Source organism: Paraburkholderia caballeronis (assembly GCF_900104845.1).
GTDB lineage: Bacteria > Pseudomonadota > Gammaproteobacteria > Burkholderiales > Burkholderiaceae > Paraburkholderia > Paraburkholderia caballeronis.
The window spans coordinates 56,790-114,460 of record NZ_FNSR01000003.1; the positions used below are offsets into that span (position 1 = coordinate 56,790).

Below are 57,671 nucleotides of genomic sequence, written 5' to 3' on the forward strand. Positions count from 1 at the left end.
GTTCGCGGGCCTGTTCGTCGGCACGATCGCGTGCGGCTTCCTCGCGGACCGCTTCGGCCGCCGCGCGGTGTTCACGTGGTCGCTGCTGTGGTACTCGGCCGCGAACGCCGTGATGGCGTTCCAGGACACCGCCGCCGGCCTGAACTTCTGGCGCTTCGTCGCGGGCGTCGGGATCGGCGTCGAGCTGGTCACGATCGGCACCTATATTTCAGAGCTGGTGCCGCGCCACATCCGCGGCCGCGCGTTCGCGTGCGAGCAGGCGGTCGGCTTCCTGTCGGTGCCGGTCGCCGCGTTCCTCGCGTTCCTGCTGGTGCCGCACGCGCCGTTCGGTCTCGACGGCTGGCGCTGGGTCGTGCTGATCGGCGTCGTCGCGGCCGGCTTCGTCTGGTGGATCCGCCGCCAGTTGCCGGAAAGCCCGCGCTGGCTCGCGCAGCAGGGCCGGCTCGCGGAGGCCGACCGCGTGATGGCCGACCTCGAAGCGAAGGTCGAGGCCGAGTCGGGCCAGCCGCTGCCGCCGCCCGCGCCGCCCGAGCCGGTGCTCCCGCGCGGCAGCTTCCGCGACATGTGGGTGCCGCCGTACCGCAACCGCACGATCATGCTGGTCGTGTTCAATGCGTTGCAGACCGTCGGTTTCTACGGTTTCGCGAACTGGGTGCCGACGCTGCTGATCCAGCAGGGCATCACGATCACGACCGGCCTGCTGTATTCGAGCCTGATCGCGATCGCCGCGCCGGTCGGGCCGATCATCGGCCTCTTCATCGGCGACCGGATCGAGCGCAAGACCGCGATCGTCGTGACGGCCGGCGTGATCGTCGTCGCCGGCCTCGCGTTCAGCCAGACGAAGAATCCGGCGCTGCTGGTCGGCCTCGGCATCTGCCTGACACTCGCGAGCAACATCATGTCGTACAGCTTCCACGCGTATCAGGCGGAACTGTTCCCGACCGCGATCCGCGCGCGGGCCGTCGGCTTCGTTTATTCGTGGAGCCGCTTCTCGGCGATCTTCACCGCGTTCCTGATCGCGTCGGTGCTGCGCGGCTTCGGCACGACCGGCGTGTTTACGCTGATCGGCGGCGCGATGGCCGGCGTGATGCTGGTGATCGGCCTGATGGGGCCGCGCACGAACGGGCTCGCGCTCGAAAAGATCGCGCACTGATCCGCGCCGTAGCGGAAACCGGGCCGGCGCGTCGTGCCCGCGCCACGCCCGGTCCGCCTCGCCCTCGCGCGGCGAAGGTCCGCGCGCCGCCTTGGGGACGGCCCGAATGACGGTTCCGGCAACGGCGGAAACCGCCGTTCCGGCACCCGCGCATCGGTCCCCCAATGCCGGTTTCTGTTGCCTCGGCCGCCGGAACGCACTACCATACGCGGCTTGCCCAGCATTGCACGAAGATCAGCGCCGCCTCGCACTATGCCCGAGGGCGTTCGCCCGGCGCGGGTACGGCCATTCGCCTCCGCCCCTTTCCCCTGCAATCTCATTGTCGCCGGCAGGCCGCGCAGCCTGTCGCGAAACCGTTTGTGTCCCTGCCCGGTCGAGTCGGGCAGGTTTCCAGGAGAATGGATTGACCAGCCATGATCGTGAAGACCCGCGGCCGACCACGGCGCGGCCGTCCCGCCGTGGAGCGAAAGACAAAACCGCCGAAGTCGCGTCGCCCGAGTCCGCCTCGCAGCTCGAAACGCGCCAGCACCAGATGCGCGCGCTCATCAAGCTGGGCCGCGAACGCGGCTACCTGACCCACGCCGACATCAACGACCACCTGCCGGACAACTTCGCGCAGACCGCCGCCCTCGAAACGATCGTCGCGACGTTCAACGACATGGGCGTGCAGGTATACGAGCAGGCGCCCGACGCCGAGGCGCTGCTGCTCGGCGAAGGCTCGACCACCGCGTCGCAGGACGAGGAAGCGGACGAGGAAGTCGAAGTCGCGCTGTCCACCGTCGATTCGGAGTTCGGCCGCACGACCGACCCGGTCCGCATGTACATGCGCGAGATGGGTTCGAGCGAGCTGCTGACGCGCGCCGGCGAAATCGAGGTCGCGAAGCGGATCGAGGACGGCCTGCACGAGATGATCCAGGCGATCTCGATGTGCCCGTCGATCGTCGCGTCGATCCTCTCGGACGCCGCGCGGGTCGAGGCCGGCGAGTTGCGCATCGACGAGCTGGTCGACGGCGTCGGCCAGGAGTCGGCGTCCGCCGACGAGGCCGCGCCGGCCGAGACCGACGCCGACGTCGAAATCGACGCGCAGGCCGCCGAGGAAGAAAGCGACGGCGACGACAGCGACGACGACATCGACGGCAGCGACGCGAGCAAGGCGAACGAAGCGCTGCTCGAACAGCTGAAGGCGGACAGCCTCGCGGTGTTCGCGCGCGTGCGCGCGCTGTTCTCGCAGCTGTCGCACACCACCGACGAGAACGCGCGCGCGTCCGCCGCGGATATCCGCATTCACGAAGAGATCCAGCGCGAACTCGCGCCGATCCGCTTCACCGCGCGCACGATCGACCGGCTGTGCCAGGAACTGCACGCGCAGGTTGCGCAGATCCGCGCGATCGAGCGGAACGTCCTGCAGATCGCGGTGGACCGCTGCGGGATGCCGCGCGAAGCGTTCGTCGAGTCGTTCCCGGGCGAGGAAACCGACCTCGACTGGACGACCCGCATCGCGGCCAAACCGGCCGCCGCGCGCTACGGCGCGTCGCTCGAACGCAGCCTGCCGGCGATCCAGGCCGAACAGCGCAAGCTCGCGGACATCGAAGCGGCCGCGTCGCTGTCGCTGAAGCAGATCAAGGAGATCAACCGGCGCATGACGGTCGCCGAGTCGAAGATGCGCCAGGCGAAGGACGAGATGGTCCGCGCGAACCTGCGCCTCGTGATCTCGATCGCGAAGAAGTACGTGAACCGCGGCATGCAGTTCCTCGACCTGATCCAGGAAGGCAACATCGGCCTGATGAAGGCGGTGGACAAGTTCGAGTACCGGCGCGGCTGGAAATTCTCGACCTACGCGACGTGGTGGGTCCGCCAGGCCGTCACGCGCGCGCTCGCGGACCAGGCGCGCACGATCCGCGTGCCGGTGCACATGATCGAGACGATCAACAAGCTGAACCGGATCTCGCGCGAGATCCTGCAGCAGACCGGCATGGAAGCGCATCCGGCCGAGCTGGCCGAGCGCATGGGGATGACCGAGGAGAAGGTGCGCGGCATCCTGAAGATCGCGAAGCAGCCGGTGTCGCTCGAAAGCCCGGTCGGCGACGACGGCGACGCGACGCTCGGCGACATGATTGAGGATTCGTCGTCGAGTTCGCCGGCCGACGCGGCGATCCACGCGGACATGCGCGCGGCGATCGACGAGGCGCTGAAGGCGCTGTCGCCGCGTGAGGCGAAGGTGCTGCGGATGCGCTACGGCATCGACACGCCGTCGGACCACACGCTGGAAGAAGTCGGCAAGCAGTTCGACGTGACGCGAGAGCGGATCCGCCAGATCGAAAGCAAGGCGATGCGCAAGCTGATGCACCCGAGCCGCGCGGACAAGCTGCGGCCGTTCCTCGAACGGTAAGCCGGTCACGGCTCAGGCTCGATAAAAAGCCCGCCGCTTCATGCGGCGGGCTTTTTTTCTGGCGCGCGATTTTCGATTGCTGTGAACGAACAATAAAGTCTGACACGAGACAATATAGTTAGACACAAACTGTTTGCGCGCCGTTACCCTCCTGCCGCTCATTCAACGGAGCTGGCATGCGGGCAAGACGTTTCAGGACACAGCAAGACATCGAGCGGTATGTGGCCCAAGGCTATGGGCATGGCGTCGGCGCAGGATACAAGCCATGGCTTCGCGTGCAGGATGTTCCGTCACGCGGACGTTCGCGAAAGGTCCATGGGCTCAAGACTGGGCGCATTCATCACGTGCTCTCCGATCTTGAGTATCGCTATCTTGCCGCGCTCGAATTTTCAGAGCGCGTTGTCGATATCCGCGAACAGTTCCCTCTTCTTCCGGTTGCATCGGTCCAGGATATCGCCCGTCGACGTGGCATCCGCTATCCACTTTATGCAGGGACGACCGTGCCTTTCGTGATGACGACCGATTTCGTCGTCACCGTAAAATCAGACGACGGTTCGGTTCGCGAGTTCGCGCGAACGGTCAATTTGATGATCTGGTGGTTCACCGGTCGCGCCTGGGCGAGAGGCGCTGGCTTCACCAGATTGAACAGATCGCGAGCACTCATTTCGTCGGCATGCTGACCATCGACGAACTGCAGCATCTGCGTGTGGCGAAGACCGGTGGCAAGGAAAACATGCTCAACTTCTTTGTGAACCTCATCAACAGCATCGGCATACCGGTCGTGTTCGTTGGCACAAATTCGATGATCGACCTCTTCTCGGATGTGATGCGCAACGCAAGGCGCGCCACAGGACTCGGGCTGAGCGACTTCAGGCAGCCGGCGAGTGACGATCCGGCATGGGCGCTCCTGGTGGACGCTGCATGGCAGTACCAGTGGATTCGCCATGCAGAGCCACTGACCGTCGAGCCGCGCAATGTGCTGTACGACCTGGCGCAAGGCGTGACGGACATCCTGATCAAGCTGCTCGTGCTCGCCCAGCGGCACGCGATCCATACGGGCGAAGAACGCCTGACGGCCAGACTGTTGCGCACCATCGCCGACACACGGATGCAGTTGCTTAAACCAGCGCTGGATGCACTGCGTAGCGGCGACACCACGCGCATGGCGAAATTCGAGGATCTGCTTCCACCCGACACCCAGATTGCCGCGATGATGGGAGTGATCGACAGGGACGCGCGCGTGCCGTCACAGCTGTCGACGCTTCGTAATATGCGGCGACCGGTCGCCGCAAGCGCTGTGCCATCTTCGCCGGAAGTGGGCGAAATGACCCGAAATCCAGCGACCAGCACTGCGAACGCTGGAGAGCGGATTCCGTCCGAAGCACGCGCCTTTGCCGCGCATGAAGCACCGCTTGTTGCATTACGGGACGCCGGATGGCTGCTGGAAGATGCTCTTGAATTTTCGACGGCATATGCTGCCTCATGACTTCGAGGCCGGCACTCCTGTTTTTTGTTCCGTCGCTGCCTGACGAGACCATCCAGTCGCGCGTTGCCCGACATCACGTGCTGTCGGGCAACCGGGTCGAGGCAGAGACATTTCTGGACCTGTTTGGCAGCACCCCGTTTGCGTTGGAGCAAATCGTGTCGCCGCCGATACTGCATCTTGCGGATCGCACGGGTCACAGTTCGCCTGCGGCACGGCAAAAGCTTCTGGAACAGAATACGCTGTGGCCGCTGTTCGAGCCATTTCTGGCCGGCGGGCCACAATCCACTGCCACAGACATTGGCGCCATGGTGAGTCGGCTACCTCGCCGCGTCGTCGGGCATCACGGAGAAGCGCGGTTGTGTCCAGCATGCGTGAAAGAGGACGTTCATGCGTTTGGCATGGTTACTGGCACCGTGCCCACCACGTGCCGGGCGGCAGCGTGTGTTGGCGACACGGCGGGCGCTTGCTGTCGAGCTGCCCTCAATGTCGTCGACCGTTCCAGTTTCGCGCACGTCTGCTGCGTCAACCGTGGCACGCCTGCCACTGTGGCTGGCACGTGGAAGGCGCGGAAGACACGAGTGCGTTGGACCTGCGGGGCATGCTTGATTACGCGCGTTTCGCCCACGATCTGCTTGATTACCCGTTGGGTCAGGTAGGCCGCTATCGCCTGCGTGCTGCGTATCAGAGCCGTATTCGCGAATTGGGCTTCGGATGGGGATCGCAGGTACAGGCGAAAGCCTTCCAGGAACACTTGATCGGAGAATTGGGTGACGCCTTTCTTTCCGCGATAGATCCGGCGTTCGCCTCAAAGAGGATGAGCTTCTGGATACGCTTGACAGGTGGCGACAGCACCACCTGGGATATGCCGATTACCCGGCACCTGCTGCTGGCGATGTATCTTTTTGGTACGCGAGACAAGTTTGCGCTTGCCCTGCAACGAGTGTCCGATGAGGATGCAGTTCGCGGCACGAGGGCGGCTGAGTCCCATTCTGTGCGTTCCGTGGCGTTGCCTTCATCCACACCACGTGCAGCGCACCAGGGCCGGATACGGGACGAGCTAACAAAAAATCCGAAAACGACGCTTGAAGACCTGTGGCGCAGAACGAATCTGCATCACATCGTGGCTCTACGAGCATGACCGGAAATGGCTTATTGAAACGCTCTCAGCGCCGAGAACGGACGGAGCGAGCCGAAGGTCGTCTGCAGAAACAGCGTCACCGGACGACGAGCGTTTTGCAGCGCACGTGGACACGGTCGCCGCCGAGTTACTCGCACGGTCCGGCAAACCGCAACAGGTGACGAAGGAGCGCATGCTCGCAGCGCTCCCTGTGTCTGTCGCGGACACGCCCCGGCACCGCGAGCGATATCCACGCACGCTCAAGCGGGTTATCGACAACCGGGAGTCGACGTGGCACTTCAGGGCAAGGCGGTTGTGGTGGGCATATGCCGTGCTGGGCGCACGGGGAGACGCACCTCCAATGATCGAAGCTGTAGTTCTGTCCGGTGTAGGACTATACGCTGCCCAGGCAATCATCGAATACTGTGGATGGGAGCACTTGTTACCACTGGCTCCAAATATCGATGTGCTGGAAAAACTGTCCGGAGCGGGAATCACGATCAAATGGGATGGTCCCCCTGCGTGGCGAGGTCAGGCTATTGGCGGCCGGGCATATCGACGCCGGAAATGAGGCGGATCAAGAATGATCGAGCGCGGCAGTCTGCGCTAACACGTTCGCTGAAAATGCGTAGTAGGTACCCCTTCCACGCGATCGCGAATCTCATTACCACTCAATCGCATCTCGAAAAACAAGATTGGTCAATCTCTGATATTGATTGACATAAACGTTGATTAATTCCGACGTCTCTGTTCAATCTGATTGACGCTTTTCTGTTGCAACCCCTAAATTTCGGTGCCGATAGCTGCGAAAGCAACGACCTCACCTCGTGCCTTTCAACCGGAATGGGATGTGTGAATGAATGCTGTGACCAAAAGCTTCACCGACGCGCTGCGCCACCCGAGCGCGCGTTTGAGCCAGCGTCTGCGGGTCTGGGTCGGGATTCTCGAACACGACTTTGACGTGGTCAAGTTCCGGGTGCGCGGGGGATTCTGCAAGGACTATACGGCGGATGTGACGGTGACTTCGTCGCAGCTCGATCTCGACGGCAAGCAGTACGTCGGACGGCGTGCCGGGCTGCAGGTCGATGAGCGCGTGGCCGTGCCCTCGGTCAGCTATGTCGAATCCGTCGATCATGAAGCCGCCACTTTCAATGGCGTGATCACGCGTATCGAGCGTATCGGCGTGAGCCGCGACGAAGCGACCTACCGGCTGCGCATCGAGCCGCGCTTCGCCGCTCTCTGCAAGCGGATCATCAAGTCCGATACCTTCAAGGACGTGACGCTGCAGGAAATGATCCGGCAGGCGCTGGTTGATCGCAAGAACTTCGACGCCTTTGACGTGGAGTTCCAGATCGAAGGGCTGCTGGAGAAGATGGAACAGGTGGTGATGTATGAGGAATCCTTGTGGAATTTCATCACCCGGCACTGCCGTCGCAAGGGCGTTTTCTGGTTCTACAAGCAGGGGCGCGGCAAGAATGGCCAGCTCGACACGATTGTCTTTGCCAACAATCCGCGCGCCTATATCCGTTCGGTCGAGGTTCCGCTGATCCCGGATTCGGGCCTCTCGGCGGGGTGCCACGAGGCGGTGCTGTCGCTCAATGACGCGCGTACCCTTGTGCCCGCCACAATTGAACTGTACGAGCGCAACTACCGCACGCCGGAAGACCCGTTACGGGCGACGGTAAATGTCTCCAGTGAAGCCGGCGACCGCTCGGTGTTCGGACAGGTCAGCCGTAGCGCAGAGTTCCATCTGACGCAGCAGCAAGGCGAGGCGCTCACGCAGATGCGGCGCGACGAACAGATCGCACGCCAGGTGACGCTTTCCGGCACGACGAACGCCCTGGGCATTGCGCCGGGCGTCGTGATGAAAACGACCAATGTGAAGGTGCCGCGCGCCGAATACGGGTTCGTGATCACGTCGATGGTCATGAAAGGCAGCCGCACGACTCCGGCACACGCCCGCTTCAAGGCGATGCCCGCGCATCTGACGTACCGGCCCAAATTTGACTACGAGCGGGACTGGCGTTTTCTGAAAGGTCCCGTCGTCGGCATTGTGACAACCTTTGATTCGACGCCTTACGGGTGTATGGACGAGCATGGGCGCTATCCCGTCCTGCCGAAGTTCCTGCAGGGCGCGGGCAACACCGACCGGCAACTGCTGAAACTGCGCCTGGTCCGGGTGTCGTCATCGGATCAGGGCGGTTTGCACGCGCCACTGCTGCCGGATACCGAGGTGCTGCTGGAGGGGGCGCACGCGGACGTGGACCGCATGCACATCACCGGAGCCCTGCACGACTATGCCCACCGCGATCCGGTTCGGGGCACCGATGCGTTGTATAGCTATGCCATCTGGCGCTCGCCGTTGCTCGGTGCTGAGGTCGTTTTCAACGATCTGAAGGACAAGGAAAGCGCACGGCTGGCGACAGTGTACAGCCAGTCGGCGGTGAACCTCGGCTATCTGCTCAACAGCAAGAAGCTCCCGCGCGGGACGGGCTACGAGGCGACGACCCAGGCGTGGGCGACCATGCGCGCCGCGAAGGGACTGTTCTTTTCGGCGGACGCAGCAGCCGGTGCCGACACGCCGCACCTGGACATGCCTGCCGCCGTTGCGCAGCTCAAGGCGGCCCTCCAGCGTGTGACGGATCTGGCATCGGCGACCACGCAGGCCGGGGCCGATCCTGCTGATCGGGCCACGCAGTCGGCGCTGCTCGACGGCCTGAACCAGCTGCGCGACGCGGGGCTACTCGCGAGCGCCCCGGGCGGCATGGCGTTCGTGACGCCGAAGTCGATCCAGCACTCAGCGGGGCAGAACGCGATCGTTACGGCTGGCCAGGACATGGACGTGAGCGTCGTCCAGCGCCTGCGCATGGCGGTGGGCGGGATGATCTCGCTGTGCGCGCACAAGCTCGGCATCAACCTCACCGCTGCGAAGGGCAAGTTCACGGCCTCGGCGCTCACTGATGGCATGGATCTGTTCGCGAAGCAGCAGCTCCGCGTTGCCAGCGAAAGCGCAGACATTCAGCTTGCCGCGAAAACGAAGATCGCGCTCAACAGCGGCGGGGCCTCGCTTGAAATCGAGGGCGGCAACATGACGTTCCATTGTCCCGGTGCGTTCACCATCAAGGCGGGCTCGTTCACGTTCGTTGGCCCCGATAACGTGCCGACCCAGTTGCCGTCCCTGCCGAAGAGCAGCCTGAAGATTTCCGACCCGTATTCGTCATCCCATTGAAGCCATGATCATCAGCCCTCCCTTTCTTCCGGCATCGGGCCTGACGGCCAGCGACGCGTCGAAGCCGGACCCCATGATGGACCTCATCGACCAGTTCGAGATCGGCCATCACGGGGCCTGGCCGGTCACCTTCGACCGGCGTTCTCATTGCGCCATCCATCTGAACCCGGGCGAGCAGACGGAACCTGTCCGTGCGATCGCTGATGGAGATGTTGTGGCGTACCGGGTCTGCAAGAACGCCATCTCGGACGGCACGACCGATTCGACGACCGGGCAGCCGGTGCTGAATTCGAATGCTGGCTTCGTTCTGCTGAAGCACAAGACGGATACGGGCGATGGCCGCACGCTCACGTACTACTCGCTCTACATGCACCTGCTGGACATGACCAGCCAGGAGCACATCGTCCCCCAACCTAACGATCCGCCGCAGACTGGCTCGGCGAACGCGCTACCCAGATGGCTGCTCGATACGGCCGGGGGCAAGGATGGCGTTGTCCAGATGGGGGGCACGAAGAAGGTGTACCGCAAGGACATGCTCGGCTACGTCGGCCAGCATCAGGGCGTGGCGCATCTGCACTTCGAAATCTTCATGGCGGACGCCGATTTCACGGCCTGGTTCGACAAGGTACAGATCGGAGTGAAAAAGCCGGCTCAGCCGACCACGGGCGACTACTGGGGGCACAGCTACTTCGTCATTTCTGGCCCGCGAGAGTTCTATCCGCAGCCTGCGGGCATGGATCAGACCTGGTTTCCTCGCGTGCCGGGTGGCTCGCTTGGCGCAGGCGATACGCTCTATGTCGAGGCATGGTTCAACAAGGGGCAGCGGTTTGCGCGCGCGTGGATCGATAGGGGTGGCAGTGGCAACGTGACCCTGCTCACGCCCGACCCCATTGCGGACCCATATGACAACGCCCAAAAACGCTACGAATACGACCTGTATGACCGCGCGATGGCCCTCTATCCGGCGTGCCCGAGTGATGGTTATGAACTGTTGCGGTTTGGGCGCATTCTATCGGACCATCCAACGCTGACGGGGGCGGCGTGTGCCACCTGGATCGCAGTGCCGTTCGACGAGAACGGTACGCTGGGCTATGTCAACATTGCGCCGGATAGCATCAAGAAGCTGTCCGACGCGGATTTCCCGTTCTTTACGGGTTGGCAAAAGGTGGATAGTGACAACACGCCGTTCAACGACGCCGGGCGATGTGATTACGCCACGCTTTGTGGGTTGACCGGTATTCAGGATTCGCTGCCATCAGCACAACCTCTTGAAGCCGATCTGAACAACAACGATGAGGCCAATCTGCAGCTTGCCAGCTATGTGCAGAACACGGATGGAGTGGACGAGAAGCTCAGGGGAATGGTGTTCAAGGCGCGCAGCGAGTGGGATCCGTCCAACAACGAGGAGCGCTACAAGGACCTGAACGACCCATATGGTTTCTTCGGCAAGCAGAAAGATACCAACCCTGATGGGTACACCAAGTTCACCGATTTCCTGAGCAAGTTCCAGTTTCTCGACAAGACGGCGCTTGCCGGGCAACAACTCTGGTTCTTCCATCCGCTGGCATTTATCCGGCATTTCAGAAAGTGCGAGTGGTTCGCTGCCGAGGAAATTGCGCAATGTGTCCCGCGTTCGGTGCTCTCGCTTCACGGAACGCAATTTGTGGCGACAACACGCTCTTGGAATGATTTCTTGGCGCAAGGCAACGCCTGGAAGTCGGAGTTGAACCTGGCTCTGCGTAAGTACCGCATCAGCTCAACAAAGGAAAGGGCGACCCATTTTCTTGCTCAATTGATGGAGGAATCCGGGTGGCTGAAGGCCGTGCGTGAGTACCACGGCGAGGACAGGCCCTATAGCCCGTACTATGGGCGAGGCTTGATTCAGTTGACGCACATGCCGAATTACTCAAAGTACGGTGAATTCAGGAAGTTTCCGGCTGATCCGTCCGTCCCTGCAAAATTTTCAAGTATCAAGTGGAACCCAGATGTATTGATGGCCGATACGAATACGACGTTCAACCGGCATAACTGTGCCGATAGCGCCGCCTTGTATTGGACCTGCAGGAAAATGACCGCGACGGGAACGAACACCATCAAGACAACCGATGCCGGTGGGCTGCAGATCGATACGGCAGTTCAAGCGTCCAAATCCACTAATGGCAATGTGCCCAATCAAAACGTGAATGGCCTTGACCATCGGTTGCAGTCGTTTGTCTACATCAAGTATGTTCTGCTGGATCTGATTGAAGGTGGGTCCTCGGAACAGCTTTCTTTTGTCTGGCGGAGAAGATCGGCAACTGAGACAGTGTTGGACGCGAACGGCGAGCCCGCCTTGGACCCCGTTACGCACCATCCGAAGAAAAGATATATCCCGACCACGCATACGATTCAAGTCTCGCTGGAGAAGCAACGGCCATGAAGAATGTTTTCATCCTGATTTTCTTGCTTTGCTTCTCCGGCTTGGCGTGCGCCTGCGGGACTGATGCGCAACACGAGAAGATGGCAGAAAGGCTGTACGCAGACGCGGAAATGCAGAAATTTGTCTGTGGCGCAACCGATTCGTGCTCCATGGAGGATTTCAAGGCCGGGTTGCAATTTCAAAAACACGAAGAGCGCTTCCGCGGACAGGTCCTTTCGGTGTGTCTAGTTGAGCCGACCTTGACGGCGACCAACTCCTACACAGGAGTATTCGCGGAAAAAAATGGCGAGTACACATTTCAATTTATCTCGTATGGAACCGGCGTCAAGGTCCAGGTCAACAAGGCCGGAATCCCGATGATTCTTGAGTACAGTGTCAGCGATCCAGATAACCCGGACTATTCTCTGAATCAATATTTGTGGAATGGCCAAGCATTTATTTTCTCTCGCACCATGCCGATACATAACTGGTGTTTAAGGCGCGCAGCGAGTGGGATCCGTCCAACAACGAGGAACGCTACAAGGACTTGAACGACCCATATGGTTTCTTCGGCAAGCAGAAAGATACCAACCCGGATGGATACACCAAGTTCACCGATTTCCTGAGCAAGTTTCAGTTTCTGGACAAGACGCCGCTTGCCGGGCAGCAACTTTGGTTTTTCCATCCGCTGGCGTTTATTCGTCACTTTAGGAAGTGCGCGTGGCTTAATGCTCAGGAAATGGCAGAGTGCTTTCCGCGTAGCCTACTGCAGTTAGAGTTGACTCAATTTCGACCATCAAAGTTGGCGTGGAATAGCGCGCTTTCACATGCGGAAAAATGGAATAAATCGTTCAATATTGGGACGAGAAAGTATGGAATTAACTCGATTCGCTTATTTCATTTTTTTGTCGCACGTTATTCCTGAGACTGGCAGACTGAGCCTGGTCAAGGAGATCGGTGGTGAACAAAAATCCTATAGTCCCTATTATGGGCGGGGGCTTATTCAGCTAACACACCTCGAAAATTATGAGCCTTATGGGAATTTTCGAAAATTTCATTCTGGAGTCGTGCCAGAGAAATTCCATGCGCTTGGATGGGACCCTGATGTCTTGATCGCCAAAGATAATAGTGGGGCGCAAAATACTGATAACTGTGTCGATAGTGCTTGTTTTTATGTTGTGAAGCGAAGTGGAATGCTGTCGCACGTGGATGCTGGCGTTACGCAGGACGATGCGATCAAGGCAAGTAAAGATGTTAACGGCTACGTGGCCATTGAAAATCTTAATGGATTGGAGGTTCGTCTTCAATCGGTCGTCTATTTGCGAAACATTCTTACTGATGAGATTTTTAAAAGTGAACAGGTCGCCATAACTTTTGACTGGCGGGGAAACTCCACAAAAGAACCGGTCCTGAATGCGCAGGGTGTTCCTGTTATGGAGGGCCATCCACCGCATCAACACCCGAAAAAGAAATTTTATAAAACGACTCATACCATCAATGCATCTATTGAACGGCAGACTCCCTAATGAAGAAAGTTATTAGCCAGCTATTTGCTATCGCTGTCATATTGCTGCCAGCAGTTGCGCACTGTGAAATTTCAGAGGAGGTATATTGCTTCGATTCTAATGGAGCGGGATCAAAGAATTTCGGCCTTCATGTTTTGTACGATGATGCTGAAAAATGGTCTGGAGCATTTTTGAAGTATCGCGGTGCGAAATCAGCAATAACGTTGGTACCAAAGAGTGAAGAATCGGAAGAGATCAATCCGGGGCGTCCGGATCAGGTGACGACTACGTGGTATGAAGTTTACGGCGGAAAAATCACGGGGGAGTATGAAATGATGAGTCAAGGTGCGAATGTATATTCTATGACGTACAAGAATTACGGGACTCGTAAGCAAATTCCGTTTACTTTTGATCCGGAGGCGTTAGGGAAAAATGGCTCCGAATGCATTTGGTGATGTGACGAAACCTGCTGTTTGATTTCGTTCGATTTGAAGAATATGCGGCGCATTTTTATCGATATGTGCTGAAGTTGCTAAAGGGTTTTCATTAACATATGCAATCTCCCATCCGCAAAGGCGACAAACTCGAACACGGCGGCGAAGTTACGGGCGGTTCGCCGTGGTTCGAGGTGATGGGCCGCCCGCTCGCCCGGAAGGGCGACGAGGCGATCTGCGAGCAGCACGGGCCAACCACGATTGATGAGGGCTACGAGAAGTTCCCCGATCGCGACGGCAAGTGGGTTGCCTTCCATCATTACCGCTGCGCGTGCGGCTGCCGTCTACTGTCGTCGCTCATGAATTTCAACATCGAGTAATGCCGGTCGATCTCTCTCCCGCCGGACGCCTCAGTGGGTATCCGCCCAGGATGCGCTTCTGGCCTTGGGCGGCGGCGTGGTTCGTGTGCAACGTGTTCGGTCCGGTATTTGTGCTGCTTGCGTGGCCGAAGGGCGAACCGGCGCGTGGCCTCGAATTCTGGAGCTGGATGGTCGGGGCACCAAACGGCGTGTTCCTGGTTCTGCTCGGTTTTGCCCGGGCAGGTTATGAGGTCCTGTGGTATCGCGCGTACTGGCGCAACCATCATCGCGACCGCTGGCTGGCGGAGAAAATCCGGTTCGCGCAGCGCCCGCTGCATGTAGTTGGTGCTGGGTATTGCCTGCCGCTGGCGCGCAAATCCCTTGCCGAAGTTCTCGCAAGCAAGCAGTCGCTTCTGAAGATGCAGAGCTCCCGTCATGGCTCGGGTAAGGTCTTGTGCAACCGCTTTGAGGACCATGACCCGTTGCTGGCCGGGCTGCCCGTGGCGGGTGAAGAAGAAAGCGAGGGCGGCGACGCAGGCGTGCTGACAGAGATTGCTCCCGCTGTCCAGATGATCCGTGTTGCGCTTGAACCGCTGGCAGGAAGTCTCCAGGCGCTGACCCGATACGAAAAGCCGTACTGGCCTCAGGTACGCGTGCTGGCCACTCCGGAGACTGCGGGCCTGTACGTGGCTCATGTCCGGGAGGCGTTGCGACTGGCTGCGTTACCTCCACTTGAGGTCCAGGCCGTCTCCGCGACCGATGGTTTGCTCGTAGCCGATGGCTGGCTCGACGCCCGCGATCAACGACCTCTTCTCGCGGTTGCCGCAGCATGGTACGACGACGCCATTGACGAAGGCTGCGCCGAAGGTTGTGCCGCCGTGCTGCTCGATCCCGGCTACTTCAGGCTCCCACCGGAAGTCCGTCACAAGGCTGCGCTGCACCGGCCCGTCCAGGGGCTCGACGGTGAGGTCGAGTTCGGTTTTGCGAATGCCGCGATCTGGGGCAACGCCACGGCCGCAGCGGTGACGCGCGCGTGGATCACGCGCCCGGTTGAGCACAGCGACCGCGCCCTCTGTGCCGCGGGTTTTCAGGCCGCATCGAAGGACGCCGCACAGCACCGGCTCGATCGTATTGTCGGCAATGTGGGCGCGGCAAACAGCCTGCTAGCGATTGCCGCTGCCATTGAGGCAGGCGCCACGGACGGCCCGCAACTGGTTGTCGATGGCCTGCAGTCAGCCATCCTCCACGTCATACCCGCAGAACAAACCAATGCTTCCACGCATGACGACTCCCAAAACTAACCTGCAGAACATGCAGCCCGAAGCCGTTGCCAGCAAACCGGCTCCGAGCCGCGTGGCCATCTGGGGCATGCCCCTCGCCGCGCTCGTCCTCGCCATCGCGGCACTCCTGCTTGTCTGGTTCGGGAATGACCGTCTTGGCATCGCGGATGGCGCACCTCGCACGCGGCTATTGATCGGTATTCCGATCGCGCTGGTTGTCGTCGTGATCGCTCATCTGTTCGCGGTATCGACGGGCGCATACGGCGGGGCCGCCAGATTGTTCCGCTCTGAAACCGGCGACCGCACGAAGGCAGCGAAGTCGCTCAAGCGCGATGCGCGACTGCAGCGCGTGTACGAGGAGCTACGCGTTTCGCATGGCTGGCGCTGGCAACGCCGCCTGCGCTGGCTGTTGCTGAACGGCACGGATGAACGTGTCGACCAGGTCGCGCCGGGGCTCAAGCAGGCGGGCATCATGCACGTTGGTGAAACTGTTCTCGTCCACGCTGCGCCGGACGGTATCGGGAAAGAAAAGTGGCTAGGCCAGATCCGCAAGCTGCGTCGCCGCCCGGTCGATGGCGTGGTGCATGTCGCGCGTGCAGACGATATGGATACCGAATTGCCTCGCACGCTCTCGGGTATCGCCAGCTCGCTGGGGTGGGCGGCGCCGGTCGCCTTCCTGCACCCCGTCGAGGCGAAGGGCAGCCCTTCCGAACGTTTCGACGCAGTGGGGGCGTTCATGCCGGACGCCGCGCGTAGGCAGGCGCGGGAAGCTGCCTCCGGATTGCCGGAGCTATTGGCAGAGATCGAGCACAGGTCGGCGGACGCGGGCGTGCGTCTCTATACGCGCGAGAAAGCGGTATGGCTGATGGACGTCTCGAAGTATGTCAGCGACCATGCCGCACGGGTTGGCGCTGTCGTAGGCAGGCTCGCCGCATCGAACTGGCTACGTGCACCGTTGGCGGGCGTGCTGTTCGCTCCAGTCTTTCCGGGGACGACCGCCGTGCCGGTGCCGGTCGCTAATGACGGTGACGACGCACCCGCAGGGGTCGCGACGACGGTACCGGTGGTCGAAGTGACACGCGAACAGCCGCGCGCCCTGCTGCCGGTGTGGCAGCAGATTGCGGCCTCCGTGCTGAACTATCGGGGGCGCCGCACGGGGTTGTACTGGCCCGACGTGCTTGCGTGGTGCGTCGTGATTGGGGCCTTCGTCTGGATCGTGCTGATGGTGATCTCCGGGCTGGGCAATCGGGCACTCGTCAAGGATGCTGAAACGACCGCCACCCAGGCGCTCGCGGCCACGCCCGGCACGCCTCCAGCGCTGCGCGCGCAGCTTGCCCTGCAGAATGAGATCGCGACGCTCGAATACCGTCAGCAGCACGGCGTGCCCTGGTACCTGCGCGCGGGCGTTTCGCACAACGACGACCTGCTCGCTGCGCTCTGGCGGCCGTACCAGACCGTGGCGACCCGCAATCTGCAGCAGCCGGTCGTACAGGCGCTCGAAGGGCAACTTGCCCAGCTCTCGCAGGTACGTGCCGACGAACAGCAGAGCCACGACGCGCAGCAGCAGGCGTACAACCGCCTCAAGGCGTATCTCATGCTCGCCACTCCTTCGCGTACCGACGCGCAGTTCCTGAAGGCGCAGATGCTGGCGGTCTGGCCCGCCGTGGCCACCATGCGCACGGGCGAATGGCTCGACACCTCGCAGCAGCTCGCCGGGTTCTGGGCGGATCGGCTGAAGGCGCATCCCGGCTGGCGGATCAACGCATCGATGCCGCTCGTCACGCAGCTGCGCTCGACGCTCGTGAACCAGATCGGCCTTGCCGCGAGCGATGATGTGCTCTACCTGCGCGCGCTTGATGAGGCGCGCGGCAAGTATGCCGATGTATCGCTGGCGACGCTGCTCGCTGGCGCGGACGCGCACGGTCTGTTCACGACCACGCAGGCGGTGCCGGGCATCTTCACGCGCGCCGCGTGGGAGGGCTTTATCGAAAAGGCCATCGACGATGCCGTAAAAAGGCAGCACGTCGAGGGCGACTGGGTGTTGACTGGCGACCAGCCGACCGCCAGGATCAGCGCCACCGCCGTGGAGGGCGCGGTCGACGCGGCGCAGGCTGCACTCGACGCAAGGAAGAGCGCCGACGATCTGAAAAAGCGCCTGCGTGACCGGTATTTCACGGACTATACGGCAGCCTGGGCGACCATGCTCAACAGCTTCCGGTGGATCGGCGCGACGAGCTTCTCGGGCGTGATCGACCAGCTCACGCGTCTGACCGATGCGCAAACCTCACCGCTGCTGGCAGTCATGAAGTCGGTGCAGTACCAGGGCGAGGCGGGCCGTCCCTCGCAGGCACTCACCGACACGCTGGTGCGCAAGGCGCAGGGGCTGCTGGGCGATAGCGATGCGGTGCAGGCCCCCGTGGTCAATCCGCTGGACCGCACGTTCGGCCCGTTGCTGGCGCTGATGGGCGACGCCAGCGCGGCTCCGGGCAACAGCAAGGCAGGTAGCGGCAATATTGCGAATGCCGCCGCATTCAGCGGCGTCAGCCTCTCGCGCGTCCTGACTGCCGATACGACCGTGCGCCTGAAGCTGCAGCAGATCCAGGCGAGCCCGGACGCGCAGGCGATGGCGCGCTCGCTCGCGCAGGCGATCTTCCAGGGCAAGCTCTCCGATCTGTCGCAGGCGCGCGACGATGCGGCGCTGACCGCCGCGAGCCTGGGTGCGCAGTGGGCGGGCTTCGGGCAGACCCTGTTCGTCCAGCCGCTCGATGCAGCCTGGCAGGCAGTCCTGCAACCCGCCGCCGCGAGCCTGAACGACGCATGGCGCTCCGCGGTGGCAGCCCCGTTCCAGTCGTCGTTTGCCTCGCGCTATCCATTCGCTTCGACGAGCGCCGACGCGTCCTTTGCCGAATTCGGCCGCTATGTGCGCCCTGACACGGGACTCATCAACCGCTTCATCGACATCGAGCTGACCGGCGTGCTCAAGCGCCAGGGCGATCAGTGGGTGCCGAACGAACTCGCGCCTCAGTCGCTGCAGTTCGATCCAAAGTTCCTCGCGATGCTGCGCCTCATCGGCCCGATGGGTGCACACCTCTATGCGCAAGGCGAAGCGGGTTATCACTTCAATCTCATGCCGCAGCCGACGCCCACCGTGACGCGCACGGAGCTGACGGTGGACGGCCAGCCGGTCGTCTACTTTAACCAGCACGAAACCTGGTCGCCGCTGGCATGGCCTGGCAATGGCCTGAACGGCCACGCGTCATTGAACTGGCAGTCGCTGGACGCGGGGACGCGCATCGCATTCGACGCGACAGGTGACTGGGCGTTCCTGCGCATGATTGAAAAGGCCGGCGTGAAACCGCTCGACGATACGCGCTATGAGCTGGTCTGGAACGGTGGGGCGGGTAGCGACGCGGCGAAGGCCTCTTCCGCAGCCCCTGCAGCGACCAGTACACCAAACGATAGTGCGGAGGGCAAGACGGCACCGCTGCGCTACGTGCTGCGCACGCAGGCGGGGGCCGGGCCGCTGGACCTGCTCAAGCTTCGCGGCTTCCAGATGCCGGAGCGCATTTTCATAACGGGCCGGGCGGGGCAGATCTCCGGACTACCCTCCTTGCCACCGTTGCCCCCGGAGTTGCAGCCATGACGGCACCGTGGAAGAAGTACCAGGCCGACCAGGCGAATCCGTTCCTGACTAAATTTGATGGCGAGATGCGCTACCTGAGCGAAGCCGGTAGCGAGTTTGTGCGCGACCACCCCGATGCTGCACGGCGTCTCGGCATGCAGTATGGCCAGGAGGACGAGCAGGTGCGGGCGGTCAACGAAGGCTTTGCGTTTCTGGCGGCGCGGCTGCGCGGGAAACTCGACGATGGGTTGCCGGAGATCACCGAGGCACCTCTCGACAATCTGTTCGAGTATGCGGCGCGACCAATTCCGTCTCTGTCCATCATCGAATGCAGTCCCCTGAACCGTACCGCCACGACGACCGCGCAGATCCCGGCCGGGGCTGTCGTGCACTCGGCACCCGTCGGCCAGAAAGCGGTGCAGTGCCTCTACCGGACCACGCGGGCTGTCGAGCTGCTGCCGCTCTCGGTGGAGGACGCAGCGGTGGCGGTGCGTGCCGACGGGCGCACGGTGATCCGTCTCACGTTCGATCTGTGGCTTGGGGAACAGCGCGAGCGTATCGACCTGTCGCGTATCCGGCTGTACCTGCACGGCGACCGGGCGGCTGCCGCTGCGCTCTACGCGGCGCTGATCCATCAGGTGAGGTCCGTCAGCCTGCGCCTGCCATCGGTACGTGATGGCGCGCTGGAGCGGCTGGCCAGGGTGTGCTTCGAGCCGGCAGGGTTCGGTCCGTCGACGCGGCTGTGGCCGATCCTGGACCCGAAGCGCGACGAGGAACTCGACCGCGAGCAGACGATGCTGGAGTACTTTGTGTTTCCGCAGAAGTTCCACTTCGTCGACCTGTGCGGCTTCGATAGCGCGGTGCTGCCCGGCGGGGAAAAACAGATGACCTTCGAGATCGAACTCGACGGGCGCATCCCCGGCGACTATCCGGTGACTCGCGACAGCTTCCGCCTGTTCTGTACGCCCGTGATCAACCTGTTCGAGGTCGACGCGCTGCCGCTGCGGCCTGCTGGCTGGCATGACCGGGAGCACCAGATCCGCGTGCAGGAGGGCCTGGCGGATCACGTCGAACCGTATGACGTGCTCGCGCTGGATGCCGCCGATCCGGAGGACAGCGCACAGTATTCCTACAAGGCGTTCACGGGTTTCCGCCATCGCGGCTGGATGCTGCGTTACGAGCAACCGGAGCGGTACTTCCATACCGCGACGCGCTTCGGCCCGACGGGGCGGCAATTGTGGGTATCGCTCTCGGGACAGCTATGGGAGGGCACGATTGCGGACGCGAAGAATGATGAGGACCGTCCACCGCCGGACCGCTACCTGACGGCGCGGGTGTTCGCCAACAACGGGCGCCTGCCGCGCATGGCGCTGTCCGAGGCGACGATCACCGAGACGGTCACCGGCTTTACCGGCATCGCGTCGGTGCGCAACCTCACGGCACCGAGCCTGCCACTCTATCCGCCGCGCTATTACCCGGGCTACGACTGGCGCGTGCTGGGCCACCACACTGCGGGCGGCGCGAACGAACTGAACCGCTTCCATCCGGAGGGCGCGCCGGCGTTGCGCGAGGTGCTGGAGCTTTACGACTGGACGCCGGACGATGCTGCGGCACTGCGTATCGACGCGATCCGGGAGGTGCGGGTGTCCTGGCGGCGGGTGCTGGCGCATGGCGGCATCCTCAAGGAGGTCCGGCTGCACGTCGATCTCGATGCCAGTGCCTTTGACGGGCCGGGCGATGCCGTGCTGTTCGGCGACGTGCTGAATCATTTCATCGGGCGTTACGGGGCCGTCCACCATGCGACGGGGCTGACGCTGGGCATCGACGGCCGGGAGATAGTCTATCCACGCATCGAGTTCGAGGGGGCACCATTCTGATGCGCAGGAAAATGATCCGGGGCGCGTGCGGCGTCGGCCTTGCGCTGGCCGTCAGCGCATGCGGCATGTGGCAGTCCGTGAAGGATGGCACCGTGGCCGCCACTCAGGCGGTGTTCGAGACGAAGGTCAAGCAGATGGATGTTGTCGTCACGGCACGCGGCGCACTGAACCAGGACGCGCGGGGCGTGTCGCTGCCGGTTGTGCTGCGCATCTGGCAGTTGAAGGACGACAAGCCGTTTGCGACGGCAACCTATGCGCAGTTGCTGAACGGCAGTGACGCGCTGAAGGCGTCGACGCTCTGGAGCCGCGACGTGACGCTCGGGCCTGGGCAGACGCTGAAGCTGTCCGAGCCAATGGACGACGCGGCGAACTTCGTGGGTGTGGCGGCGTTCTTTCGCGATACCGCCGATGCAGAGTGGTCGGTGCTGATTCCGAAATCGCAGTGGAAAAAGACTGACCCGGTGAGGCTGCTAGCAGCGGACCGCACGCTGGAAATCGATGCGGAGCACAAATGAAGCCACTACGCAGATGGATGGTTGCCGCGGTGCTGCCTGCCCTGATGGCAGCACAGGCTGCAGTGGCAGGCGTGGACTCAGGGGCGTCCGGCGACGCGGATCGCATGTGCCAGCAACTTCGGGCGACCGGTGCAACCGATATCGCGAAAGCGACGTTGTTGCTGCGCTCGAAGCTGTCGCGGGTGCCGGTGGACGCGGCGGCCGCCTTCGATCGTGCGGACGCCGCCGGCGTGCCCGACGCGAAGGCGGGCGTTGGCAGCCCGCTGTATCACGTCTGGCTTGCGGGCCGGCATCTGGATCGCGCGACGCGACAGATCGGCACGATGCCCACCGCGACATCGCCGGTTCTGCGCGCGTTGATGCTCGCGGACAGCGCGAACACGGCGGCGGGTTATGTCGCGATCGCAACCGACTCCCTGCTGCTGGGGGCATCGCAACGGGCGACTGTGGCGCGTGGCGAGGCCGTGCCGAACGATGCTCAGCTTGGCTGACTATGCGCTCGACCTGCAGCAGATCTCGCTAATGCTCAACACGCTGGTGATGTGCAGCCTGCGCCAGCCGGAGTGACGATGGGTCGAGCGCTGACGATCGAAGAACTGCAGGCGATTGCGGCAACGCACGGTGGACGATGCCTGTCGACACATTACGTCAATGCGAATACCCGACTCAAATGGGAGTGCGCTGAGGGGCACCGGTGGCTTGCGATCCCGAACAGCGTAAAGCGCGGTACCTGGTGCCTGATCTGCGCCGTGCAGGGGACGCGCCTGTCGCTGGCCGATGTGCAGCGCGTCGCAGCGAACTACGGCGGTCGGTGCTTGTCCCCGGAATATGTAAACGGGACTACGCCGCTGCTGTTCGAATGCGCGCCGGTCATCGCTGGGAGGCGCCGCCGGCCACGATCCGCGCCGGGCACTGGTGTTCTCAATGCTGGTACCTGCGGCAACGCGATACGCTGGAGAGAATGCAGGAGATTGCGGCGAGTCGTGGCGGACTATGCCTGTCGGATGAGTATGTCAACCAGCGCCAGCCGTTACGCTGGCGCTGCGCGCACGGTCACGAATGGGAATCGCCTGCGGCGATCGTGAAGGGTCACTGGTGCCAGCATTGCCAGCGGGAAAACAGCCGAACGAGCATCGAACGGATGCGCGAGATCGCCACCGAACGTGGCGGACTTTGCCTGTCGGAACGCTATGTCAATGCGGGATCGTATCTGCAGTGGCAGTGCACCCACGGACATATCTGGGATGCGACAGCAACGAAGATCCAGCAGGGCCAGTGGTGTCCGTACTGTAGCGGCCATCGCCACTTACTCGCCGACATGCAGGCGCTTGCGCAGGCCCGGGGTGGCGAGTGCCTGTCCGATGCCTACGTGAAGATGGACTACAAACTTCAGTGGCGTTGCGACCATGGGCACACGTGGGCGGCAACACCTGCGATCGTGGTCAGCGGAAGCTGGTGCCTGCATTGCCGGCACGAACGCAGCCAGTACGCCACATGGAACGGATGCACGAACTGGCCGCGCAGCGCGGTGGGCTCTGTCTGTCGGAACGTTACTTGTTTTTGTACCAGCATCAGTGCATCGCCAACCCTCTGATTATATTGAAGACGCGGTGTCAAACTATATTGTTCGCTCACAATTGCGCGCGCCGTCGAATGCCGGCGCGCGACCCGCATCAAATCGCCGGGTACACGCCGGCCATCGGCACGAACCGTTTCAGCCGCCTGATCCGCGTGCTCCAGCGCGCGAGCGCCGGGTAGTCGATCGTGTCGATCTCCGCCTCGTCGAGCAGCGCGACCGGCACGAAACACGCGATGTCCGCGATCGTCGGCGCGCGCGTGCCGGCGACGAACGGCGTCCCCGCCGCGTCGTTGAACCAGCAGGTTTCATCGAGCACGCGCAGATACCGCTTCGCGTCGGCGCCCGCATGCGCGTGCTGCACGCCGATGCCGTGCAGCACGTAATCGCGCAACGCGAACACCGCGTCGCCCAAACGCGCCGCGAACCCGAGCCACGTCTGCACCTGCGCGAGCCGCAGCGGATCGTCGGCCGGCAGCCACGCGGTGTCGCCATGACGGCGCGCGAGCCACACGAGGATCGCATGCGCGTCGCGCAGCGGCGTGCCGTCCACGTCCAGCACCGGCAGCGTGCCGAGCGAATTCAGCGCGAGGAAATCGGGGGTCTCGTGCTGCGCGGACGGATAACGCTCGACGCGCACCCGCTCGTAATCCACGCCGAGCAGCGCGAGCATCAGGCGGACCTTGTAGCTGTCGCCGCACAGTTCGTCTTCGTAGAGTCGTAGCATCGCGGCCTCACAGATCCAGCGTCAGCGTGCCGGTCGCCGCGCGCGACACGCACACCATCATGCAATCGCCCGCGCGCTGCTCGTCCGGCGTCAGAAAGCCGTCGCGATGTTGCGGCACGCCGTCGAGCACGCGCGTGCGGCAGGTGCCGCAGACGCCCTGCTCGCACGACGTCGGCACGTCGATGCCCTGCTCGCGCAGCGCGTGCAGCAGGCTCGCGTCGGCGGCGACTTCCACCGTGAGGCCGCTGCGGGCGAGATGCACGCGAAACGCGCGGTCGTCCGTAGCGTCCGTGCCGGCGCCCGCCGCCGTCGATACCGGCCACGTCTCGCCCTTCGCTTCGAAGACCGGCGTCGCCGGCAGCGGCGATTCCCGCCGATACGCAGCGCCCATCCCGTATTGAACCGTTACGCTCGCGGGAAACGAAGGCTTTGGCGCGGCGGCGCTTCGCGCTTCGAGCGCGTCGCGCAGCCGGTTCAGCCGTTGCTGATGATGACGGCGCATCGCGAGCGCGTCGCCGTCCGCCGCGATGTCGCCGAGCGCGACGCCATGCAGATAGGTCCGGTCGGCGCGCGCCGGCTGCACGAGAAACACCACCTGCGCGCCGCTCTCCAGATGCTCGACCAGCACCGCGTCCGGCGTCAGTTCGAACGCCGCGCACTCGCCGGCCGGCGTCGTATCGAGACCGGCCGGATCGAACCGGTAGCCGCCGAGCGCGCGCATCACGGCCGCGCGGCCCGCATCGATCGCGACCGTGCGCAGCCCCAGCCGGTCGCCCGCGCCGTCGAGATCCGCGACCGGCTCGAACGGCGGCAACTCGCCGTGGGCGACCACGCACGACCACACGAAGCCGTGACGCACCTTCGCGGGCCACGTCCGCACGTCGACCTTCGGCGCGGCCGCCGCCGGATGCGCGGGCACGAACCGGCACGCGCCGCCGCCGGAGCCGAACTGCCAGCCGTGGTACTGGCATTGCAGCGCGTCGCCGCGATGCTGGCCGATCGACAGCCGCACGCCGCGATGCGGACAGCGGTTCTCCCACACGTTGACCGTGCCGTCGTCCGCGCGCCACGCGACGAGATCGTGGCCGAGCAGTTCGGTCCGGTAGATCGCGCGGTCGTCGAGCGCATCGACGCCGCACAGCGGGAACCAGCCGCTGCCGGCCACGCGGTTGCTAGCGTCCATGAGTCGTTCCGTAGGTCACGCGCTGCGCGCCGAGCCAGCGCCGGTATGCGACCGACATCGAGTCGGCGCGCACCGGATGCTCGTCGCCGGTGCCGAGCGGCAGACGCTTCGGCACCTGGTTCACGAGGATCTTGATGTCCTGCGCGAAGATCGTCTGCTGGAAGCCGCGCAACGCGTCGTCGGCGCTGCTGTCGTCCAGATAGCTCATCACGGTGTGCGCGACGCACCACTCCTCGTCGACCGGCTGCACGAACAGCGCGATCACGTCGAAGCGCTCCGGCTGCGGCGGGCAGGTCTTGTACAGGATCGCGCAATACGGGCGCGCGACGCGGTACACATAGCGCACGTCGATGCCGGTATCGGCGGTCATCGCCGCGCGCGGCTGATAGAAGCGGCAGTCGTATGCGTACAGTTCGTGCCGGACCTCGTCGTGCTCGACCCGGTACGGCGCTACCTCGGTGTACGGCTCGACGCCGAGATAACCGGTATGCACGAACGGGAAATGTCCCATGTCGAGAAAGTTCTCGACCGCGCGCAGGCCGCTCACGTGCACGCGGAACGCGCCCGCGTGCAGCAGGCGGCGGTCCGGCTCGTCGGCCTCGGGGATCGCGACGAGGTCGCGCGACGGCTCGCCGACGCACGCCCACAACACGCCGTAGCGCGCGAGCGCGTGGCACGACGCGCCGTTGTCGAGCCGCCATACGCACCAGCGTGCGTCGGCGCCTGCGCCGATCGCGACGTCGATGCCGAGCAGCCGCGTGCTGTCGACCGGCGTACCGCGCGGGCCGCCCGCCGCCGCGGCCCGCGCTTCGAGCGCGGACAGCGCGGCGACCGGATGCCAGTCGTTCCAGATCACGTCGTCGACGGCGGCATCGTTCTGCATGTCCATTCCGTTCGTCTCTCCGTCATTGCACGAGCTTGCCGTCCACGCCCTCGACGAACCAGTCGAGCCGGTTCGCGTCGGTGGCGGACAGCGTGGCGTTCGCGGCGACCCGCAGCTTGCCGCTCTGATCCTTCAGCGGACCGGCGAACGGATCGATGCGCCCCGCGACCAGCGCCGCGCGCCGCTCCGCAAGCGCGCGCTGCGCTTCGGGCGGCACCGCGGCCGGGTTCACATTGACGAGGTCGGTGATGCCTTCCTTCACGCCCCAGTACACCGGCTTGCTGGTCCACGTGCCGCTGCGGATCTCGTCGATCGCCTTCGTATAATAAATGCCCCAGTCGTACGCGACCGAGCCGAGATGCGCGTGCGGCCCCCAGCGGCTCATGTCCGAATCCCAGCCGAACGCATGCACGCCGCGCTGCTCGGCAACCGCCATCGTCGCGGTCGAATCGGTGTTCTGCATCAGCACGTCCGCGCCGAGGCCGACCAGCGTTTCGGCCGCCTGGCGTTCCTTGCCCGGATCGAACCAGCTGCTGACCCACACGACCTTCACGACCGTCTGCGGCGCGACCGACCGCGCGCCTAGCGCGAACGCGTCGATGTTGCGCACGACCTCCGGAATCGGCACCGAGCCGACGAAGCCGAGCACGTGCGACTTCGACACATAACCGGCGACGACGCCCGCCAGATACGCGGACTCGTACACCTTGCCGTTGAAGTTGCCGAAGTTCGGCGCGCTCTTGTAGCCGGAGCAATGCAGGAACACCGTGTCCGGGAAGTCGCGCGACACGCGCAGCATCGCATCCATGTAGCCGAACGACGTGCCGATCACCACCTTGTCGCCCTTCGCCGCGCGGTCGCGGAACACGCGCTCCGCGTCGGCGTTCTCCGGCACGTTCTCGATGCGCGTGACCTTGATCTGCGGACCGAGCGTCTTTTCGGCGGCGGCGATGCCGAGATCGTGCGCATGGGTCCAGCCGGCGTCGCCGGGGTTGCCGAGATAGACGATGGACACGCCGAGCGGCCCGGCCGCCGCGGCGGGCGACGACGCGCCGACGGCGAGCGTGGCGGCGGCCGCGAGCGACAGCGCCGCGCGCACGAAAAGGCGGCGAAGGATGAAGCGTTCGGTCATGACAGGGTTCCGGTGGTGGACGAAAGAGTGGACGGCGCAACGATGCCGAGGCGGGCGAGCGCGTCGCCGACAAGGTCCGCCAGTTCGGCGGGACGCGCGAGTTGCGGCACGTGTCCGCAGTCGATCGAACGCACGAGCGCGCCCGGCACCAGCGCCTGCATCCGGCGCTGCAACGGCAGCAGCACCGACCGGTCGCGCAGCGCCTCGACATAAATGCGCGGCACGCGGCCGAAACGTTCGTCGGTCAGCGTCGCGACCAGCGCGCGGCCGCTCTCCCGCTGCGGCGTGAGCTTCGCGGCCGCGCGCCTTGCGGCGTCGGGCGGGCAGTCGTGCAGGAACACGTCCAGCGCGGCCTGCGGCGGCACTTCCGTTGTCGCGCGGTCGTCGGACCATAACAGGTAGGGCGCGATGCCTTCGGCGCCCGGCACGTCGGCGGCGCTCGCTTCGACGAAGTCCGCGTAACCGAGGCCGGACGGCAGCATCATGCCGGCGACGTACACGATGCACGCGACCTTGTCCGGCAACGCCTCCGCAAGCTGCGACACCGGCACGCCCGCGCCGCTGTGCGCGACCACGACGGCCGGGCCGTCGAACGCCGCGAGTCCGGCTTGCAGCGCATCGACGTACGTTTGCAGCGACACCGCTGGATGGGCGGCGTCCCGTTGCGGGTCGGCGCCGTTGCCGGGCAGATCCACCGCGTGCGCGGGCCAGCCGCGCGCGGCCAGTTCCGGCAGCCATGCATCCCATGCCCAGCTACCCTGCCACGCGCCGTGGACCAGCAGCATGCCGGCTGCCGTGTTACGCGCCGCCGTCATCCGTAGGTTCTCCGGTAGCACGCTTCGAGATGCTCGACGACCGTGATGGGCGGATGCAGCGGCGCTTCGCCGTCGGCCGCGCAGCCCGGCAGGCACGCCACCACGTAGTCCGGACGGCCGGTGAAGAAGAACGGAATCGAATAACGCTCGCGGCCCGATGCGTTGACCACGCGATGCAGCGTCGAGCGGTAACGGCCGTTGGTCCAGCGCGCGATCAGGTCGCCGAGATTGACGACGAACGTGTCCGGCAGCGGCGGCACGTGGATCCACGAGCCGTCGCCGTCCTGCACCTGCAAGCCGCCGTTCGCGTCCTGCCACAGCAGCGTCAGGCAGCCGAAGTCGGTGTGCGCGCCGCAGCCCTTCTGGTCCGGCAACGCGTGCGGCGGCTGAGGCGGATAGTGCAGCAGCCGCAGCGTGGCCATCGCGTCGTCGCAGAACGCGTCGAAATGGTCTTCCGGCAACGCCAGCGACAGCGCGAGCCCGCGCGTGAGCCGCACCGACAGCGCGTAAAGCGCATCGAAGTACCGCTCCATCGCCGGGCGGAACGCGGCGCGCTGCGGCGGCCACTGGTTCGGCCCGCAGTTGAACGCGCGCGCGACGACGCGCGGATGGTCGAGCGGCAGTTCGTTGCCGATGTAGAACCCCTCCTTCAGGTCCGGCGGCGTGCCCGCCTCCAGCACCTGGCCGCGCAGCGGCTCATAACCGCGGTTGCAGAACGACAGCGCCTTGTCGACGAGCCGCTTGTCCGCTTCGTCCTGGCCGAAGAACAGTTCGGCCTCGTTGCGCGCGTCGTCGATCAGCTCGCGCGGGACGCCGTGGTTCGAGATGTAGAAGAACCCCTTGTCGATACACGCCGCATGCAGCGCCGCGCCGACCGCCGCGCGCACTCGCGGATCGCCCGATGCAAGGCCCGCTACGTCGATCACCGGCAGACTGGTGCGCGGCACCTCGCGCGCGGAAAGCACTTCTGACATCACCGCTCCTTCGTATTCGTTGCGGTCAGTCTAGCGGCGGCCTGCTGTACAAAAAAGCGCAGAAAACAGCGCATGGTGATGCCGTTTTGGCATCGGGGCGGAAATGGGCGGCTGCGGTCCGGAATGGGGCGATGCGGGAACGTTCGTCTTTGTGAACCGGAATCGCCGGACGGACGCGGCGCGCAGGATCACGCGAACGCTATCACCGCCCTGCGCGGTCCCGCTGCGATCGTGTGGTGCAGTTCGTGGCGACCCGCGACGGAAGCGGCTCGTGCGAGCCACCCGGGCATCGTGACAGAGCCGCACATGGATCCAGACTTCGCGGGCTTCGTGCGCGGCCTGCCCGATCCGGCGCGCGAGGCTCGCGAACGGCGACTGAAGCGCCCCGAACGTTCGACGGCTAAACGTCGGGCTCATCGTCCTCGCGCTCCGCGATCGCCTCCGCGAGCAGCCGCACGAACGCATCGAGCGCCGGCGTCAGCGTGCGGCCCGCGCGCGCGTAGGCGCCCAGTTCGGACACCAGCGCACGTGGCGCGCGCAACGGGATATGGACCAGCGTGCGGTCCGCCAGATCGCGCTCCAGGCCGAGCCGCGTCTGGAACCCGACGCCGTGGCCGCGCGCCGCCATCCGCCGCATCAACTCGATCGAGTCGCTTTCGAGCACCAGTTGCAACGGCTTGCCGTAGCGGCGGATCAGCGGCGCGAGCAGCCCGCTGATCGACAGTTGCGCGTTGCCGAGAATCAGCGGATAACGCGCGCACTGCGCGAACGTGACCGCCGTTTCGCCCGCGAGCGGATGATCGACCGCGACGATCGCGCCGAGCTGGAAGCGCCCGACCGCAAGCTGCTGCAACCCGCCGGTCTGCGGCAGCGAGAACGCGAGGCCGAGGTCGGCGTCGCCGTCGAGGATCGTCCGCGGGATCGACGCGGAGCCGGCCGTGCGCACGCGAAACTGGATCGCCGGATAACGCGTCAGCATCCGCTCGATCAGGTTCGGCAGGAAGCTGGAGTTGAGCCCCTCGACGGTCACGATGCCGATCTCGCCGCGCCGGATGCCGCGCAGCGCGTCCATCTCGCTCTCGAAGCGGCGCGCGTCCTGCAACACGGTGATTACGTGACGCGCGAACACCTCGCCGGCCGCGGTCAGCGACAGTCCGCCGGCCAGCCGCTCGAACAGCGGCGTGCCGACTTCCGCTTCGAGCTTCAGCAGTTGCCGGTTCACCGCCGACGACGCGACGTGCAGTTGTCGCGCCGCCTCGCGGATCGAGCCGTAGCGGCGGATCGCATCGAAGTAGCGCAGCGAGCGCGCGTGGATATGCGATGCGAGCGCATCGGGGACGGTGGGCTTCGGCATGGCGGTCCGCAGATGGAGGAGTTCGCGCGCGACGCTTCGGCCGGCGCGGAACACACGGCTGGCACGACCGGCGTGAGCGGTCGTCGCGGCGATGATAGCGGATCAAAATCCGCGCGGGGGGCGGACGATGGACGAGATGCCGCCCGTGCGAGCGGACGGCGCAGCGGAACCGGAACGCGACTAACGCCAGACGCGATAGCCGTAAGCGCGCGGCGGATAACCGTAGCCGCTCCAGTAGCCCGGCGGATACGCGGACCACGGCACCGGCGCGGACACAGTGACCACCGGCTGCTGATACACGGGCGGCGGCGCGTACTCGGTCTGCGCATAGACCGGCACGTACTGCACGACCGGCGGCGGAGGCGGCGGCGGCGCATAGGCCTGCTGCACGATCACCGGCTGCTGATAGACGGGCGGGGGCGGTGGCTGGTAGGCCGGCGCGGCGTCGTAGGCTTGCGGCGGATACGACGGCGTCATCGTGTACTGCTGCGCGGGCGGCAGACGCCGATACGCGGGCTGTGCCGGCAGCGCGCGCTGCGCGACCTGCGGCGGCTGCACCGGCGCGACGCTCGCGTCGTCGCCGTCGGGCATGCCGGGCGGCAACGGCGGCACGTCGCGCGACGGCGGCGCCTTCTGCACCTGCTTCAACTGATCGCGCAGCGACGCGTAGGTCTCCGCGTCTTCCTTCGCGCGTGCGTTGTAGCCGCTGTGATACGCGTCGCTCAGATCCTGCAGCCGCGCCTTGTTTTCCTCGTCGGCCGTCATCTGCTCTTCGCCGGGGTCCAGCGACGCATCGGCCTGGCCGCCGCCGTCATAGGCGGCGCGCGGTCCGTCGGCGTGTGCCGGGACGGGATGGAGCGACGTCGCAAGGGCCACGGCGAGCGCCGCCGTGCCGGACTGCATTGTGATTCTCATGGTCATGACCTCGCAGCTCGATAAAGTTGCGGCCCACAACGAACGGCTCCAGATGAAGCGCCTGCGATCGGTACGGATACGGATCGCACGGCGCATTCGACATCGAAGCATAGGCGGGAATCCGCGCAAACTCCAACGGTATTTGTACGGTGGCGCACACGGATGCGCATTCGCGTAGGGCAGGCGTCGTTCGCGATGGAACGGTCATCGCGCAACGAAAATATCGCGGCATCTGTTTCGCAAGCCTGAACGATTCCGCGCGGCGCGGTACGACGTTCCGTTGCGGGTCGCGATGGGATGCGCGCCGTCGAGGCGCGACAGGTTGCGCCTTTCGTCCGCAGCATGAAAAAACCGCCGGCCTCCTCATGGAGCCGGCGGTTTTTGCATAGAGCATCGACGCGGCGCTGAAGCCACGTCGATGCCGCGATACGTCGATCAGAAGTCCGTCGTCATCGACAGCAGGAACGTGCGCGGCGCGCCCTGGGTCAGGTAGCCGCCCATCGTCGACGCCCAGTACGACTTGTTCGCGATGTTCAGCACGCTCGCGCGGAACGTCGTCGGCTTGCCGAACAGCACCGTCGCGTAACGCGCGCCGAGGTCGAAGCGGTCCCACGCCGGGATCGACAGCGTGTTCGTCACGTTCAGGTACTGCGGGCCGGTGTGGATCCAGCGCGCGGTCAGCGTGAGCCCGTTCAGCATCGGCACGTCGTATTCCGCGCCGACGTTGAAGATGAAGCTCGGCACGCCGATCGGCTGCTTGCCGTCGGTCGTGCCGTCCTGCGTGTCGAGCTGGCGCGCGTTGATGTAGGTCGCGCCGGCGATCACGCGCACGCCCCTGTACGGCTCGCCGAACACGGACGCCTCGATGCCGCGGTGACGCTCGTTGCCGTCCGCGACGAAGAGGTCCGCGCTGTTCGTGAACGTCATCGGCTTCTCGATCTGGAACGCCGCGAGCGACGCGCCGAACTTGCCGTTGTCGTACTTCGCGCCGACTTCGTACTGCTTCGAGCGCTCCGGCGGCAGCATCGCGCCGAAGTTGGCCGCGTTGGTCGGCGCCTGCGCGCCGGCCGCCAGCGCCTCGCTGCGGTTCGCGAAGAACGCCACGTTCTGCCACGGCTTCACGACGAGGCCGAACACCGGCGTCGTGATCGAGTCGTTGTACGCCTCGGTCTGGTTGCCCGAGTAGTCGAAGTTGTTCGCGACGAGCGACTGGTGGCGCAGGCCGACCGTGAACAGCACGCGGTCGTTCAGGAAGCCGAGCGTGTCGGACACCGACACGCTGCGCAGCAGCGTCAGCGCCACCGTCTGCGGATCGGACAGGTTGCCGCCCGACAATGTCGTCGGCGGAAACGCGACTTGCGGCGTGTTGTACAGGTCGGTGTCGAACGTGTCGCTGAACGTGTACGCGGACTGCGAATCCACGCGCACGATCGACGCGCCAGCCGTCACGAAGTGCGAAACCGGGCCGGTCGAGAAACGCCCGCGCACGCCGGCCTCGGCCGACGTCGCGTCTTCCTGGTGCGGCACGCCGAGGCGGTAGGCGGTCGTGCCGGTGTCGCCGACGGTCGGCGACGAGTATTCGCCGTGCTCGTTCGTGTGGCGCGCGCCGCCGGTCACGTATGCGGTCCAGCCCGGCACGAAGTCGTACTCGGCGCGCAGGATGCCGACCGTGTCCTCCAGCGATGAGTAGCTCCACGTCTGGCCGTAGTTGTACGTCGCGGACGGCGGCGCGGGCACGAAGGTGCCGTCGACGTTCACGGTCGGACGGCCGCCGTCGACGCGCTGGCGCTGGTACAGGAAGTCGCCGTACAGCCGCAGCCTGTCGCCGCGCCAGTCGAGCGACACGGCCGTCGTGTTGTCGCGGCGGTGCTCGCCGTCGATGCTCGTTTCGCCGTCGTGGTTCGCCTGGTTCACGCGGATGCCGAACTGATCCTCGCTGCCGAAACGGCGGCCGATGTCGACGTGCGCGCCCAGTTCGCCCGAGCCGGTGCCTTCGAACGTCACGCGCGTCAGCGGTTTGTCGTCCGCGCGCTTCAGTTGCAGGTTCACGCCGCCGCCGATCGCCGAACCGGCCGGCGACGCGCCGTTCAGGAACGCATTCGCGCCCTTGAACACGTCGACGCGTTCGAGCGCGTCGGTCGCCACCAGCTGGCGCGGCGTGACGCCGTACAGGCCGTTCAGCGAAATGTCGTCGCCCTCCAGCTCGAAGCCGCGAATCACGATCACCTGCGAGAAGTTGCCGAAGCCGTATGCGCTGCGCACCGCCGGATCGTTGTCGAGCACGTCAGCAAGCGTGCGCGCCTGCTGGTCCTCGATCAGCTTCGACGTGTACGTCGTCATGCTGAACGGCACGTCGATGTTCTTCTGCTGACCGAGCACGCCGAAGTCGCCGCCGCGCGCCACCTGGCCGCCGCCGAACGTCGGCGCGAGGTCGCCCGGCAGCGCGGCCCGCTCGCCCGACACCTTGACCGCCGGCAGCGTGCTGTTCGCGGGCGGGTTCGGGTCGGACTGCTGCGCGGCGGCGAGCGCCGGGAAGCTGAATGCGGCCGCGATCGCGGCGAGGATCGCCGCACGGCCCGCCGTGGTCCGCGCGGGTTGGGCGGCAGAGAAGTTCGGGTGCAGGAAAGACATGGAATTCAAGCGAGATTCAGGCGTGATGGTCGATTTTTCGCGTCGGGCGAACGGCAGGCCGCTCATCCCGCGCCCGGTCCTGGCGGGGTAAGCGCGCCGGGATTTGTGAACGCGAATTCTAGCGCAAATGAGAACCATTACTATCTGTTTTTATGCGTCAAGCATTGATAGTGGGTGTTTTCGCAACGCTTTCAGTGTGCAAGACGAATGGGCATCGGCGGCCGAGGCGCGCCGGTGCTGGTTCTGCGGGGTGCGGGTTGACGGCGCCTGTAAAAACCCACTGGGGCTGCATGGACGATCGATGCAACGGTCAGCGGCTCCGTTATCGGGAATCCTTCGCATCATTTACAGACCGACCGGTCGGAAATATTCGCCGACGTCCCGATTCAGCCCGTTCGCGAAGCCGGTTTTCGTGCCGGCCGATGCTCCCTCCGATTCCGCGAACTGCATCGGCGAATCGCGCCATCCGTCCCATCTCATACGCCGCGCATTATGGCGACCATGCGCGCAGGAATTCTTTCCGCGAGTTCTACCCGCCGACAATGCCCGCGCAGACCAACATTCGCGGCAGTCCGAAGCTGGCGGAACCCGGCCGGGACCGTTCCGGCGTTTCGTCAACGCACGGACATCGGCAGGACAGCGACGTCACGAGACCACTCGCAGCCGCACAGCACGGGGAACCGAAAAATGAAGAGATCACTCAGCGTGAAGACGCTGTCGAGCGTGCTCGTCGCGGCGTTCGCGATCATGCTGTCGATCACCGGCGGCTACGGCATCTATGCGGCGCGCGCGGCCGACGCGTCGATGAGCGTGCTGTACATGCAGGACACGCGCGGCCTCGACCTGCTCGCGAAGGACACGATCCGGCTGCTGATCGCGCGCGCCGCGCTGCTCGACTACGACCCGCGCGCCGGCGCGGCCGAAGCGGGCGGCCTGCTGCGCGACGCGCGCGGCGCGATCGCCGGCGCGAACGACGCGTGGAAATCGTTCGACGCGCTGATGAGCGAGCGCGGCGCGGGCGCGCAGATGCAGGCGGCGAACACCGCGCGCCGCGAGTTGGTGGACGGCCTGCTGATGCCCGCGCTGAACGCGCTGCAATCGCAGCAGACCGACGACGTGCGCGAGTTCAACGAAAACCAGATCAAGGACGCGTTCGACGCGTACAACGCCGCGCTCCAGCCGCTCGTCACGATGCAGTTCGAAAACGGCAAGCGCCGCTTCGAGGCGTCGCAGCATCGCACACAACTCGTCACGTGGATTTCCGGAATGCTGCTGGCCGCGGGCCTCGTGCTCGCGGCGGTATCGCGCGTCGTGCTGAACCGCATCGTGATCGCGCCGCTGGGCGCCGCGCTCGCCGCGTGCACGCGGATCGCGGCCGGCGACCTGACGACGCGGCTCGTGGTCCGGCGCAACGACGAGATCGGCAGCCTGATCGGCGGCCTTCAGAAGATGCAGGCGGGCCTCGGGCAGATCGTCGGCGGCGTGCGCGACGGCACCGACCAGATGGCCGTGCGCACCCGCGAGATCGCGGCGGGCAACATGGACCTGTCGCAGCGCACCGAGGCGCAGGCCGCGTCGCTGCAACAGACGTCCGCGAGCATGCAGCAGCTGACGTCCACGGTTCGTCACAACGCGGACAACGCGCAGCAGGCGAGCGGGCTGGCGCAGGCCGCGTCGGCGACCGCGAACCGCGGCGGCCAGGTGGTCGCGCAGGTCGTGTCGCGAATGGACGGCATCAAGGACAGCTCGCGCGAGATCGGCGAGATCATCGCGGTGATCGAGGGAATCGCGTTCCAGACCAACATCCTCGCGCTGAACGCGGCCGTCGAGGCGGCGCGCGCCGGCGAGGAAGGACGCGGCTTCGCGGTCGTCGCGGGCGAGGTGCGCTCGCTTGCGCAACGCTCGGCGGGAGCCGCGAAACAGATCCGCGACCTCATCACGACGTCCGTCGAGCGCGTCGACAACGGCGCGGCGCTCGTGCAGGACGCGGGCCGCGCGATGACCGACATCATCGCCGCGGTCGGGCGCGTGACGGACATCATGCGCGAGATCACGTCGGCGTCCGAGCAGCAGACCGCCGACATCGAGCAGGTGAACCGCGCAATCGCGACGATGGACGCGGCGACGCAGCAGAACGCGGCGCTGGTCGAGGAAGCGGCGGCGTCCGCGAGCGAACTGGAGCAGCAGGCGAGCCGGATGCGGGAGCAGGCGGGGGTGTTTACGGTGGCGGGGTGAGGCGTTGGCTGGTTGCGCAGGGGTAGCTTCTGCCGCGCGCTATCGACGATAGCGAAGCACCAGGGACCCGATGAACGACAGGCCTCTATGCACTGCCCGCCGAACCCCGCGCATCGCTTCGTCCATCGATGCCGTTTCTGAATACGCGCAGCAGAAAAAACGCGAACGATATCGGCAGCGCCGCCAGCAGGCAGACTGCGAACGGCCAGAACAGGGGCGCGTTAAACACGGCCATGAAGTAACCCAGCGGCAGGAACCACATCACGGCCGCCGTCCCGTGTGCAGCGTTCGCAACGGACTTCGTCGCACCGGAACGCAAACCGTACTCGCAAAGATAAATAATCGCGAGCAGCAGCCACGTCAGGTCGTAGTACAGCAGGTAGGGCTGCATGAGCATCGTGGTCACGACACCGGCAGCCGCACACAATGCCCGGTCCGCGCGCCTGAACCACAGGAGCGCCGTAACGGCCATCGCAGGCAGCGCGACGAGCGCGTCCAGGCCGTAGGCCAGCCCCGAACCGGCGCCAAGCCGACGCGCCGTCGCGTAGAGGGTCGGCATCGCACGCCAGATGTCGTTGGCATTGTTGAGCAGCATCGCATTTCCTTGTGCCGCCAGCGCACCGAAGAACTTCAGCCACAGCGGAACACCGAAAACCATCGCGCTCAGCAGGCAAAGCACCGCCGCCGTGACGGCCATCGCGGCGAACGCCTTGAAATGCCGGCCGCAGAGGAAGCACAGCGGAAGCAGCATCGCCAGTTGCGGTTTGACGATCAGCAGCCCTGCGCAGAACCCCGCCAGCACCGGCCGGCATCGCACGAGGCCGAATGCGCCGGCAGCCAGCGCCATCGTCAGGAACGAATTCTGCCCGGCCAGCGCGTTGATCCACAGAGCAGGAAAAGCGAGGACCGTAACCCACGGCAGCGGCCGGCTCTTCATCTCGAACCGGCAGGCGCCGATGCAGAGAACCGTGCCGAAGGCCATGAAAAGCAGGTACGAAGCCGTGTACGGCAGCAGTGCCAGCGGATAGACGAACAGTTGAAAAGACGGCGGATAAACCCACGGGGCGAACTTCATCGGCATGTTCGGCCCGATGCTCATTTCGATCGCGCGCAGCAGTCGCGGATCGAACGCGGCGATCGCGCTGTCGTGGATCGACAGGAACGACGTGCTCCAGAACACCCGGAAGTCCCAACCGAACGGCGGAATGTTGTGGAGATACAGCCAGAAGATGGCAAGCACGCCCAATGTGCCAGCCTGGCAGATCAGCAGCACGCCGCTATAGAGCGCGAGCCGCTGGTGTGTGAACCAGCGCGGTCGCGTCTTTCCCCGTGCGGATTCGTCAACGAACGCCGCCTTCGCGTCCAGCGATGTACCGTCATCAAGTACCGGGCCGGCGCCGCGCGGACCATTCATGTCGCCACCGGCTCCGTCGCGCCGACATTCCGCACGCCGGCACGGCTGCGCTCGAACACGATCCGCCTGACGAGCACCACCAGGCTGCCCGCCGTAACCAGCGGAAGAAACTGGAAATGCAGATGCGGAACGGCGAAGATCCCCGCCATCGGCGCCAGCCACAGCAGCACCAGCCATTCGCGTTCGCCGCGCCGGAAGCCCGCCGCCAGCGCATGGCGGCAGAACCACGCGATCACGAGCCCGTACCACGTCAGGTCGTAGTCGAACAGATACGGACTGACCATCAGGCTCGCGCACGCCAGCGTCGCCGCCCGCAGTTCGTCGCTGCACGAACGCGTCCACGCATACACGACCGCGGCAGCCCCCGCGCACGCGGACACGATCTGCAGCCCATAAGCGACGGCGGTTGGCACGTGCCAGAGCCGCAGCATCGAGAAGAACGTCGGGATGCGGTCGAGCTTCGATTGACCGGTATCCACGTAGTTCGCGATCAGACCCATGTTGTGCACGAACGCCATCAGCGTGTCCGTGCCGAACGCCCAGATCGAAGCGCCCAGCATGACGAGCGCGGTGACGGCGGTCGCGAACAGCGCGCGCCACGAGCGCGAACACAGCAGCGCGAGCGGGATCAGCACCGCAAGATGCGGCTTGATGCAGAGCAGCCCGAAACTGATGCCGGCCAGGACGGGTCGGCGGCGCAGCAGGATCAGGCCGACGCCCATGAACACCGCCGTCAGCAGCCCGTTCTGGCCCGCGAGCAGGACGACCCCGGTGCCGGGGAACGCGAGCGCAACCAGCATCGCGGTCCGCCCCGGCACGATCGCGCTCGCCATCCGCACGAACGCAGCTGACGTGACGGCGAGAAAAAGCACGACCGACAGCCAATACGGCAACAACGCGACCGGATAGACGAGCAGCAGGAACGTCGGCGGATAGAGCCACGGCAACACGCCCGGCGAGCGGGTCAACGCGGTGGTCTCGACGGCCGTGAGGGCCGGCACGTTGTACGCGTCGATCGCGTGTCCGTGCAGCGCGAGATACGACCCGCTCCAGAACGCCAGATAGTCCTGCGCGAGCGGTCCGTGGTCCGCGGCCGGATGCAGCCACGAACGGATGAGGAACACCAGCGGACCGAGCACGTAGCAGGCCAGCAGCGCGGCGGGATAAACCACGAGCCGCTGCGGGTTCAGCCAGTGGCGCCGCGCCGGCCGGGCCGCGTTTTCCTCGTGCGTCTCTACCGGTTCGTCCCCGTTGCCCGCTGACGGTGGTTGTCGTGGATTCATCGCCCTGCTTTGCCTGTATGCCGTTGCCGCTTCGCTTTATTTCCGTTTCCGCCGCGGCAGACCGTTCGCCCCGCTGTCGCTGCCCGTCCCGGTCACTTCACCAGCCGCAGCAGCCCGATGTTCGACGCGATCTGCTGGAAAATCGAATTCAGCGTCGTGTTGTCCGGCGCGTGGTAGTAGTCGCCCGGCGACGAACACAGTTGCATCGCGGTCTGCGCTGTCGAACTGGATGCGCCCGAGCCGAACGTAATCCCGTAGATCGTGATGCCCGCCTGCTTGATCGCGTTGCAGGCCGCGATCTGATACGTGTTGATGTCGTCCACCGAACCGGTCGAACCGGGGTCGTTCGCATCCGCGAGCGTCGAGCCGTCGTCGCGCGACACCGACGGCGCCTGCAGATCGCCTCTGCCGACGCCGGACAACCCGTTGAAGTAGAGCACCTCCTGGCCGGGCGTCGAGCTTGAGCTGACGCTGTTCTCGCCGTCCGTCATCACGATCATCACGCGCTGCAGCCCGACGGTGCTTTCGTTCATCGGCAGCACCGTGCTGATCGACGAGTTCTGGATCCATCCGTCGTGGCTCTGCGGGGTCTTGTTCGCCCACGCGGACGACAGCATGCGCCAGCCCCACAGCAGGCCCACCGGAATGATCGTGTTGCCGCCGGGCTGCATCGAATTGATCTCGCCTTGCAACGTGGACAGATTGTTGGTCAGGAACGTCACCGGCAGACCGATGCATGCGCTGTTCTGGTTCGGACTCTCGTTCACGTTGCTGCTCGACTTCTGATCCCAGTAGTTGATCGGACGGGTCGCGCCCGGCTCGTCCGAACAGCCGTTCGGCGATCCCGAACTCGCGATGTTCAGCGGTAGGCCCGACACGACCGTCGACGACTTCGTGCCGCTGCAGATCCGCTGCGAATTGCCGTTCTTGCCCGGCGACCATGTGTTCACCGTGAAACCGCCTGCGCTGAGCGGCGGCACGTTGTAGTAGTACGGCGTGAATTTCCTCACATCGGCCGGCGAATACGCTTCGGGAGAGAGATTGCCGCTGCTGTCGCGCGGCTCCGCCACACAGCCGCCCCAGCCGCTGCCGCTCCAGATCCAGTCCTGGCTGCTGGACGAATAGGTGGAGGACGGACTGCCCGACATCTGCACGCCGGTCGGGTTATACGCAAACGTCGTGTCCAGCCACGCCCCGGCCGGCGACAGCGCGCCCTGCACGTTGACCGTGCTCGCGAACGGCACGATCCCCACGTAATACGTGTTGGCCCCCTGGCTGAAGATGTTCGTGAGCAGATTGTTCGCGGCCGTCTTGAGCCCGCTGATCTTGGACGCCGAGCCGCGCGTGCTGCTCGCCGCCTCGCTCATCGACCCCGTGTTGTCCAGCACCAGCACCAGTTCCAGTTGACTCTGCGGCACGCGCATCACCGTGTTCGACGCGGTGACCTGCACGCCATCGTCGCCGCCGCTGCCGCCGCTGGAACTCGAACTCTTGTTGCTGTCCGACGCGAGAAACGCCGGCACGAGGACCGGCAGCGTGCCGGTGGCCGACAGCTTGACCAGTTGGCCGCCGCTCGGATTCGGCGCGCAGGTCGCCGAGAAGTTCGTGCTCGGCACCCACAGGTCGAGGTAGTCCGCCGGCATGTTCGCGTTGTAGTACTTCTGCGCGTCGTTCTGCCATGCCTGCAGATTGGCGCTCGACGGGCAGCCGTTCGTCACGTAATGCCCGATGCCGACCGCCGCGGTCAGGTTGGCGACGTCGAGCGCGGACTGCAGGCGCGACTGGGACAGTTCATAACGGGCCAGGTCCGACGACATCGACAGCGCGCCAAGCATCACGCTCGCGAACACCGCGAACATCAGCGTCACCGCGCCGCGCTCGTCCGTCGCGCGCGAACGGCGGGCCCCGCGATCGAACGGCGCGGGTAGCCGGCACGCGGCCGGAGCAATGAGGATCTCGTTCATTTCTGTCTTTCTCCTCTTCGTGGTCGCCCGGGGCCGCTCAGCTCCCTGTCGCGATGACACCCGGGCAGCCGTTGGAGCCCTGCGCGCCCGCCGCGCCGCCGATCGCCATCAACGGCATCGACGTCCAGTTCATCGCGCGCTGCCGCGCGTACACGCGGCGATAGATCGTCGTCGCGCCGGGCGCGTCGTGCCAGAACGTCGACGTCATCGGAAACGGGTTGTAGCGGTAGAACACTTCGATGACGAGCGCCGCGTCGCCCCGGTAGAACGGCCACGTGCTCTGCGGCGGCAGCACGCTGCCCGACGTCACCTGCGACTGCATCGCGACGCCGGTCCACGGCGTGCTGGCCTGCCAGCAGATCTTCGGCACGCCGTTCGCCAGCGACTGCGTGCCGAACTGGTTCCAGCCGCAATTCGTCGAGCCGCTGGTGCCGTCGCAGACCGACGTGATGATTACGCCGCCATGGTTCTTCAGGTCGTCGGGATCCGCGAGCAGCGCCGCGTCGGACCACAACGTCCCGAGGTTGTTCGCGTTCGAGACGCTGGAGTCGTCGACCACGTACGGCATCTGGCCGAGCGAATTGGCGAGCGTGAACGCGGCATGCTCGACCATGCTGGTCGCGCGCATGTACAGATACAGTTCGGAGAACCCGAGCAGCATCAGCAGGATCAGCGGCACGATCAGCAGCACTTCGATCGCGACCGAGCCGCGCGTGCGCGGCGGCGCGGCGCCGTCACGCCTGCGCCCGGCCAGTCTCGAATGGCGGGAGAGGATCAGCATGCTTCGTTCTGCACCAGAAATTTGCGCTGGAAGGTCAGCGTGGGCATTCCGAACCACGCCGCGATGCCGGTGAACCCCGGCATGACCACCTGAATGTTGTACGACTCGACATCGCCGCAATTGCCCGCGCCGTTGCCGGGGACGTAACCCGGCGTGCCGACGTTGTTGAACGAGCCGTAATCGAGCTGCGTCACGGTGACGGTCGCGCCGACGTTCCGCCACATCCCGAGGTATTGCAGCGCGATCTGCTCCGCCTGGGCCTCGCGCGTCCCCGATTGCGGCTCGGCCATCGTCAGGCCGGTCCGCGACGCCGCCTGCGCGGCCATCTGCAGCGTGACGTCCACTGTCATGTCGAGCGCGATCTCGATCGTCCCGATCATCAGCAGGAAGATCGGCACCGACGCGAGCGCGAACTCGATGGTCGACACCCCGCGCTCGTCGGCGCGGCCGCGGCGCACGAAGTCCGCGATCCGCCGCCATGCGCCGCGCGCGCCGTCCGGCCGCTCCGTCATCGCGCTTTCTGCCCGGCGCCCGACGCCGCCGCCTGCACGGACGCCGCGTCCGGGCCGCCGTTGACCGCGCCGACTGTGCCGACTGTGCCGATTGCGCCGATCCCGCCGCCCGTTTCCGCCGCCTTCAGCCGCGCCCGCTGCAACGCGTAGAAGCGCAGGTTGTCATCGACCGACTGCTTCGGCAGGTTCGCGGACAGAATCTGCGCGGCCGCCTCGGTATTGCCGAGCAGACCGTAGGCCAGCGCGAGGTCGTGCAGCGATTCGGGCGGCGCGGCCGGGAAATGCGTCACGTCCAGCAGGATGTTCGCGCCTTCGCGCGGATGCCCCGCCATCACGAGCGAAAGGCCTAGATTCGTGTCGAGGCGCGGATCGCCCGGATTCGTCCGCAGCGCCGCGCGCAGCACCGCCTGCGCTTCGTCGTGCCGGCCCTGCATGTCGAGCGCGGCGCCAAGGCCCGCCGCGGCAAGCGGCTGATCCGGCGCGAGCGCGAGGATCGTGCGGTACTGCGCGACCGCGTCGTCGAGCCGGCGCTGCTGGATCGCGACGCGCGCATTGCCGATCAGCGCGGGCACCGCCTTCGGATCGTTCGACAACGCCTTGTCGTAGAACACGGCGGCGCGCGTATAGTCGCCCGCCGCGTACAGCGCGTCGCCGAGACCGGTCAGCCCCCGCACCGACTTCGGATCGGCCTCCACGACCTGCGTGAAGATGTTCGTCGCCAGATCGACGTTGCCGGATTGCAGCGCGGTTTCGCCGATCCGCAGTTCGCCGTCGCGGCTCAGGCCGTTCTTGTTCTCCATCAGCGGAGTGATCAGCGGCTGCGTGCCCTGGCGCACCGTGGTCGAACACGCGGCCACGCACAGCGTCGCGCACAGCAGCAGCGTCGCGCGGCGCAGCGCGAACCGCAGCCGGCCCGGCACGTTGCGGAAAAGACGGATCGGACGGGAAGGTTTCATCACAGGGACTTGAGCATCGAAACGAGCTGGATGATGGCGGGGCCGGCCGAGATCGCGCAGACGGCCGGCAGGATGAAGATCATCATCGGCACCACCATCTTCGGCGCGAGTTTCGCCGCGGATTCTTCGAGACGGACCATGTGCGCGGTGCGCTCGATGCGCGACAGCGTGCGCAATGCGTGGGTGATCGGCGTGCCGTAGCGCATCGACTGCGTCAGCGTCGAGATCAGCGCGCGGACCGACGGCGCGTCGACCCGCTCCGCGAGGCCCTGCAACGCGCGCACGCCGTCGCCCGACAGATGCAGTTCGTCGGCCGTCTGCGTGAGTTCGGCGGCGAGCGGCGGGCAGATCGGCCCCATCTCGCGCGCGACCCGCTGGATGCTGACGCCGAGACTGTTGCCCGCATTCGTGCAGATCACGAACAGGTCGAGCGCATCGGGCAGATACGCGACGATCGTCTTCTGCCGCTGCCTCGAATAGAAGCCCAATATGTACTCCGGCACGATCATGCCGACCATGAAGGCGGCCAGCATCATCAGAATCCGCACCACCGGGTTGTGTCCCGCCGCGATCAGATCCGCGCCGCCCATCACGACGAGCACCGCGCACGCGATGCCGACCACGAACTTCATGCCGATGAACGCCGCCACCGCGTTACGGCCGCGAAAGCCCGCCAGCCCCAGATCGTGATGCAGCTTCAGCCGGTGCTCGACCGTGAACAGCGGCATGCGCTCGCCGAGCGACACCAGTTGCGCGATCAGCCGCTGGCGCAAACCCGGCGCTTCCTCTTCGTCCGCGTCGCTGGCCGCCGCGCTGGCGATCTGCGCGCCGGACAACGCGCGCACGCGTTGCGCGATCCTGCCGCGATAGCCGCGCTGGTTCGCCGCCCACCACAGCACGAGTGCGGCAAGCAGCGCGAGCAGCATCAGCAGGTCGAACAGCAGTCCGGTCGAATGTCCATTCATCGCGAAGTGTCCAGGTTGCCGATCTTGTTGATGATCACGATGCCGACGATGATCGAGATCACGCTGGCCATGAGCACGTAGTTCCCGGTCTGCGTGTAGAACAGCACCTCGATATACGCCCGGTTCGACACGTACAGAAACCCGCCGATGAACACCGGCACCGCCGCGAGAATCTTCACGGTGATGCGCGACTCGGCCGTCAGCGCGCGGGTCTTCTGGCGGATCTCGCGACGGCTGCGCACGATGCCCGCGAGGTTTTCGAGCGTCTCGCCAAGCTGCCCGCCGGTCTCGCGTTGCAGCAGCAGACACACGCAGAAAAACGAGAAGTCCGCGATCTGCACGCGCTTCATCGCCGCGTTCAGCACTTCTTCGAGGTCCATGCCGACCTGCAACGCATCGCCCATCCGCTTGAACTCGCGGCCGAGCGGCGGCGGACACTCCTCCGCGGCCACCGGAATCACCTGCATCACCGGAATGCCCGCGCGCACCGCGCGCACGATCATGTCGATCGCATCCGGCAGCGACGCGAGAAAGCCCTGGCGGAAACGCTCGACCAGCATCCGGTAAAGCCGGACCACCGCGATCGCGGGCAGCACGATCGCCATCAGCAACTGCACGCTGCCGGGCAGCGACACGAAACGCGGCACGGCCAGCGCCACCAGCAGCGCCGCCACGGCGCCCGCGCCGACGACCGTCGCGCCGCGCGGCGCCACGGTGCGCAGCCGCGCGAGCTTCGCGCCGAGCAGGTCGGGACGCTCCGCGAGCGCGCCGAGCCAGCCGCCGCCGGTGCTCGCCTGCACGGCGTCCAGCGCGGCGACGCCCTCCTTCTCCGACCTGAACGCCGCCGCCATGCGCGCGCGGATCAACGCTTCGGGCCGCTCGCTGCGCAAGTCCTGCCAGACCATCAGCATCGCGCCGAGGATCAGCACGCAGACGAATCCGGCAGCGGTGGCGAGATCGACGAGGCTCATCGCGCGACGACGTCCAGCAATGCCTCTTCGAGGCCGTAATACGAAGCCCGCTCGGCGAACGCCGGGCGCAGCTGGCTGCCTTCGAAGGTGCCCTTCACTTCGGCGTTGTACGCGCTCGCGTCGTAGCGGAACGTGAACAGGTCCTGCGTGATGATGACGTCCCCTTCCATGCCGGCCACTTCGGTGACGCGCGTCACGCGGCGCACGCCGTCGCGCATCCGCTCGACCTGGATGATCAGGTGCAGCGCGCTCGCGATCTGGCGGCGGATCGACATCAGCGGCAGGTTGCCGTTCGCCATCGACACCATGCTTTCGAGCCGGGTCAGGCTGTCCCGCGGCGTGTTCGCGTGGATGGTCGTCATCGAGCCGTCGTGGCCCGTGTTCATCGCCTGCAATACGTCGAACGCTTCCTCGCCGCGCGTTTCGCCGAGGATGATGCGATCGGGCCGCATCCGCAGCGCGTTGCGCACCAGGTCGCGCTGCGTGACGCTGCCGCGCCCTTCCGAATTCTCCGGACGGGTTTCGAGGCTCACGACGTGCGGCTGCTGAAGCTGGAGTTCGGCCGCGTCTTCGATCGTGATGACCCGCTCGCCGTGGCTGATGAAATGCGACAGCGCGTTCAGCAGCGTCGTCTTGCCCGAGCCGGTGCCGCCCGACACCAGCACGTTCAGCCGGCATGTGATCGCGATCTTCAGCAACTGGGCCATCTGCGACGACATGTTTCCCTGGTTCGCCATGCGCTGCAGCGTGATGTTGCGCTTCGCGAACTTCCGGATCGAGATCGACGCGCCGCGGATCGCGAGCGGCGGCAGCACCACGTTCACGCGGCTGCCGTCGAGCAGACGCGCATCGACCATCGGACTGCTTTCGTCGACGCGCCGCCCGATGCCGGCGGCGATGCGCTGCGCGACGTTGACCACGTGCGCGTTGTCGCGGAACTTGTACGGCGTCAGCTCCAGCCGCCCGAGCCGTTCGACGAACACCTGGTCCGGGCCGTTGACCAGAATGTCGGTCACCGCCTCGTCCGCGAGCAGCGGTTCGATCGGACCGAGCCCGAGCATGTCGTTGAGCAGTTCCTCGACGATCTGCCCCTGCTCGGCCATCGTGATGTTCAGCCGCTCGCGCTCCGCGATCGTCGCCACCAGCACGTCGAGTTCGGGCTTCAACTGCTCGCGGCTGCGGCCGAGCGCCGCGGACGCGTTCATCGTGTTCAGCACGCCGCTGCGAATCACGCGGAACAGGTCGAGCCGGACGACCGTTTCGCTGCCGTTGCCGGCGCCGGTCGGCGGCACATAAGCCGACATCTGCTGCTGTTCCGGCACCCCGGAAATCTCGGTGGTCGTAACGGCGACGTCGGCTTCGTCGTCGCGTCCGATCTGCCTCTGTCCAAAGCGCATCATTTCGCGAACCCGAGTCGTTGCCACAGGCTGCGGCGTTCGGCATGCACCTGATTGCCGGTCAGGTCGTTCGCAACCCGCGCGATGGCCTGATGGAACGCGTCGCCCCGGCCCTTCGGCAGCGCGATGCCGACGTTCTCCGCGATCGCGAGCGCGCGGCTTTCGAACGGCAGTTCCTGCAGGACCGGCCGGCCGATCGCGGCGACGAAGTCCGGCGACTCCACCTTGCCCGCGACGACGGCGTTCGGATTGTTCAGCAGCACCGCCGTGATCGGATTGCCGCTGCGGTTGTCGATGTAGCGCGTGAGCCGGACCGTTTCGCGCGCCGCGTGCACCGAGCGGTCGGCGACGATATACGCGCGCGCGGCATGGTCGAGCGCCTCCTCGGCGAGCGGATCGGCCAGTTCGCCGATGTCGAGCATCACGTAGTGGAAACTCGCGACCAGCAGGTCGAGCACGCGCCCGAGGCTGCCCTCCTCGAACGGCCGGGGCTCGCCCCAGTCGAGTTCGGCGGACAGCACGAAGAGCCGCGAATCCTGCGCCGCGAGCATGGTCCGCTCGACATATGCGGGATCGAGCCGCCGCACGTTCTGCAGCACGTCGAGCAGCCCGTTGTTGCCTTGCAGGCCGAACATGCTGGTAGCCGCGCCGCCGTGCAGGTTCAGGTCCACGTACGCGACCCGGCGATGGGACGCCGCGAGATCGCGGGCGAGATGAACCGCCACGGTCGTGGTCCCGACGCCGCCGCGCGCGCCCGCGAACGCGACGATCTTGCCGGCGCGGACCTGCGCGACCGGATTGACCTTGCCGCTGCGCATGTCGATGGTGCGCTTGAGCAGCCCCACCGTCAGCGGCTTGACGAGGTAGTCGTGCACGCCGATGCTGAGCAGGCTCCGGTACAGGCCGACGTCGTTGCGTTCGCCGAGCGCGATGACCTGCACCGACGGCTCGCACACGTCGGCGAGCCGCGCGAGGTCCGACAGCGGCATGTCCGAGCCCTGCAGGTCGATCAGCAGCAGCTTCGGCGAACGCTCGGTCTTCGACAGCCACGCGATCGCCTTCTCGATGCCGTCCACCGCGATATGCGTGTGCGGCAGCGCCTCGTCGAGCACGAAGGTCTTCAGCACGTCTTCCGACTGCTTGTCCGCAACGAATGCGACGAAATCGGCGGCGATGTCGTCCGCGCTGCTCGACTTCAGGAGGGATCCGATCATGTCCATGACGAAACGGTGGGCAAGGGGCTATCCGGGTGGCGCGTCACTTGGCGTCGCGCGACGACGACTTGTCGAGCGGCGTCAGCTTGTCGTTTTCGTAGCGCCACACCGCGCTCGCCGCGACCGGCGCGTCGGCCGGGCCGAGCGGCCCCGGTTCGACGAGGTCGCGCGGATTCGCGATCTGCGCAGCGAGATTGGTGTAGGTCGCGCATCCCCACTCGACGGCGGGGCGCCGGCGGCCGGCATCGGTCAGGCCGGCGGGAACGGCCAGCTTGCGGCAGTCCGGCGGCACCGCGTAGCGGCCGTCGTAGCCGATCACGGACGCATCGGGCATGTCGAACGGCGGCTTGAAGCAGCCGCCGAGCGCGAGCGCGGCAAGCGCCGCGGCGATGCTCCGGATCGTGTGTCGCGAAATCATGGCTCCCCGCCTCAGTAGATGTAACCGGCCTGACCGACGAGGCGCGGCTGCGACGCGTCGTCGGCCGCGCCGTTTCCATGGTTGCCGCCGCTGCCACTGCCGCCGCCTGCGCCGAATGCGTGCTGGAAGCTGTATTCGATATCGCGCACCGGCTGCACCACCGACTGCAGCGGGCTGCGCAGGTTCGCCGGATCGGTCGGCTGGACCAGATACGGCGTGACGATGATGACGAGTTCGGTCTTGTTGTTCTGGTAGTTCGTCGACGAGAACAGCTTGCCGAGAATCGGAATCGAGCCGAGGCCCGGCAGTTGCGAGACGACGTCGGTCGTGTTGTTCTGCAGCAGCCCGGCGATCGCGAAACTCTGGCCGCTCGCCAGTTCGACCGTCGTATCGGCGCGTCGCACGCTCAGGCCGGGAATCGTCACACCGTTGGTGTTCACGCTCACCGACGTGTCGATCTGGCTGACTTCCGGGCGCACCTTCAGGCTGATGCGGTGATCGTTGAGGACGGTCGGCGTGAAATCGAGCTTCACGCCGAACTGCTTGAACTCGACGTCGATCGCGCCGTTGGTCTGCGACACCGGAATCGGAAACTCGCCGCCCGCGAGGAAACTCGCGGTCTGGCCGGACAGCGCCACGAGATTCGGCTCCGCGAGCACGGTCAGCAACTGCTCCTGATGCAGCGCGTCGAGCATCACCTGCAGATCGAGGCGATTGCTCAGGAATCCGGCCAACAGCGAGAAAGCCCCATTGCTGCTCAGATTGAACGGCGCCTGGCCGCTGTTGATCGCCGCACTGGTGTTCTCGAATTGCCGGCCATTAAAAAGCCCCGCCTGCCAGTGGCCCGGCAGACCGAGCGACTGCCAGTTGATGCCGAGCTGCTGCGTGATCGTGCGGTCCACTTCCGTGATGCGCACGCGCAGTTGCACCTGCTGCGGGCTCGGCACGGTCATCCGGTTCACGAACGCCTGCTTGTCGGACAGATACGGCGAAACCATCCCCGCCACCGCGTTCGCGACCTCCGCGCTCGGCGCGTCGCCGGACACCTGCAACGAACCCGGACCGGCGTCGATCCGCAGATTCAGATCGGGAAAACGCGCCTTCACCATGCGGCGCAGGCTGTCCAGATCCTGGCCGACCGACAGCGTGCGCTTCAGCATCTGCGCGCCGTTCGCGTCGAGCACGAACAGCGTGGTAGTGCCCGCCTTCTTCCCGAGCACGACCAGCACGCGCGGCGTCGGCATGTGCACGTCGGCGATGTCCGGATTCGCGACGAACACCGAACTGGCGTTCTGGCCGAGACGCACCAATTGCTCCTGGCCTGCGGTCACGTCGAGCGAACCGGTATCGGCACCCACGTCGGCATGGTTGACGCGGCTGACCGCGGCGCCCTTCGGCGGGACGACGACCGTTTGCGCGTGCGCGGCGACGGCCGTGCAAAGGCCGGCCGCCAGTGCGATGACGCATGCACGCGAGCCGCGTTGCGCGACCGCGAGGGCAATGCCGGCGAGGGACAAGAAAGGCAGCTTCATCGAATGTTTCCGGCCATAACGAGGGGCGGCGTCATGAGTCAATTGGGATCAACCTCGTTTCAGCGTCAACGCGCCGGAAGCTGCGGCGGCAGCGGCGGCGGCTGGCCGGCCGATGCGTCGCCGGCCAGCATCGTCGTCTGTTCCGCCGTGCTTTTTTCGGAGCCGCGATAGATCGTCACCGGAGGCGCCGACGAACCGCCTCGCGCCTCCCCGCGCGCCCGCGGCAATTCGCGGACGGCGCGCGAGATGTCCCCGGCCCATACCGGCGCCGTCGCGGATGCGCCGTCCACCGTGTCCGCGTCGTCGCGGCTCTGCAGCGCGAAACTGCGCAGCGCGAGCGACAGGCTCCCGAGCCGGGCCGCCACCGACACCACTTCGGCCATGTGCGGCGTGACTTCGAGCGTGACGGTCCGGGCGCGGTTGAAACCCGCGGTTGCCGAGCCGCCGTCCTTCGGACGCTGGATCTCGGACCCGACCGCCAGCACGCGCACGTGCTGCACGACGGTTTCGCTCGACACCGACATGTCCGGCGATTCCGTGCGGCTGCTCAACTGCTGGGTGAGCAGCAGGTCGACGTAATCGCCCGGCTCGATCAGGCCGGCGTTGCCCGACACGTCGTCGATCGCGACCGACACAGCGCGCAGCCCCGGTTGCAGCGTGGCCGCGAGAAAACCCGGCGCGTCCGGCAGGATCACCTCGTCGGACAGGACCGGCTGGCCCGCCGCCACCGCGTTGCGCAACAGCGACCCCTTCAGTTCGACGCTATCGGACGCCCCCTCGACGACTGCCTTCGACGGCACGTTCGCGGCCGGCATGTCCTTCCACACGAGATCGGCGTCGCGCAACAGCAGGCCGGCCGGCAGATCGGCCGTGCTCACGCGGACCCGCTTGACGGTCACGACCACCTTGCGCGGCGCCGTCGCGCTCTGCACCACGATGCGCACGATCAGCGCAACGACAAGCGCACCGATTAGTAGAACTGCCAGTTTGATGAACTTCGACATGGGAAGGGAGGCCGTTCAATGCTTCAGGAGGGGCACCAGCACCGGCAGCAGAATGGCCGCGCCGCCGCCCGCCGCGAGCGCGACGCCGTACGGCACGCCTCGCTGGCAGGAGAACATCGCGAGCGCCCGCATCGGCCCGAAACAGGACACCGGGTCGAGCCGACGAGTGGCGAGACCCAGCAGCGCGACCACCAGGCCCACCAGCGAAACCAGCATCAGCGTGGCAGGCAGCGTGGCGGCCCCGGTCCACAGGCTGATCGCGGCGGCGAGCTTCGCGTCGCCGCCGCCCACCATCCTCAACGCGAACAGGCCCGCGCCGACGAGCAGCACGAAGGCCGCGGTGCCGACGTGGAACGCCACATCGGCAAACGGCAGGCGGACCACCAGCGCATTCGCGAAAAACAGCAGGCCGACCGCGAGCACCCAGACATTCGGCAAACGGCGGCTGCGCACGTCCATCACGGCCAGCCACACGAGTACCGCGGCGGTCGCGACGTGCATCACGAAAGAAAGCTCGCGCATTGCTCGTTCCAGATGACACAACGGGTTCGCGTCATTCGACAGCGAACCCTTGCCGACGGCGTGGCCCGATCCGGGCCTCCGCCTGTTACTTCGTTCCGCTGGACGGAGCCGCGCTGGACGTCGTCGCGCTCGTGATCTGCGAAGCGAGGTTCGAGAAACCGCTTCTGATGCCGTCGCCCAGGGTGCCTGCGGCCGCGACAACCGCCACGATGACGATCCCCGCCAGGATCGCGTATTCGAGTGCCGAGACGCCGCGCTCGTCACGAACAAACAGCTTTACGAATCGATTCATTTTTTTCTCGCAATAGAAGAAACAAGGGTCCGAAAGCACAGGCGAAGCCAGCCCGAATCACTGGACCGGCTGCGCCGCAATGTTATGGCAAAGCACGGGATAAAAAACAGGCGATCAAAAAAATTACCCCTTTTCCCCGCTATTTCTTACGTAATTTTTAAAACAGTCAATTAAAGCTTTCAATGAAAACGTTTGCGTTTTTTTTCGTACACCGAGGTGACTTCCGCCACCCTGCCTGTCGTTGTACTCGCCACCGCACTCGATTAGTTACCCTGAGCAATCCGCATTATCTGTAGCTGGCACGTTCCGCACGAGGCGATCGAAACGGCGAGGGAAGGTGACCGAACCGATATCGGAGCGAAGGCCGCTGCGCGGCGAGCGTCGCGTAACCGGCGACACGGCCGGCCGCTTTCCGGCAGCCGTCGAATCCGTGCCCCGTGCCTTCCGGCAGGCAGATCGACAATGCTCCCGTTGCGGTCGCGCGGCGCAGCCAACGACGCCAGTTCACCGGTCGCGCCGTCCCGTCCTCCGTCAACGCGCGCTGGCTGAATTCCGTCGCAGCGCTACAGAACCTCCTCGCTGCCACTCCAACCGCGGACTGCATGTCGTGCAACGCCGAACCCACATCGGCAACACACCTCGTCAGCGAGCCCCTGGCTCAAGCTGACCAGCGTTTCCTCTTAAGGCTTAACGGCATTGAGCGCCCGAACTTTAAGTGATGTGCATCGAGATTTCAAGCGCGGAAAAAGTTGCCGATTGACGGCCTGTTCAGTGCTTTTGTTAAATGTTTTTGTTCTACGAGCGACCCAATGCGGCACGAAGCTTTATGCAAATTCACTCGCAAACGTTTTCGCCCGCGATAAATCGCGAAGTTTCAGCGCGGCAGTTGAATTGCAACGGGACAAGCACGGCAGTCGATACCGTCCAAACCTTTCTCGGCATGCAAACTTGCCGTTTTTTTAGGTGGTTCTGCGACAAAAATTCGCGCCCAGACTGTCGCGCCTCAACGACATAAAAAGATCGTCGTGCGTCACGTCCTCGACTTGTCGACTCCGGTTCGTTCCCCACGACCGCACCCACGCACTACTAACTATCGAATCGGCTCGTAGGGGAGAACGGCGAAGCCGAACGCCGTTTGACCATGTTTAACATTTAAGTGTGTTAAGCAGATCAGGCCAGAAGTGCGATGTCTTCCGCGATCGACTTCATTCGCTGACCGATATCCGGACAAAAACGGCGCTCGCCCCTTGCATGCCCGCCGCGACGACTCAAACGTCGTCGTCGAACGCCAGTTCCAGTTCGACCGCATCGCCGACGCGCAAACGCTTCCCCACCCCCGCAACGACGACCGCGTTCTGCCCGAACGTGAGCCCGCCATCGACACGCGCATCGGCGCGATACCCGGCCAGCGTATCGAGCGGCTCGTGCGGCCAGCGCGGATCGGCCGCGCCGGTCGCCTGATCGACGGTCGTGATCGGGCAACGCGCGCACGGCTTCACGAACCGCAGCACGACCGGGCCGGCGTCGCCATTCGCGCCGACTGTCGCCGTGCCGACAAAGTCCTCGTCGAACGCTTCGGTATCGCCGAGCACGACGTTCGGGCGAAAGCGGTTCATCGGCAGCGGCGGCACGCCCTTCGCGTCCAGTCGCCCGTTTAGTTCCGCCAGCGACGCGTCGGTCGTCACGAGCAGCGGGAAACCGTCCGCGAAACGGGTCGGCGCTTCGACGTCCCGGGTCCACTTCCGGCTCGCGAGACGCGTGACGTCGTCCGCGAAGCGCACGAGCCGCAGCGGCGCGCCGATCACGCCGGACACCCACTGCGCGGCCGCTTCGCCCTCGTCGAGCGCGTCGAAGCTGTCCTTCCACACCGAAACCGGCACCCGCGCCGCGTTCGCCGGCGTTGCGAACGGCAGCGACAGTCCAGCGGACGCGCGATCGGCATGCAGATGCAGCGCGTCGCCGCCGAGCGCCGTGATGATCCGCGCCATCGACGGATACTCGCGCTGCGACACGAAACGGCCGTTCGCGTCGACGATCATCCAGCGGCGATCCCACTGGAGACCGTCCGCTTCGATCAACGCATCGTCGAGCGGTATCCCGGCGCACGACTTGACCGGATAGACGAACAGCGCGCTGATGAAAGGCATGGCAAAGCGGACGCGCCCCGCGCCGGCCGCTCGGGCGACCTTGACGAAGCGGCGAGAGCCGGAAGGATTGGGGGCTGAGATTGTCCCTTGCCGAATTTCCGCGCGCAAGCGCGTTCCCGCTTTTGCAACGGACGGAACGGCTCGCTTGCCGGCCGCGGCATGCGTCGGGCGACGTCATTTCCGGGCGGCGGCAAACCCGATTCCTTATGCATCAAATGAGAATCATTTGCAATTATCGCCGAGCTGCATCATGATTGCGGCATCTCAAACACGGATGCCTGCTTTCATGAACGCACCGTTCCGCGCCCGTCCGGCAGCCGGGCCATCGCCTGAAGCCGCGCCGCAGGATTGCGCGCAGACCGCATCGCACCCTCCGCTGTCCGGCCAGAGGCCGTCCGGACGCAAGCCGCACGTGCGTACGTGGCGCAGCCCGGACACCCGTTAGCGGCTGCATCGTATCGCCTCGACCGGGCCCGGAGCGTCGATCGTCCGCCCTTGTCCGACCGGCTTTTCCACGACAGCAAGGATGAAGCACCGACCGCGCAACGCGCCGGCGCGGTCCGCTTCCGTTCGCCCTGCGCGGCACGCGCGCATCGAGAAACGCGTCAGATGAAACTCAACAATCCGTTCGCCCATCGCGCCGATACACTGCCGGCCGCCGCGTCCACCGAACCCGCGCCCGCCTGCGAGTTCGTCCCGCGCCGGCTGGTCTGCCGGCCGTCGCACCGGCTCGCGCCGCCGCAGCCGGGCGAGTTGATGCTGTGGCGCTTCCGCTCGGAGTGGCAGGGGCTGTCCCGCGACGATGCGTATGCACGGCTGTCGAAGGCCGAACTGATGCGCGTGCGCAGTTTTCCGAACCGCGCGCTCAGCAAGCGCTTCGCGATCGGCCGCGCGGTGCTGCGCGGCATCCTGTCCGCGATCACGGGTGTCGCGCCGACCGGCATCGAACTGAACGACGACGCGCACGGCCAGCCGGTGCTGGCCGCCGCACCCGGCGCGCAGGCACAGCCGGTCGAAATCGCCGTGACCTATGCGGGCGTGTGGATTCTCGTCGGCCTCTCGACGGCCCGCGTCGGCCTCGCCGCGCATCTGCCGCCGGTGCTGAAGCGCGAGCCCGGCCCGCCGACGCGCGCGATGGCGTCGGTGATACGCGTGCCGGCGCGCGCGCCGGACGCAAGCGTGCAGGCACGGCACGCGAGCCTCGTCAATGCGGCAGGGCCGACGACGCTCGACATCGACGTCCATACGTTGGCGCGCAACGAACCGGCGTTCGTGATCGACGTGCCGCCCGCGGAGCGATGGCAGCTGATCGACCTGCCGATGCCGGGCGCGATCCGCGCGGCCGCCGCGGTCGCGCACCCGGTCGCGCGCGTGCATGCGTTCGGCTGGCTCGGCGGCGGCGGGATAGACGGCTGATACGGCCGGACAAGCAGCGACCGACGCGCATCAGCGCATCGCGAAACTCGCCCGCTAGGGCTTCCCCACTCCAGTCAGATACCCGACGAAGTCATACGCGGCGCGCACGTCGTTCCCGGTGCGCGTCAGCTGCATCACGCGCGATTCGAACGGGTCGCGGACCAGCGGCCTGAACACGACGCGCTCGTTGCCCGCGCGCCCGAGCGCCGCCGGCACCAGCGCGACGCCCATGCCGACCTCGACCATCGTGACGACGGTCTGCCACAGCCGCGCCTCGTGACGGATCTGCGGGCTGAACCCCGCCTCGACGCAGGTCGCGATGATCTGGTCGTGATAGTGCGGCGACACGGTGCGCGGAAACAGGATGAACGGCTCGCGCGCGAGCGCGCCCAGTTCGATGCGCTTGCGGCGCGCGAGCGCGTGGCCGGCGGGCAGGCAGCACAGGAACGGCTCCGAAAACAGCGTGACCGATTCGACGCCGGCCGGGAAATGCCCCCAGTGCGCGAAGCCGAGATCGATCTGCATGCGTTGCAGCGCGTGCGCCTGCTCGGCGGTGTTCATCTCCTTCAGCACGACCTCGACCGCCGGGTGATCGGCCTCGAACCGCTGCATCGCCTGCGGCAGCCCGCGATACAGCATCGAATTGACGAAGCCGATCCGCAGCCGCCCCGCGAGCCCGTCGGCGGAGCGGCCGGCAATGCGGCGCACCTCGTCCGCCTGCTCCAGCAACCGGCGCGCCTCGTCGAGCAGCAGCCGGCCCGCGTCGGTCAGCGCGACCTCCTTGTTGGTGCGCTCCAGCAACTGCACGCCCAGTTGCTCCTCGAACTTGCGGATGTCGAAGCTCAGCGCCGGCTGCGAGATGAACAGCCGCCGCGCCGCGCGGCCGAAGTGCAGTTCCTCGGCCACCGCCACGAAATAGCGTAGCTGCTTCAGTTCCATCGGCTGTCTCCGTCCGTTGTCTTCGATAAGCGTTGTCTATCGTACAGGATACCGTTTGTATTGGACCGTTATCGACGGGCTGCCTAACATCGCCTGAACCGCCAACAAGACCAATTCAGGAGACACCGGATGACCGACCAGCCCGCCGCCGACGCCATTCCCGACAGCCGCGGCATCAACTTCTTCACGAGCGACCCCAGCTTCGGCCCGCTGCTGCGCAGTTATCTCGGCTCCCGCGCGTACGACGCGCTCGAACCGCAACTGAACGAACTGGGTCTGCGCGCGTCCGCCGAACTCGACGCGTGGGCGCTGAACGCCGACCATCACCCGCCGCAACTCCAGCACCGCACGCGCCGCGGCGAGCCGCTCCAGCGCATCGACAAGCATCCGGACTACGTCGCGCTCGAACGCGTCGCGTACTCGGAACTCGGGCTCGCGGCGATGAGTCATCGCGACGACGCGCCCGCGCCGCTCGTCAAATACGCGCTCACCTATCTGTTCGTGCAGGCCGAGTTCGGGCTGTGCTGCCCGGTCAGCATGACCGACTCGCTCACGCGCACGCTGCGCCGCTTCGGCTCGCCGGAACTGGTCGCGCGTTATCTGCCGATGCTCGCGTCGCGCGACTTCGACACGCTGTACCAGGGCGCGATGTTCATGACCGAGCAGGCGGCCGGGTCCGACGTCGGCCGCATCGCGACGCGCGCGACGCGCGAAACCGGCGCCGACGGCGACGACGTGTGGCGCCTGCACGGCGACAAGTGGTTCTGCTCGAACGCGGACGCGGATCTCGCGATGGTGCTCGCGCGCCCCGACGACGCGCCGCCCGGCATCAAGGGGCTCGCGCTGTTCCTGCTGCCGAAGCAGCTGCCCGACGGCACCCGCAACGCGTACCGGATCGTCCGGCTGAAGGACAAGCTCGGCAGCCGCTCGATGGCGAGCGGCGAGATCGTGCTCGAAGGCGCGCAGGCGTGGCTGATCGGCGAGGTCGGGCGCGGCTTCCACCAGATGGCCGACATGATCAACATGTCGCGGCTGTCGAACGGCGTGCGCGCGGCCGGCCTGATGCGCCGCGCGCTGACCGAGGCGCTGCACGTGTGCCGTCACCGCGAAGCGTTCGGCCGCAAGCTGCTCGACATGCCGCTGATGCAGCGCCAGTTGCTGAAGATGATGCTGCCGGCCGAGCAGGCGCGCTCGATGTTCATGCAGATCGCCACGCTGCTCGCGCGCGCGGACCGCGGCGACGAAAGCGCCGCGAAATGCGTGCGCATCCTGACGCCGCTGATCAAGTTCCGCGCGTGCCGCGACGCGCGCCGCGTGACCGGCGACGCGATGGAGGTGCGCGGCGGCGTCGGTTACATCGAGGAATGGAGCGACGCGCGGCTCGTGCGCGACGCGCATCTCGGCTCGATCTGGGAAGGCACGAGCAACATCGTCGCGCTCGACGTCGCGCGCGCGGCCCGTCGCGAAGGCACGCTCGAACCGCTCGCGCGCCACGTGCATGCGCTGCTCGCCGAAGCGCCGCTGCCGGCCGGCGGCGTCGCGCTGCTGCGCTCGACGTTCGACCGCGCGTGCGCGGCGCTCGACAGCGTTGCCGAATGCGGCCGCGACGAGGCGGTGCGGCAGGCCGCGAGCGCGCTCTATCACGCGGTGACGGCCGCGTTCATGGCAAGCGAGGCCGCGCGCACCGCGCCCGACTACCGGCGGCTCGCGCTCGCGTGGCTCGTCGTGCGCCATCGGCTGCTGCCGCGCGATCCGCTGTCGCCGGACGCCGACCTCGCGCCCGCCTCGCTGCTGCGCGCGCTCGCGGACGAACGCGCGCTGACGCTCGACGAAGCGCAACAGCTTCAGCCCACGCGATGAGGACGGCGATGCGAGCAACCTCAAGCGACACCCAAGCGCCGCGCGTGGACGGCGCGCTGCACGGCCTGCGCGTCGTGGACCTGAGCCGCGTGCTCGGCGGCCCGTACTGCACGCAGGCGCTCGCCGATCACGGCGCGCAGGTGATCAAACTCGAACCGCCGGACGGCGACGAAACGCGCGGCTGGGGGCCGCCGTTCGTCGGCGACACCGCGTCGTACTTCGTCGGCGTGAACCGCAACAAGCAGGGCATCGCAGTCGACCTGGCGCGCGACGAAGGCCGCGCGATCCTGTGGCA

48 protein-coding genes (2 of these 48 cut by a window edge) are annotated in these 57,671 nt (G+C 65.7%); 22 read left to right on the forward strand and 26 right to left on the reverse strand.

The features are described from left to right. From BLV92_RS27115 to BLV92_RS31860, 18 genes are all read left to right on the forward strand, one after another. A protein-coding gene (locus BLV92_RS27115) for an MFS transporter (protein WP_090551610.1) crosses the window boundary here: on the forward strand, positions 1–1,153 show its 3' portion. Its footprint begins 293 nt before the window's first position; 1,153 of the gene's 1,446 nt are visible here — the last part of the coding sequence; its start codon lies beyond the left edge, outside the window; the stop codon is at positions 1,151–1,153. 403 nt (positions 1,154–1,556) lie between these two features. Next, the gene (gene rpoD, locus BLV92_RS27120) at positions 1,557–3,542 is read left to right on the forward strand and encodes an RNA polymerase sigma factor RpoD (RefSeq protein ID WP_244283953.1); all 1,986 of its coding nucleotides are present in this window, start codon (positions 1,557–1,559) and stop codon (positions 3,540–3,542) included. Between the two features lie 176 nt (positions 3,543–3,718). Continuing rightward, positions 3,719–4,222, forward strand: a complete 504-nt coding sequence (locus BLV92_RS32780) for a TnsA endonuclease N-terminal domain-containing protein (RefSeq protein ID WP_244283954.1) — start codon at positions 3,719–3,721, stop codon at positions 4,220–4,222. Then, positions 4,138–5,028, forward strand: coding sequence for an AAA family ATPase (locus BLV92_RS27130; RefSeq protein ID WP_244283955.1), 891 nt, complete (start codon positions 4,138–4,140; stop codon positions 5,026–5,028). The genes BLV92_RS32780 and BLV92_RS27130 overlap by 85 nt, the downstream gene beginning before the upstream one ends. 598 nt (positions 5,029–5,626) lie before the next feature. Further along, the gene (locus BLV92_RS31845) at positions 5,627–6,166 is read left to right on the forward strand and encodes a hypothetical protein (protein ID WP_143040739.1); all 540 of its coding nucleotides are present in this window, start codon (positions 5,627–5,629) and stop codon (positions 6,164–6,166) included. A gap of 835 nt (positions 6,167–7,001) precedes the next feature. Beyond that, positions 7,002–9,374, forward strand: a complete 2,373-nt coding sequence (locus BLV92_RS27135; protein WP_090551617.1) for a type VI secretion system Vgr family protein — start codon at positions 7,002–7,004, stop codon at positions 9,372–9,374. A gap of 4 nt (positions 9,375–9,378) precedes the next feature. Continuing rightward, a complete protein-coding gene (locus tag BLV92_RS27140) occupies positions 9,379–11,793 on the forward strand; it encodes a hypothetical protein (RefSeq protein ID WP_090551620.1) in 2,415 nt (804 codons plus the stop codon). Beyond that, entirely contained in the window at positions 11,790–12,323 is a 534-nt protein-coding gene (locus BLV92_RS27145; protein WP_090551623.1) for a hypothetical protein, read from the forward strand. The genes BLV92_RS27140 and BLV92_RS27145 overlap by 4 nt, the downstream gene beginning before the upstream one ends. Beyond that, on the forward strand, positions 12,320–12,697 hold the full coding sequence (locus tag BLV92_RS31850) for a hypothetical protein (RefSeq protein ID WP_143040740.1): 378 nt from the start codon (positions 12,320–12,322) through the stop codon (positions 12,695–12,697). Before BLV92_RS27145 ends, BLV92_RS31850 begins: the two co-directional genes overlap by 4 nt. Then, on the forward strand, positions 12,645–13,298 hold the full coding sequence (locus BLV92_RS31855; protein WP_143040741.1) for a lysozyme family protein: 654 nt from the start codon (positions 12,645–12,647) through the stop codon (positions 13,296–13,298). The genes BLV92_RS31850 and BLV92_RS31855 overlap by 53 nt, the downstream gene beginning before the upstream one ends. Then, on the forward strand, positions 13,298–13,732 hold the full coding sequence (locus BLV92_RS27155; RefSeq protein WP_090551628.1) for a hypothetical protein: 435 nt from the start codon (positions 13,298–13,300) through the stop codon (positions 13,730–13,732). Before BLV92_RS31855 ends, BLV92_RS27155 begins: the two co-directional genes overlap by 1 nt. A gap of 98 nt (positions 13,733–13,830) precedes the next feature. Continuing rightward, positions 13,831–14,091 carry a PAAR domain-containing protein gene (locus BLV92_RS27160; protein ID WP_090551631.1) on the forward strand — a complete coding sequence of 87 codons (261 nt, stop codon included), beginning with the start codon at positions 13,831–13,833 and terminating at the stop codon, positions 14,089–14,091. Next, positions 14,091–15,371, forward strand: a complete 1,281-nt coding sequence (locus BLV92_RS27165) for a hypothetical protein (RefSeq protein ID WP_244283956.1) — start codon at positions 14,091–14,093, stop codon at positions 15,369–15,371. Before BLV92_RS27160 ends, BLV92_RS27165 begins: the two co-directional genes overlap by 1 nt. Further along, positions 15,352–18,993 (forward strand): ImcF-related family protein, encoded by a 3,642-nt coding sequence (locus tag BLV92_RS27170; protein WP_090551633.1) that lies wholly within the window; start codon positions 15,352–15,354, stop codon positions 18,991–18,993. Before BLV92_RS27165 ends, BLV92_RS27170 begins: the two co-directional genes overlap by 20 nt. After that, positions 18,990–20,849 carry a type VI secretion system baseplate subunit TssF gene (tssF, locus tag BLV92_RS27175; protein ID WP_090551637.1) on the forward strand — a complete coding sequence of 620 codons (1,860 nt, stop codon included), beginning with the start codon at positions 18,990–18,992 and terminating at the stop codon, positions 20,847–20,849. The genes BLV92_RS27170 and tssF overlap by 4 nt, the downstream gene beginning before the upstream one ends. After that, positions 20,849–21,364, forward strand: coding sequence for a type VI secretion system lipoprotein TssJ (gene tssJ, locus BLV92_RS27180; protein WP_090551639.1), 516 nt, complete (start codon positions 20,849–20,851; stop codon positions 21,362–21,364). Before tssF ends, tssJ begins: the two co-directional genes overlap by 1 nt. After that, complete coding sequence (locus tag BLV92_RS27185; protein WP_143040742.1) at positions 21,361–21,855, forward strand: hypothetical protein; 495 nt, start codon at positions 21,361–21,363, stop codon at positions 21,853–21,855. Before tssJ ends, BLV92_RS27185 begins: the two co-directional genes overlap by 4 nt. Before the next feature lie 368 nt (positions 21,856–22,223). Beyond that, positions 22,224–22,958, forward strand: a complete 735-nt coding sequence (locus tag BLV92_RS31860) for a hypothetical protein (RefSeq protein WP_143040743.1) — start codon at positions 22,224–22,226, stop codon at positions 22,956–22,958. 79 nt (positions 22,959–23,037) lie between these two features. Here the strand turns inward: BLV92_RS31860 and BLV92_RS27190 are convergent, their stop codons facing one another. The 9 genes from BLV92_RS27190 to BLV92_RS27230 all read right to left on the reverse strand — a co-directional run bounded on the left by BLV92_RS27190 (position 23,038) and on the right by BLV92_RS27230 (position 33,554). Beyond that, on the reverse strand, positions 23,038–23,667 hold the full coding sequence (locus tag BLV92_RS27190) for a glutathione S-transferase family protein (RefSeq protein ID WP_090551645.1): 630 nt from the start codon (positions 23,665–23,667) through the stop codon (positions 23,038–23,040). Positions 23,668–23,674: 7 nt separating this feature from the next. Next, positions 23,675–24,850 (reverse strand): Rieske 2Fe-2S domain-containing protein, encoded by a 1,176-nt coding sequence (locus tag BLV92_RS32410; protein ID WP_090551647.1) that lies wholly within the window; start codon positions 24,848–24,850, stop codon positions 23,675–23,677. Beyond that, entirely contained in the window at positions 24,840–25,733 is an 894-nt protein-coding gene (locus tag BLV92_RS27200) for an aromatic ring-hydroxylating oxygenase subunit alpha (RefSeq protein ID WP_090553094.1), read from the reverse strand. Before BLV92_RS27200 ends, BLV92_RS32410 begins: the two co-directional genes overlap by 11 nt. A gap of 22 nt (positions 25,734–25,755) precedes the next feature. Next, entirely contained in the window at positions 25,756–26,865 is a 1,110-nt protein-coding gene (locus BLV92_RS27205; protein ID WP_090551649.1) for a BMP family ABC transporter substrate-binding protein, read from the reverse strand. Next, on the reverse strand, positions 26,862–27,680 hold the full coding sequence (locus BLV92_RS27210; RefSeq protein WP_090551651.1) for an alpha/beta fold hydrolase: 819 nt from the start codon (positions 27,678–27,680) through the stop codon (positions 26,862–26,864). The genes BLV92_RS27205 and BLV92_RS27210 overlap by 4 nt, the downstream gene beginning before the upstream one ends. Continuing rightward, a complete protein-coding gene (locus tag BLV92_RS27215) occupies positions 27,677–28,654 on the reverse strand; it encodes an isopenicillin N synthase family dioxygenase (RefSeq protein WP_090551653.1) in 978 nt (325 codons plus the stop codon). The genes BLV92_RS27210 and BLV92_RS27215 overlap by 4 nt, the downstream gene beginning before the upstream one ends. Positions 28,655–29,054: 400 nt before the next feature. Then, complete coding sequence (locus BLV92_RS27220; protein WP_090553096.1) at positions 29,055–30,008, reverse strand: LysR family transcriptional regulator; 954 nt, start codon at positions 30,006–30,008, stop codon at positions 29,055–29,057. Positions 30,009–30,188: 180 nt separating this feature from the next. After that, entirely contained in the window at positions 30,189–30,923 is a 735-nt protein-coding gene (locus BLV92_RS27225; protein ID WP_244283957.1) for a hypothetical protein, read from the reverse strand. Between the two features lie 435 nt (positions 30,924–31,358). Then, positions 31,359–33,554, reverse strand: a complete 2,196-nt coding sequence (locus tag BLV92_RS27230) for a TonB-dependent receptor (RefSeq protein ID WP_090551654.1) — start codon at positions 33,552–33,554, stop codon at positions 31,359–31,361. Positions 33,555–34,241: 687 nt separating this feature from the next. Between BLV92_RS27230 and BLV92_RS27235 the strand changes: the two genes are divergently transcribed. After that, a complete protein-coding gene (locus BLV92_RS27235) occupies positions 34,242–35,789 on the forward strand; it encodes a methyl-accepting chemotaxis protein (RefSeq protein ID WP_090551656.1) in 1,548 nt (515 codons plus the stop codon). A gap of 85 nt (positions 35,790–35,874) precedes the next feature. Here the strand turns inward: BLV92_RS27235 and BLV92_RS27240 are convergent, their stop codons facing one another. The 16 genes from BLV92_RS27240 to BLV92_RS27315 form a co-directional block, all read right to left on the reverse strand. Further along, a complete protein-coding gene (locus BLV92_RS27240) occupies positions 35,875–37,203 on the reverse strand; it encodes a glycosyltransferase family 87 protein (RefSeq protein WP_167627154.1) in 1,329 nt (442 codons plus the stop codon). Further along, positions 37,200–38,486, reverse strand: a complete 1,287-nt coding sequence (locus BLV92_RS27245) for a glycosyltransferase family 87 protein (protein ID WP_090551659.1) — start codon at positions 38,484–38,486, stop codon at positions 37,200–37,202. The genes BLV92_RS27240 and BLV92_RS27245 overlap by 4 nt, the downstream gene beginning before the upstream one ends. A gap of 92 nt (positions 38,487–38,578) precedes the next feature. Continuing rightward, positions 38,579–40,450, reverse strand: a complete 1,872-nt coding sequence (locus BLV92_RS27250; protein WP_244283958.1) for a pilus assembly protein — start codon at positions 40,448–40,450, stop codon at positions 38,579–38,581. A 37-nt stretch (positions 40,451–40,487) separates the two neighbouring features. Beyond that, complete coding sequence (locus tag BLV92_RS27255; RefSeq protein WP_177197959.1) at positions 40,488–41,231, reverse strand: TadE/TadG family type IV pilus assembly protein; 744 nt, start codon at positions 41,229–41,231, stop codon at positions 40,488–40,490. Then, on the reverse strand, positions 41,225–41,743 hold the full coding sequence (locus BLV92_RS27260; RefSeq protein ID WP_090551661.1) for a TadE/TadG family type IV pilus assembly protein: 519 nt from the start codon (positions 41,741–41,743) through the stop codon (positions 41,225–41,227). The genes BLV92_RS27255 and BLV92_RS27260 overlap by 7 nt, the downstream gene beginning before the upstream one ends. Then, positions 41,740–42,699: a tetratricopeptide repeat protein gene (locus BLV92_RS27265; RefSeq protein ID WP_090551662.1), complete on the reverse strand. Its 960-nt coding sequence runs from the start codon at positions 42,697–42,699 to the stop codon at positions 41,740–41,742. Before BLV92_RS27265 ends, BLV92_RS27260 begins: the two co-directional genes overlap by 4 nt. Continuing rightward, positions 42,699–43,664 carry a type II secretion system F family protein gene (locus tag BLV92_RS27270; protein WP_090551665.1) on the reverse strand — a complete coding sequence of 322 codons (966 nt, stop codon included), beginning with the start codon at positions 43,662–43,664 and terminating at the stop codon, positions 42,699–42,701. The genes BLV92_RS27265 and BLV92_RS27270 overlap by 1 nt, the downstream gene beginning before the upstream one ends. Beyond that, complete coding sequence (locus BLV92_RS27275; protein ID WP_090551668.1) at positions 43,661–44,635, reverse strand: type II secretion system F family protein; 975 nt, start codon at positions 44,633–44,635, stop codon at positions 43,661–43,663. The genes BLV92_RS27270 and BLV92_RS27275 overlap by 4 nt, the downstream gene beginning before the upstream one ends. After that, positions 44,632–46,035 (reverse strand): TadA family conjugal transfer-associated ATPase, encoded by a 1,404-nt coding sequence (locus BLV92_RS27280; protein WP_090551670.1) that lies wholly within the window; start codon positions 46,033–46,035, stop codon positions 44,632–44,634. Before BLV92_RS27280 ends, BLV92_RS27275 begins: the two co-directional genes overlap by 4 nt. Continuing rightward, the gene (locus BLV92_RS27285; protein ID WP_309147465.1) at positions 46,032–47,246 is read right to left on the reverse strand and encodes a CpaE/TadZ family protein; all 1,215 of its coding nucleotides are present in this window, start codon (positions 47,244–47,246) and stop codon (positions 46,032–46,034) included. The genes BLV92_RS27280 and BLV92_RS27285 overlap by 4 nt, the downstream gene beginning before the upstream one ends. A gap of 43 nt (positions 47,247–47,289) precedes the next feature. Continuing rightward, positions 47,290–47,664, reverse strand: coding sequence for a CpaD family pilus assembly lipoprotein (locus BLV92_RS27290; RefSeq protein ID WP_090551674.1), 375 nt, complete (start codon positions 47,662–47,664; stop codon positions 47,290–47,292). A gap of 11 nt (positions 47,665–47,675) precedes the next feature. Continuing rightward, positions 47,676–49,196: a type II and III secretion system protein family protein gene (locus BLV92_RS27295; RefSeq protein WP_090551676.1), complete on the reverse strand. Its 1,521-nt coding sequence runs from the start codon at positions 49,194–49,196 to the stop codon at positions 47,676–47,678. Between the two features lie 65 nt (positions 49,197–49,261). After that, positions 49,262–50,200, reverse strand: coding sequence for a Flp pilus assembly protein CpaB (gene cpaB / locus BLV92_RS27300; protein WP_090551678.1), 939 nt, complete (start codon positions 50,198–50,200; stop codon positions 49,262–49,264). Positions 50,201–50,215: 15 nt separating this feature from the next. Next, positions 50,216–50,722, reverse strand: a complete 507-nt coding sequence (locus BLV92_RS27305) for an A24 family peptidase (protein WP_090551680.1) — start codon at positions 50,720–50,722, stop codon at positions 50,216–50,218. 85 nt (positions 50,723–50,807) lie between these two features. Further along, a complete protein-coding gene (locus BLV92_RS27310; RefSeq protein WP_090551682.1) occupies positions 50,808–51,014 on the reverse strand; it encodes a Flp family type IVb pilin in 207 nt (68 codons plus the stop codon). 1,268 nt (positions 51,015–52,282) lie between these two features. Continuing rightward, positions 52,283–53,161 (reverse strand): MOSC domain-containing protein, encoded by an 879-nt coding sequence (locus BLV92_RS27315; protein WP_090551684.1) that lies wholly within the window; start codon positions 53,159–53,161, stop codon positions 52,283–52,285. Positions 53,162–53,770: 609 nt separating this feature from the next. Here BLV92_RS27315 and BLV92_RS27320 point away from each other — a divergent pair. Then, complete coding sequence (locus BLV92_RS27320) at positions 53,771–54,577, forward strand: 4'-phosphopantetheinyl transferase family protein (RefSeq protein WP_143040744.1); 807 nt, start codon at positions 53,771–53,773, stop codon at positions 54,575–54,577. Between the two features lie 54 nt (positions 54,578–54,631). Here the strand turns inward: BLV92_RS27320 and BLV92_RS27325 are convergent, their stop codons facing one another. Continuing rightward, on the reverse strand, positions 54,632–55,516 hold the full coding sequence (locus BLV92_RS27325) for a LysR family transcriptional regulator (protein ID WP_090551689.1): 885 nt from the start codon (positions 55,514–55,516) through the stop codon (positions 54,632–54,634). A 129-nt stretch (positions 55,517–55,645) separates the two neighbouring features. Here BLV92_RS27325 and BLV92_RS27330 point away from each other — a divergent pair, with 129 nt between their 5' ends. Then, positions 55,646–57,376, forward strand: a complete 1,731-nt coding sequence (locus BLV92_RS27330) for an acyl-CoA dehydrogenase family protein (RefSeq protein ID WP_090551691.1) — start codon at positions 55,646–55,648, stop codon at positions 57,374–57,376. Then, positions 57,373–57,671: the start of a CaiB/BaiF CoA transferase family protein gene (locus tag BLV92_RS27335; protein ID WP_373681878.1), read on the forward strand. 928 nt of this gene lie beyond the right edge of the window; 299 of the gene's 1,227 nt are visible here — the first part of the coding sequence; the start codon lies at positions 57,373–57,375; its stop codon lies beyond the right edge, outside the window. The genes BLV92_RS27330 and BLV92_RS27335 overlap by 4 nt, the downstream gene beginning before the upstream one ends.

Bases quoted from the DNA above. Each gene is read 5' to 3' on its own strand.
- BLV92_RS32780 (WP_244283954.1), top strand. From the start codon at position 3,719: ATGCGGGCAAGACGTTTCAGGACACAGCAAGACATCGAGCGGTATGTG.
- BLV92_RS31845 (WP_143040739.1), top strand. From the start codon at position 5,627: ATGCTTGATTACGCGCGTTTCGCCCACGATCTGCTTGATTACCCGTTG.
- BLV92_RS27135 (WP_090551617.1), top strand. From the start codon at position 7,002: ATGAATGCTGTGACCAAAAGCTTCACCGACGCGCTGCGCCACCCGAGC.
- BLV92_RS27140 (WP_090551620.1), top strand. From the start codon at position 9,379: ATGATCATCAGCCCTCCCTTTCTTCCGGCATCGGGCCTGACGGCCAGC.
- BLV92_RS27145 (WP_090551623.1), top strand. From the start codon at position 11,790: ATGAAGAATGTTTTCATCCTGATTTTCTTGCTTTGCTTCTCCGGCTTG.
- BLV92_RS31855 (WP_143040741.1), top strand. From the start codon at position 12,645: ATGGAATTAACTCGATTCGCTTATTTCATTTTTTTGTCGCACGTTATT.
- BLV92_RS27155 (WP_090551628.1), top strand. From the start codon at position 13,298: ATGAAGAAAGTTATTAGCCAGCTATTTGCTATCGCTGTCATATTGCTG.
- BLV92_RS27160 (WP_090551631.1), top strand. From the start codon at position 13,831: ATGCAATCTCCCATCCGCAAAGGCGACAAACTCGAACACGGCGGCGAA.
- BLV92_RS27165 (WP_244283956.1), top strand. From the start codon at position 14,091: ATGCCGGTCGATCTCTCTCCCGCCGGACGCCTCAGTGGGTATCCGCCC.
- BLV92_RS27170 (WP_090551633.1), top strand. From the start codon at position 15,352: ATGACGACTCCCAAAACTAACCTGCAGAACATGCAGCCCGAAGCCGTT.
- tssF (WP_090551637.1), top strand. From the start codon at position 18,990: ATGACGGCACCGTGGAAGAAGTACCAGGCCGACCAGGCGAATCCGTTC.
- tssJ (WP_090551639.1), top strand. From the start codon at position 20,849: ATGCGCAGGAAAATGATCCGGGGCGCGTGCGGCGTCGGCCTTGCGCTG.
- BLV92_RS27185 (WP_143040742.1), top strand. From the start codon at position 21,361: ATGAAGCCACTACGCAGATGGATGGTTGCCGCGGTGCTGCCTGCCCTG.
- BLV92_RS31860 (WP_143040743.1), top strand. From the start codon at position 22,224: ATGCGCGCCGGTCATCGCTGGGAGGCGCCGCCGGCCACGATCCGCGCC.
- BLV92_RS27190 (WP_090551645.1), bottom strand. From the start codon at position 23,667: ATGCTACGACTCTACGAAGACGAACTGTGCGGCGACAGCTACAAGGTC.
- BLV92_RS32410 (WP_090551647.1), bottom strand. From the start codon at position 24,850: ATGGACGCTAGCAACCGCGTGGCCGGCAGCGGCTGGTTCCCGCTGTGC.
- BLV92_RS27200 (WP_090553094.1), bottom strand. From the start codon at position 25,733: ATGCAGAACGATGCCGCCGTCGACGACGTGATCTGGAACGACTGGCAT.
- BLV92_RS27205 (WP_090551649.1), bottom strand. From the start codon at position 26,865: ATGACCGAACGCTTCATCCTTCGCCGCCTTTTCGTGCGCGCGGCGCTG.
- BLV92_RS27210 (WP_090551651.1), bottom strand. From the start codon at position 27,680: ATGACGGCGGCGCGTAACACGGCAGCCGGCATGCTGCTGGTCCACGGC.
- BLV92_RS27215 (WP_090551653.1), bottom strand. From the start codon at position 28,654: ATGTCAGAAGTGCTTTCCGCGCGCGAGGTGCCGCGCACCAGTCTGCCG.
- BLV92_RS27220 (WP_090553096.1), bottom strand. From the start codon at position 30,008: ATGCCGAAGCCCACCGTCCCCGATGCGCTCGCATCGCATATCCACGCG.
- BLV92_RS27225 (WP_244283957.1), bottom strand. From the start codon at position 30,923: ATGAGAATCACAATGCAGTCCGGCACGGCGGCGCTCGCCGTGGCCCTT.
- BLV92_RS27230 (WP_090551654.1), bottom strand. From the start codon at position 33,554: ATGTCTTTCCTGCACCCGAACTTCTCTGCCGCCCAACCCGCGCGGACC.
- BLV92_RS27235 (WP_090551656.1), top strand. From the start codon at position 34,242: ATGAAGAGATCACTCAGCGTGAAGACGCTGTCGAGCGTGCTCGTCGCG.
- BLV92_RS27240 (WP_167627154.1), bottom strand. From the start codon at position 37,203: ATGAATGGTCCGCGCGGCGCCGGCCCGGTACTTGATGACGGTACATCG.
- BLV92_RS27245 (WP_090551659.1), bottom strand. From the start codon at position 38,486: ATGAATCCACGACAACCACCGTCAGCGGGCAACGGGGACGAACCGGTA.
- BLV92_RS27250 (WP_244283958.1), bottom strand. From the start codon at position 40,450: ATGAACGAGATCCTCATTGCTCCGGCCGCGTGCCGGCTACCCGCGCCG.
- BLV92_RS27255 (WP_177197959.1), bottom strand. From the start codon at position 41,231: ATGCTGATCCTCTCCCGCCATTCGAGACTGGCCGGGCGCAGGCGTGAC.
- BLV92_RS27260 (WP_090551661.1), bottom strand. From the start codon at position 41,743: ATGACGGAGCGGCCGGACGGCGCGCGCGGCGCATGGCGGCGGATCGCG.
- BLV92_RS27265 (WP_090551662.1), bottom strand. From the start codon at position 42,699: ATGAAACCTTCCCGTCCGATCCGTCTTTTCCGCAACGTGCCGGGCCGG.
- BLV92_RS27270 (WP_090551665.1), bottom strand. From the start codon at position 43,664: ATGAATGGACATTCGACCGGACTGCTGTTCGACCTGCTGATGCTGCTC.
- BLV92_RS27275 (WP_090551668.1), bottom strand. From the start codon at position 44,635: ATGAGCCTCGTCGATCTCGCCACCGCTGCCGGATTCGTCTGCGTGCTG.
- BLV92_RS27280 (WP_090551670.1), bottom strand. From the start codon at position 46,035: ATGATGCGCTTTGGACAGAGGCAGATCGGACGCGACGACGAAGCCGAC.
- BLV92_RS27285 (WP_309147465.1), bottom strand. From the start codon at position 47,246: ATGATCGGATCCCTCCTGAAGTCGAGCAGCGCGGACGACATCGCCGCC.
- BLV92_RS27290 (WP_090551674.1), bottom strand. From the start codon at position 47,664: ATGATTTCGCGACACACGATCCGGAGCATCGCCGCGGCGCTTGCCGCG.
- BLV92_RS27295 (WP_090551676.1), bottom strand. From the start codon at position 49,196: ATGAAGCTGCCTTTCTTGTCCCTCGCCGGCATTGCCCTCGCGGTCGCG.
- cpaB (WP_090551678.1), bottom strand. From the start codon at position 50,200: ATGTCGAAGTTCATCAAACTGGCAGTTCTACTAATCGGTGCGCTTGTC.
- BLV92_RS27305 (WP_090551680.1), bottom strand. From the start codon at position 50,722: ATGCGCGAGCTTTCTTTCGTGATGCACGTCGCGACCGCCGCGGTACTC.
- BLV92_RS27310 (WP_090551682.1), bottom strand. From the start codon at position 51,014: ATGAATCGATTCGTAAAGCTGTTTGTTCGTGACGAGCGCGGCGTCTCG.
- BLV92_RS27315 (WP_090551684.1), bottom strand. From the start codon at position 53,161: ATGCCTTTCATCAGCGCGCTGTTCGTCTATCCGGTCAAGTCGTGCGCC.
- BLV92_RS27320 (WP_143040744.1), top strand. From the start codon at position 53,771: ATGAAACTCAACAATCCGTTCGCCCATCGCGCCGATACACTGCCGGCC.
- BLV92_RS27325 (WP_090551689.1), bottom strand. From the start codon at position 55,516: ATGGAACTGAAGCAGCTACGCTATTTCGTGGCGGTGGCCGAGGAACTG.
- BLV92_RS27330 (WP_090551691.1), top strand. From the start codon at position 55,646: ATGACCGACCAGCCCGCCGCCGACGCCATTCCCGACAGCCGCGGCATC.